This window comes from Marinobacter sp., assembly GCF_046484525.1.
Taxonomy (GTDB): domain Bacteria; phylum Pseudomonadota; class Gammaproteobacteria; order Pseudomonadales; family Oleiphilaceae; genus Marinobacter.
The window spans coordinates 1-57,399 of record NZ_JAWOIS010000030.1; the positions used below are offsets into that span (position 1 = coordinate 1).

At 60.0% G+C, this 57,399-nt stretch carries 54 protein-coding genes (1 of these 54 only partly in view); 33 read left to right on the forward strand and 21 right to left on the reverse strand.

Annotation, left to right across the window (positions count from 1 at the left end; translation table 11 throughout):
* Positions 1-56: 56 nt before the first annotated feature.
* The 4 genes from R6W86_RS06645 to R6W86_RS06660 all read left to right on the forward strand — a co-directional run bounded on the left by R6W86_RS06645 (position 57) and on the right by R6W86_RS06660 (position 6,563).
* Complete coding sequence (locus tag R6W86_RS06645; protein WP_410328588.1) at positions 57-1,034, forward strand: TAXI family TRAP transporter solute-binding subunit; 978 nt, start codon at positions 57-59, stop codon at positions 1,032-1,034.
* Between the two features lie 81 nt (positions 1,035-1,115).
* Complete coding sequence (locus tag R6W86_RS06650) at positions 1,116-3,302, forward strand: TRAP transporter permease (RefSeq protein ID WP_410328589.1); 2,187 nt, start codon at positions 1,116-1,118, stop codon at positions 3,300-3,302.
* A 94-nt stretch (positions 3,303-3,396) separates the two neighbouring features.
* A complete protein-coding gene (locus R6W86_RS06655) occupies positions 3,397-5,214 on the forward strand; it encodes an ATP-binding protein (RefSeq protein WP_410328590.1) in 1,818 nt (605 codons plus the stop codon).
* Entirely contained in the window at positions 5,211-6,563 is a 1,353-nt protein-coding gene (locus R6W86_RS06660) for a sigma-54-dependent transcriptional regulator (RefSeq protein WP_410328591.1), read from the forward strand. The genes R6W86_RS06655 and R6W86_RS06660 overlap by 4 nt, the downstream gene beginning before the upstream one ends.
* Before the next feature lie 21 nt (positions 6,564-6,584).
* On the opposite strand, the gene R6W86_RS06665 is transcribed toward R6W86_RS06660, so the two are convergent.
* From R6W86_RS06665 to R6W86_RS06680, 4 genes are all read right to left on the reverse strand, one after another.
* Positions 6,585-8,195, reverse strand: a complete 1,611-nt coding sequence (locus R6W86_RS06665) for a CocE/NonD family hydrolase (protein ID WP_410328712.1) — start codon at positions 8,193-8,195, stop codon at positions 6,585-6,587.
* Between the two features lie 137 nt (positions 8,196-8,332).
* Positions 8,333-9,688, reverse strand: coding sequence for a PhoH family protein (locus tag R6W86_RS06670; RefSeq protein WP_410328592.1), 1,356 nt, complete (start codon positions 9,686-9,688; stop codon positions 8,333-8,335).
* A 54-nt stretch (positions 9,689-9,742) separates the two neighbouring features.
* The gene (locus R6W86_RS06675; protein ID WP_410328593.1) at positions 9,743-10,234 is read right to left on the reverse strand and encodes an HPP family protein; all 492 of its coding nucleotides are present in this window, start codon (positions 10,232-10,234) and stop codon (positions 9,743-9,745) included.
* 68 nt (positions 10,235-10,302) lie between these two features.
* A complete protein-coding gene (locus tag R6W86_RS06680; protein WP_410328594.1) occupies positions 10,303-11,040 on the reverse strand; it encodes an START domain-containing protein in 738 nt (245 codons plus the stop codon).
* A gap of 138 nt (positions 11,041-11,178) precedes the next feature.
* Between R6W86_RS06680 and R6W86_RS06685 the strand changes: the two genes are divergently transcribed.
* A complete protein-coding gene (locus R6W86_RS06685; protein WP_410328595.1) occupies positions 11,179-12,186 on the forward strand; it encodes a DUF2804 domain-containing protein in 1,008 nt (335 codons plus the stop codon).
* A gap of 10 nt (positions 12,187-12,196) precedes the next feature.
* Here R6W86_RS06685 and minE read toward each other — a convergent pair whose 3' ends face one another.
* From minE to R6W86_RS06710, 5 genes are all read right to left on the reverse strand, one after another.
* Positions 12,197-12,448: a cell division topological specificity factor MinE gene (minE, locus tag R6W86_RS06690; protein ID WP_410328596.1), complete on the reverse strand. Its 252-nt coding sequence runs from the start codon at positions 12,446-12,448 to the stop codon at positions 12,197-12,199.
* Between the two features lie 3 nt (positions 12,449-12,451).
* Positions 12,452-13,264 (reverse strand): septum site-determining protein MinD, encoded by an 813-nt coding sequence (gene minD / locus R6W86_RS06695; protein WP_410328597.1) that lies wholly within the window; start codon positions 13,262-13,264, stop codon positions 12,452-12,454.
* A 65-nt stretch (positions 13,265-13,329) separates the two neighbouring features.
* The gene (gene minC, locus R6W86_RS06700) at positions 13,330-14,079 is read right to left on the reverse strand and encodes a septum site-determining protein MinC (protein WP_410328598.1); all 750 of its coding nucleotides are present in this window, start codon (positions 14,077-14,079) and stop codon (positions 13,330-13,332) included.
* Positions 14,076-14,456, reverse strand: coding sequence for a HopJ type III effector protein (locus R6W86_RS06705; protein ID WP_410328599.1), 381 nt, complete (start codon positions 14,454-14,456; stop codon positions 14,076-14,078). The genes minC and R6W86_RS06705 overlap by 4 nt, the downstream gene beginning before the upstream one ends.
* The gene (locus R6W86_RS06710; protein ID WP_410328600.1) at positions 14,456-14,734 is read right to left on the reverse strand and encodes a DUF1244 domain-containing protein; all 279 of its coding nucleotides are present in this window, start codon (positions 14,732-14,734) and stop codon (positions 14,456-14,458) included. Before R6W86_RS06710 ends, R6W86_RS06705 begins: the two co-directional genes overlap by 1 nt.
* A 116-nt stretch (positions 14,735-14,850) precedes the next feature.
* Here R6W86_RS06710 and dinB point away from each other — a divergent pair, with 116 nt between their 5' ends.
* Complete coding sequence (dinB, locus tag R6W86_RS06715; protein WP_410328713.1) at positions 14,851-15,915, forward strand: DNA polymerase IV; 1,065 nt, start codon at positions 14,851-14,853, stop codon at positions 15,913-15,915.
* Here dinB and R6W86_RS06720 read toward each other — a convergent pair whose 3' ends face one another.
* Positions 15,916-16,488: a phosphatase PAP2 family protein gene (locus tag R6W86_RS06720; protein ID WP_410328601.1), complete on the reverse strand. Its 573-nt coding sequence runs from the start codon at positions 16,486-16,488 to the stop codon at positions 15,916-15,918.
* The gene (locus R6W86_RS06725; RefSeq protein WP_410328602.1) at positions 16,454-17,674 is read right to left on the reverse strand and encodes a glycosyltransferase family 4 protein; all 1,221 of its coding nucleotides are present in this window, start codon (positions 17,672-17,674) and stop codon (positions 16,454-16,456) included. Before R6W86_RS06725 ends, R6W86_RS06720 begins: the two co-directional genes overlap by 35 nt.
* 114 nt (positions 17,675-17,788) lie before the next feature.
* On the opposite strand from R6W86_RS06725, the gene R6W86_RS06730 reads away from it, so the two are divergent.
* From R6W86_RS06730 to glpK, 7 genes are all read left to right on the forward strand, one after another.
* Positions 17,789-18,826, forward strand: coding sequence for an NADP(H)-dependent aldo-keto reductase (locus R6W86_RS06730; protein ID WP_410328603.1), 1,038 nt, complete (start codon positions 17,789-17,791; stop codon positions 18,824-18,826).
* A 221-nt stretch (positions 18,827-19,047) separates the two neighbouring features.
* The gene (locus tag R6W86_RS06735) at positions 19,048-19,374 is read left to right on the forward strand and encodes a hypothetical protein (protein WP_410328604.1); all 327 of its coding nucleotides are present in this window, start codon (positions 19,048-19,050) and stop codon (positions 19,372-19,374) included.
* Positions 19,375-19,547: 173 nt separating this feature from the next.
* Positions 19,548-21,755, forward strand: coding sequence for an acetyl-CoA hydrolase/transferase C-terminal domain-containing protein (locus R6W86_RS06740; protein ID WP_410328605.1), 2,208 nt, complete (start codon positions 19,548-19,550; stop codon positions 21,753-21,755).
* Complete coding sequence (locus tag R6W86_RS06745; RefSeq protein ID WP_410328606.1) at positions 21,755-22,225, forward strand: peptidylprolyl isomerase; 471 nt, start codon at positions 21,755-21,757, stop codon at positions 22,223-22,225. Before R6W86_RS06740 ends, R6W86_RS06745 begins: the two co-directional genes overlap by 1 nt.
* 195 nt (positions 22,226-22,420) lie before the next feature.
* Positions 22,421-23,158, forward strand: a complete 738-nt coding sequence (locus tag R6W86_RS06750; protein ID WP_410328607.1) for a response regulator — start codon at positions 22,421-22,423, stop codon at positions 23,156-23,158.
* A 69-nt stretch (positions 23,159-23,227) separates the two neighbouring features.
* Complete coding sequence (locus R6W86_RS06755; protein WP_410328608.1) at positions 23,228-24,802, forward strand: ATP-binding protein; 1,575 nt, start codon at positions 23,228-23,230, stop codon at positions 24,800-24,802.
* A 260-nt stretch (positions 24,803-25,062) separates the two neighbouring features.
* Positions 25,063-26,544 (forward strand): glycerol kinase GlpK, encoded by a 1,482-nt coding sequence (gene glpK / locus R6W86_RS06760; RefSeq protein WP_410328609.1) that lies wholly within the window; start codon positions 25,063-25,065, stop codon positions 26,542-26,544.
* Positions 26,545-26,550: 6 nt separating this feature from the next.
* Here the strand turns inward: glpK and R6W86_RS06765 are convergent, their stop codons facing one another.
* Both R6W86_RS06765 and argF read right to left on the reverse strand, forming a co-directional pair.
* Positions 26,551-27,624 (reverse strand): ABC transporter ATP-binding protein, encoded by a 1,074-nt coding sequence (locus tag R6W86_RS06765; RefSeq protein WP_410328610.1) that lies wholly within the window; start codon positions 27,622-27,624, stop codon positions 26,551-26,553.
* A gap of 3 nt (positions 27,625-27,627) precedes the next feature.
* Positions 27,628-28,542 (reverse strand): ornithine carbamoyltransferase, encoded by a 915-nt coding sequence (gene argF, locus R6W86_RS06770; protein ID WP_410328611.1) that lies wholly within the window; start codon positions 28,540-28,542, stop codon positions 27,628-27,630.
* Positions 28,543-28,767: 225 nt separating this feature from the next.
* Here argF and grxD point away from each other — a divergent pair, with 225 nt between their 5' ends.
* A complete protein-coding gene (gene grxD / locus R6W86_RS06775) occupies positions 28,768-29,094 on the forward strand; it encodes a Grx4 family monothiol glutaredoxin (protein WP_410328612.1) in 327 nt (108 codons plus the stop codon).
* 15 nt (positions 29,095-29,109) lie between these two features.
* On the opposite strand, the gene R6W86_RS06780 is transcribed toward grxD, so the two are convergent.
* From R6W86_RS06780 to R6W86_RS06795, 4 genes are all read right to left on the reverse strand, one after another.
* Complete coding sequence (locus tag R6W86_RS06780) at positions 29,110-29,901, reverse strand: TonB family protein (RefSeq protein WP_410328613.1); 792 nt, start codon at positions 29,899-29,901, stop codon at positions 29,110-29,112.
* Positions 29,902-29,906: 5 nt separating this feature from the next.
* A complete protein-coding gene (locus tag R6W86_RS06785; protein ID WP_410328614.1) occupies positions 29,907-32,141 on the reverse strand; it encodes a DUF1631 domain-containing protein in 2,235 nt (744 codons plus the stop codon).
* Positions 32,142-32,278: 137 nt separating this feature from the next.
* Positions 32,279-33,568: an HlyC/CorC family transporter gene (locus tag R6W86_RS06790; protein ID WP_410328615.1), complete on the reverse strand. Its 1,290-nt coding sequence runs from the start codon at positions 33,566-33,568 to the stop codon at positions 32,279-32,281.
* An 85-nt stretch (positions 33,569-33,653) separates the two neighbouring features.
* Entirely contained in the window at positions 33,654-34,460 is an 807-nt protein-coding gene (locus R6W86_RS06795; protein ID WP_410328616.1) for an inner membrane protein YpjD, read from the reverse strand.
* A 181-nt stretch (positions 34,461-34,641) separates the two neighbouring features.
* Between R6W86_RS06795 and ffh the strand changes: the two genes are divergently transcribed.
* The 13 genes from ffh (at position 34,642) to ung (ending at position 48,266) form a co-directional block, all read left to right on the forward strand.
* Positions 34,642-36,027 carry a signal recognition particle protein gene (gene ffh / locus R6W86_RS06800; RefSeq protein ID WP_410328617.1) on the forward strand — a complete coding sequence of 462 codons (1,386 nt, stop codon included), beginning with the start codon at positions 34,642-34,644 and terminating at the stop codon, positions 36,025-36,027.
* Between the two features lie 163 nt (positions 36,028-36,190).
* Positions 36,191-36,430, forward strand: coding sequence for a 30S ribosomal protein S16 (gene rpsP / locus R6W86_RS06805; RefSeq protein ID WP_069184097.1), 240 nt, complete (start codon positions 36,191-36,193; stop codon positions 36,428-36,430).
* 27 nt (positions 36,431-36,457) lie between these two features.
* Positions 36,458-36,985, forward strand: a complete 528-nt coding sequence (gene rimM, locus R6W86_RS06810) for a ribosome maturation factor RimM (RefSeq protein ID WP_410328618.1) — start codon at positions 36,458-36,460, stop codon at positions 36,983-36,985.
* 3 nt (positions 36,986-36,988) lie between these two features.
* Positions 36,989-37,735, forward strand: a complete 747-nt coding sequence (gene trmD / locus R6W86_RS06815) for a tRNA (guanosine(37)-N1)-methyltransferase TrmD (protein ID WP_410328619.1) — start codon at positions 36,989-36,991, stop codon at positions 37,733-37,735.
* Positions 37,736-37,772: 37 nt separating this feature from the next.
* Complete coding sequence (gene rplS / locus R6W86_RS06820) at positions 37,773-38,129, forward strand: 50S ribosomal protein L19 (protein ID WP_092004888.1); 357 nt, start codon at positions 37,773-37,775, stop codon at positions 38,127-38,129.
* Between the two features lie 75 nt (positions 38,130-38,204).
* The gene (xerD, locus tag R6W86_RS06825; protein ID WP_410328620.1) at positions 38,205-39,107 is read left to right on the forward strand and encodes a site-specific tyrosine recombinase XerD; all 903 of its coding nucleotides are present in this window, start codon (positions 38,205-38,207) and stop codon (positions 39,105-39,107) included.
* A gap of 124 nt (positions 39,108-39,231) precedes the next feature.
* Positions 39,232-39,975, forward strand: coding sequence for a DsbC family protein (locus tag R6W86_RS06830; RefSeq protein WP_410328621.1), 744 nt, complete (start codon positions 39,232-39,234; stop codon positions 39,973-39,975).
* 143 nt (positions 39,976-40,118) lie between these two features.
* Positions 40,119-41,420, forward strand: a complete 1,302-nt coding sequence (locus R6W86_RS06835; RefSeq protein WP_410328622.1) for a homoserine dehydrogenase — start codon at positions 40,119-40,121, stop codon at positions 41,418-41,420.
* A gap of 11 nt (positions 41,421-41,431) precedes the next feature.
* A complete protein-coding gene (gene thrC, locus R6W86_RS06840) occupies positions 41,432-42,832 on the forward strand; it encodes a threonine synthase (RefSeq protein ID WP_410328623.1) in 1,401 nt (466 codons plus the stop codon).
* Between the two features lie 6 nt (positions 42,833-42,838).
* Complete coding sequence (recJ, locus tag R6W86_RS06845) at positions 42,839-44,569, forward strand: single-stranded-DNA-specific exonuclease RecJ (protein WP_410328624.1); 1,731 nt, start codon at positions 42,839-42,841, stop codon at positions 44,567-44,569.
* A gap of 142 nt (positions 44,570-44,711) precedes the next feature.
* Positions 44,712-45,807, forward strand: a protein-coding gene (gene prfB, locus R6W86_RS06850) for a peptide chain release factor 2 (protein WP_372985834.1) whose coding sequence is annotated in 2 segments (ribosomal slippage) — positions 44,712-44,783 and positions 44,785-45,807 — 1,095 coding nt in all. Because the reading frame shifts where the segments join, the coding sequence is not laid out codon by codon here.
* Between the two features lie 59 nt (positions 45,808-45,866).
* Positions 45,867-47,408 carry a lysine--tRNA ligase gene (gene lysS / locus R6W86_RS06855; protein WP_410328625.1) on the forward strand — a complete coding sequence of 514 codons (1,542 nt, stop codon included), beginning with the start codon at positions 45,867-45,869 and terminating at the stop codon, positions 47,406-47,408.
* Positions 47,409-47,519: 111 nt separating this feature from the next.
* Positions 47,520-48,266: a uracil-DNA glycosylase gene (gene ung, locus R6W86_RS06860; protein ID WP_410328626.1), complete on the forward strand. Its 747-nt coding sequence runs from the start codon at positions 47,520-47,522 to the stop codon at positions 48,264-48,266.
* A 10-nt stretch (positions 48,267-48,276) separates the two neighbouring features.
* On the opposite strand, the gene R6W86_RS06865 is transcribed toward ung, so the two are convergent.
* The 4 genes from R6W86_RS06865 to nadB are packed head-to-tail and all read right to left on the reverse strand — an operon-like array spanning position 48,277 to position 51,631.
* Positions 48,277-49,251 carry a YgfZ/GcvT domain-containing protein gene (locus R6W86_RS06865; protein ID WP_410328627.1) on the reverse strand — a complete coding sequence of 325 codons (975 nt, stop codon included), beginning with the start codon at positions 49,249-49,251 and terminating at the stop codon, positions 48,277-48,279.
* 19 nt (positions 49,252-49,270) lie between these two features.
* Positions 49,271-49,732, reverse strand: a complete 462-nt coding sequence (locus R6W86_RS06870) for a hypothetical protein (RefSeq protein WP_410328628.1) — start codon at positions 49,730-49,732, stop codon at positions 49,271-49,273.
* Positions 49,716-49,988: a succinate dehydrogenase assembly factor 2 gene (locus R6W86_RS06875; protein ID WP_410328629.1), complete on the reverse strand. Its 273-nt coding sequence runs from the start codon at positions 49,986-49,988 to the stop codon at positions 49,716-49,718. Before R6W86_RS06875 ends, R6W86_RS06870 begins: the two co-directional genes overlap by 17 nt.
* Before the next feature lie 35 nt (positions 49,989-50,023).
* Positions 50,024-51,631: an L-aspartate oxidase gene (gene nadB, locus R6W86_RS06880; protein WP_410328630.1), complete on the reverse strand. Its 1,608-nt coding sequence runs from the start codon at positions 51,629-51,631 to the stop codon at positions 50,024-50,026.
* Positions 51,632-51,764: 133 nt separating this feature from the next.
* Between nadB and rpoE the strand changes: the two genes are divergently transcribed.
* The 6 genes from rpoE to R6W86_RS06910 form a co-directional block, all read left to right on the forward strand.
* Positions 51,765-52,451: an RNA polymerase sigma factor RpoE gene (gene rpoE / locus R6W86_RS06885; RefSeq protein WP_410328631.1), complete on the forward strand. Its 687-nt coding sequence runs from the start codon at positions 51,765-51,767 to the stop codon at positions 52,449-52,451.
* Between the two features lie 11 nt (positions 52,452-52,462).
* A complete protein-coding gene (locus R6W86_RS06890; protein WP_410328632.1) occupies positions 52,463-53,032 on the forward strand; it encodes a sigma-E factor negative regulatory protein in 570 nt (189 codons plus the stop codon).
* 15 nt (positions 53,033-53,047) lie between these two features.
* Positions 53,048-54,082 carry a MucB/RseB C-terminal domain-containing protein gene (locus R6W86_RS06895; protein ID WP_410328633.1) on the forward strand — a complete coding sequence of 345 codons (1,035 nt, stop codon included), beginning with the start codon at positions 53,048-53,050 and terminating at the stop codon, positions 54,080-54,082.
* On the forward strand, positions 54,079-54,525 hold the full coding sequence (locus tag R6W86_RS06900; protein WP_410328634.1) for a SoxR reducing system RseC family protein: 447 nt from the start codon (positions 54,079-54,081) through the stop codon (positions 54,523-54,525). Before R6W86_RS06895 ends, R6W86_RS06900 begins: the two co-directional genes overlap by 4 nt.
* An 81-nt stretch (positions 54,526-54,606) precedes the next feature.
* The gene (locus tag R6W86_RS06905; RefSeq protein WP_410328635.1) at positions 54,607-56,085 is read left to right on the forward strand and encodes a DegQ family serine endoprotease; all 1,479 of its coding nucleotides are present in this window, start codon (positions 54,607-54,609) and stop codon (positions 56,083-56,085) included.
* A 127-nt stretch (positions 56,086-56,212) separates the two neighbouring features.
* Positions 56,213-57,399 carry the beginning of an EAL domain-containing protein gene (locus R6W86_RS06910; RefSeq protein WP_410328636.1) on the forward strand. It continues 1,540 nt past the right edge of the window, so the window shows 1,187 of its 2,727 coding nt (coding positions 1-1,187); the start codon lies at positions 56,213-56,215; the stop codon falls past the right edge of the window.

Sequence of the window (57,399 nt, forward strand, 5' to 3'; positions counted from 1 at the left end):
CCGTTGACGGTCGCGTCAAGCACCCGACAACCAAAATGATATGGGGAGCATCCTCTATGAAGATCCAAGCCATTCTGGCAGCAGCCGTTGCCTCCGCCGCCATCGCCAGCCCGGCCATGGCCCAGGACAAATCTGACTGGCCCGAGAGCTTTACAATTGGTACAGCGAGCCAGGGCGGTACCTACTTTGCCTACGGTTCAGGCTGGGCCAACTTCATGGCCGAGAACCTGGGCATCTCCGGTGGCGCGGAGATTACCGGTGGCCCAATGCAGAACATGGCACTGGTGCACACCGGTGACCTGAGCTTCGGCCTGACCACCATGGGCCCCGCCCGTGAATCACTGGAAGGCAAGAGCCCGCTGGCTCCGGGCATGGCGATGGACAATGTCTGTGCCATGTTCCCGATGTACCAAACACCGTTCTCCATCACCACCCTGAGCAGCTCCGGCATCGACTCTATTGATGAGATTCCGGATGGTGCCACTATCGGTTTTGGTCCGTCCGGCTCCACCTCCGATACCTACTTCCCGCGTATGATGGAAACACTGGGTGTGGACTTCGAACGCCGTAACGGCAGCTGGTCCGACCTGGGTGGTCAGCTGCAGGATGGCCTGATCGATGTGGTGGCCTTCGCGGCCGGTATTCCCATTCCTGCGGTGAGCCAGTTGGAAGTCCAGACTGATGTCAACATCATCGGCATGACCGACGAGCAGGCCAAGACCATCACCGAGGCGTTCCCGGTCTCCGAGTTCGTGATTCCGGCCAGCACTTACCAGTCCCTGGACGAGCCGTCCCGCGTGGTGTCCATGTGGAACTTCGCCATCGCGAACTGCGATGCACCGGAAAGCCTGGTGTATGAAATGGTCAAGCTGACCATGGAGAATAACGACAAGATGGTCTCCATCCACAAGGCGGCACGGACCACCATCCCCGAGAACTACACCAAGAACAACGTACTGCCCTGGCATCCGGGCGCAGCACGCTGGTTCAACGAAAACGGCTACGAGATTCCGCAAAGCACGATCGGCAAGTAACCATTGTGTCTGAGGGGCCGCGTGGCGGCCCCCAATTTCCGGTTCTGAACCGGTACGGCTTTTCCGATAGCAGGTTGCACCATGTCCACTGAACACGAAATCCAGCATTTGCCCCGGGTCACCGAGGACGAAGATCACATTCTCGCCCATAACGTCGACGAGGAACCCGTTGAGGCCAACCGCCGAATGTTTGAAGGCGGGCTGCTCAAGCTCGTCACACTGCTGACCATCGCCTATTCGTCATTCCATCTGTACACGCTGAATATTGCGCCGTTGGAGACCTGGTCCTTCCGGATCATCCACGTCACGGGTGCCCTTTTCCTGGGCTTCATGCTTTATGCAGGGGCCCGTTTTGTTTCGGCAGAGGAAGGCGAGGCGCGCCACCGCTGGACCACCTGGATCGCCGGCGTGGCCATGCTGCCTGCCCTGTACGCTTTGTACCAGAGTTTTGCCTTCTACCAGATGCTTAACGATGGTGCGCTGCGCATCGCGCCGGAGCTGGAGACCTGGCACTACGGCTGGCCGCTGATTGCGGCAACGGCGGTGGGCATTGTGATGAGCTGGTTCCACCAGCACGGCCGGGGGCGTTTCAGCCTGCCGGATCTGGTGCTGATGGTCTGTTCGGTCGCGGTGGCGGCCTATCTGCTGGTGGTGTTCAACACCCCGATCCGCATGTCCACGGGTACTCCGTTCTCGCCGGTGGGTATTTCTTTTGCGGCTGTTGCCGGTTCCGCCCTGATTCTTGAACTGACCCGCCGCGTGGCGGGCATGGCGCTGGTGATTATCGGCCTGGTGTTCCTGGCCTATGTGTTTGCCGGTCCCTATCTGCCCGGGTTCCTGGGCTATCCGGGGCTGAGCGTGAAGCGCTTCTTCAGTCAGGTATATACCGACGCCGGTATCCTCGGGCCGACGACGGCGGTTTCCTCCACCTACATTATTCTGTTCATCATATTTGCTGCCTTCCTGCAGGCGTCCAAGGTTGGTGACTACTTCGTCAACTTCGCCTTTGCCGCAGCCGGCCGTTCCCGTGGTGGCCCCGCCAAGGTGTCGATCTTCGCTTCCGGTCTGATGGGCATGATCAACGGCACCAGTGCCGGTAACGTCGTGTCCACCGGTTCCCTGACTATTCCGCTGATGAAGAAGGTGGGCTACAAGAAGACTTCCGCCGGCGCGGTGGAAGCCGCTGCCTCCACCGGTGGCCAGATCATGCCGCCGATCATGGGGGCAGGTGCCTTCATCATGGCGGAGATTACCGGCATTCCGTACACCGAGATTGCCATTGCCGCGATCATCCCGGCCATCCTGTACTTCGCTTCCGTTTATTTCATGGTGGATTTCGAGGCCGCCAAGACCGGTATGCGTGGTATGCGTGAGGACGAGCTGCCCAAGCTTGGCCGCCTGATGAAGCAGTGTTACCTGTTCGTTCCGATCATCATCCTCATCGTTGCCCTGTTCATGGGCTACTCGGTGATCCGTGCCGGCACCCTGGCTACCGTCTCTGCAGCCGTGGTGAGCTGGATTTCCCCGAACAAGATGGGGCTGCGATCCATCCTGAATGCGCTGGATATCGCGTCGATCATGGCGATCCAGATCATCGTGGTCTGTGCCGCCGCCGGTATCATCGTCGGGGTGATTTCCCTGACCGGTGTCGGTGCGCGTTTCTCTGTGCTGCTGCTGGACGTGGCCGAGCACAGTAACCTGCTGGCGCTGATCTTTGCGATGTTCATCTCCATTCTGCTGGGGATGGGCATGCCGACGACCGCTGCCTACGCAGTGGCCGCGTCGGTAGTGGCACCGGGTCTGGTACAGCTGGGCATTGAGCCGCTCACTGCACACTTCTTTGTGTTCTATTTCGCGGTGGTTTCCGCCATCACGCCGCCGGTGGCGCTGGCTTCCTATGCCGCGGCCGGTATCTCCGGGGCCAACGCCATGGAAACCTCGGTAGCGTCCTTCCGGATCGGTATAGCCGCGTTCATCGTGCCGTTCATGTTCTTCTACAACGATGCACTGTTGATGGAAGCTGGCTGGTTCGAGATCGCCCGTGCCCTGGTCACGGCCACTTTCGGTGTTTATCTGCTCTCCGGTGGTGTCATGGGCTGGTTCGCCAAGGTGGCCGCGCCCTGGGTGACCCGGTTGCTGCTGATCGGTGCTGCCTTGATGATGATCGAGGGCGGGCTCTGGACCGATCTTGGCGGTGTGGCCGCTGCGGTGCTGGCGTTCCTGATGCAGCGTCAGCGCCGGGCACGGCTCGCACCGGCGGTATCCTGATGGCCTGAGCCGCATTCTGACTGGCCGGTACAGCTCCGGTTGTGCCGGTCCGGTCGGAGCGCTAGGCTAGCGCTTTTTCCCGGAACTCTCTGCCATGACTCTGCGAATCGGTGCTGTCCTGCTCTTGCTGATCACTCTGGGCCTGTCCTGGGTGCTGGGCGGCTGGGCCGGGTATCGACAGGTGGAGCAGGAGAGTCTGGAAGAATCCTTCCGCTACCGGCAGTTGGTGGCCAACGAGCTCAACCGCTACCTCCCCATTCCGGAACTGATGGCCGAGCATCCGCTGATGGCGCGGGCGCTGCGGAACCCCGATGATCCCCGGACCATCCTCGATGCCAATGAAGAGATGCAGAGGATGGCGACCATTGTTGGTAGTTCCGATGTTTACCTGATGGACACCTCCGGCCTGACCATCGCTGCCAACAACTATCTTCAGGAAGACAGTTTTGTCGGCAGCAACTATGCCTTCCGTCCCTATTTTTCCGAGGCCGTGGCGACCGGGGATTCGGTTATCTATTTTGCCCTGGGCCTGATGTCCGGTGTTCGGGGTCTGTACTTTTCACATCCGATACGCAGTGACCGGGGCAGAATCCTTGGGGTGATCGCCGTGAAAGTGCTGGTACATGAGCTGGAATCCCAGTGGCACCGTCCGGCGTCGCTGAGTGAGGCGGAAATGGTGGTTCTGGATGGTTCCGGGATCAGCTTCCTGGCCAGTCGGCCAGCGTGGCTTTACCGGGACTTTTCCGGAGGTCGTCAGGGAGAGCTGCCTCTGGAAACCCGCCAACGCTATCCGGACCGCGAACTTCGACCCATGGAGATCGAGCAGCTGGGGCTTCCCTGGGGACTATCTGAAAAGTCCGCCAAGATCCGTGTCCAGTCTCTGGAAGGCGATCGCCAGGACTACCTGGCAGTCCAGACCCCGCTGCCGCGCCTGGACTGGACACTCCAGGTGATGGTCTCCACAGCGCCGGTGCTGTGGACCCGTCTGGCTTTTGTAATTGGTGGCCTTGCAATTTACCTGGCTGTCCTGCTGGCGTGGTTGTATCTGAGGGAGCGCTATCGCCGCGAGGCCGAGCTGGCCCTGCGAGGCGAGCAGCTGGAACGCCGCGTGGTCGAGCGCACCCGTGACCTGGAACATTCCAATCAACAGTTGCTGGAGGAGATCCGTGAGCGGGAGCGGGCCCAGAGTGAGCTTCGGGAAACCCAGCAGGAGCTGATCCAGGCCGCCAAGCTGGCGGTGCTGGGGCAGATGTCGGCGGGATTGAACCACGAAATGAACCAGCCGCTGACGGCCATCCAGACCTATGCCCGTAACAGCCGCCGCTTTCTCGAGAAGGGCGCGACGGACATGGTGGACGCCAACCTTTCGGAAATCCTCATCCTGTGCGACAAGATGGCGGAGTTGACCCGGCAGTTCAAGGTGTTCGCCCGCAAATCGGAAGGGCCGCCGTCGGTGGTGGATCTGCGCCAGTCGGTGGATGCGGCCCTGAAGATCATTAAGGCCCAGAAGAACAGTGCCGGTATCAATATCCAGTGGAATCGTCCGGAACAGCCGGTGATGTGCCATGGCGACCTGATCCGGATCGAGCAGGTGATGGTGAACCTGCTGGCCAACGCGGCACAGGCTGTGGAAGAGCGCGAGGCGCCGGTGATCACCATCGATGTGGAAGCGGACGACGGTCACTGGCGCTGCATCGTCCGGGATAACGGTTACGGGCTGCCGGGTAACACCGAGCAGATTTTTGAACCCTTCTTTACCACCAAGTCTGTCAAACAGGGACTGGGGCTTGGCCTGTCCATTTCACGGCAGATCGTCGATGCCCTGGGTGGCACGCTCACCGGACGTAACCGCCCGGACGGCCCCGGCGCGGAATTTGTACTGACCTTGCAACAGCGGGAGGCAACGGAATGACACAACCTTCGGTAATCTTTGTGGATGATGACCCGCACATTCTGCAGGCCATGGCCCAGACCCTGACCCTCGAGGACTTGCCGGTGGCCTGTTTCGAAGGCGCGGCCCCGGCTCTGAAAACCATCACGGCGGACTTCGAGGGGATTGTCCTGTGTGACTACAACATGCCCGGCATGGATGGCCTGCAAATGCTGGAACAGGTCCGGGCGGTGGATGACAGCATTCCGGTCATCATCCTCACCGGTCAGGGCGACATCAGTACCGCGGTTACGGCCGTGCAGCAGGGGGCCTATGACTTCATCGAGAAGCCCTTCGATCATGAGGAACTGATCGAGCTGTTGCGCCACGCCCTGGAAAAACGGCACCTGGCGCTGGAAAACCGGCGGCTGAAAGCCCAATTACGGCAGATGGCCAAACCAGGGCCGCGGATTCTCGGGGATTCGCCGTCCATGCAGAAGGTGATGGCGACCATTGACCCGATCCTGGATATCTCCGCCAACATCCTGCTGCACGGCGAGACGGGCTCCGGCAAGGATGCCCTGGCCCGCTACATCCACGAAAACAGCCCGCGCAGTGCCCACAATTTCGTGGCCATCAATTGCGGCGCGGTGCCGGAGAACCTGATCGAGAGCGAGCTGTTCGGTCATGAAGCCGGTGCCTTCACCGGGGCGGAAAAACGGCGGATCGGCAAGATCGAGCACGCGCACATGGGCACCCTGTTCCTGGACGAAGTGGAAAGCATGCCCATGCCCCTGCAGATCAAGCTGCTGCGGGTGCTGGAGGAACAGAAGGTCGAGCGCCTGGGTAGCAACCAGGTGCAGGATGTGGATGTTCGCATTATTGCCGCCACCAAGGCGGACCTGAAAAAACTCAGCGATGACGGGGAGTTCCGGGCAGACCTGTATTACCGGCTGAACGTGGTCAAGGTGGACATCCCGCCACTGCGGGAGCGCAAGGAAGACATCCCCCTGTTGTTTCACCACTTTGTGCTGATTGCCGCCGCCCGCTACGACCGCGAGAGCGTGCCCCTGGATGCCGGCCAGGCAGCCCACCTGATGCAGAGGTTCTGGCCGGGGAATGTCAGGGAATTGCGGAACCTCGCCGAACGTTATGTGCTGCTCGGCCCGGCCGCGCTGGATGAGAACGAACCGGGCGGTGAGGGTAATATTTCAGGCCGACAGACTCTGGCCGAAATGATGGACGGCTTCGAGCGCACGGCGATTGTCAGTGCCCTCAACGCCTGTCACGGCAGCATCAAGGACACCATGGTCCAGCTCGGCATTGCCCGCAAGACCCTCTACGACAAGATGAAAAAGCACGGCCTGGACAAGGCCCAGTTCAAGGACTGAGTCCTGTCCGGGGGTAGTGGCTCAGTCGTTGTCAGCCTCCGCCAAGGGCGACTGACCATCCGCACTGAGGAGCGGGAGGGCCACCTCGCCGGAAACCTGCACCGCCGGCACCACCGGATCCCGGGAGAACGCGCCGGCAAAGGTCGGATGTTGGCCATACAGCATCAGTACCAACTGATCCCCGGGATTGAACCGCTCGGCAATGCCGGTCAGCTCCACGGTATGTTGGCCCAGTCCGCGCAGGGGATGCACCTGTTCATCGATCAGCTCCGGCGCGACCTGGTTCTGGCGAATCACGCCGGCGCCGACAAAGACAATGCTGTCGCAGGTGCCCGCATGCAGGATCGGGTCGGAACTTTCCAGGCACTGGGCATCCAGCTCCGGCAGCCCGGTGCTGACGCTCAGATCGGCGGTGGGTATACCGGCGACGACCGCTTCCGATGCCAGGGTTTCCAGCGGCACTACTGTCGGAGCAAGGCCTGCGGCACCAAGCATTACCGTCACAGGTAGGGGATTCCCCAGGCTATCGAACCCGACCGGGAAGGCGGTGCCACCGGTGGTGATCTCGGGTGCCGAGACCGCATCGCCGGGGGCCAGGGTGTAGCAGATCTGGTCACCGGTGGTGATGACATTGTCGGCCTCACCGCGACCGAGCAGTTTCTCATTGAACCAGGCCACCGCGGCGTGGTTGGCGCTGATGTCACCGTATCTGGCGAGGGCGTTCAGGTCGCTACTGGCCAGGGTCGGCAACTCACCACCGTAGAAGGTGAGGTTGGCCAGGGTTTCCTGGATCAGGCCGACGTTGGGGGCAAGGTAGTGGTGGCTGAGTGGATAGGTCAGCAACCGGACATCGCCGCCGGCGGCCTTCAGGATCCGGTAGTTCTCCGCCGCCTCGTTGAACGGGAACAGGCTGTCACGCATGCCCTGGAACATCAGCACGTCCACCGGGTAGGGCGCACGGGGAGGTGTTTTGACGATATAGCGGCCATCACTGGTCAACGGGAGCTGCCCAGTGACCGGCTCCAGCAGGTAGTCGTCGGTGTTGCCGTTATCCAGCAAGGCAAGATCGCGCTCGTTCTGCCAGAAATAACTCGGGCTGTGATAGTGCAAGAAATCCAGGGCGCTGTCCGGGAAGACGCCTGTGGTAATGCCGTCGATCAGGGAGCCGCGCAGGTACGGATCCATGGATAGCCCGGTCTGGGCATCACCCATCACTGACAGGAAGGCCAGCCAGTAGTTCTTGGTGACGTTTCCGGGATTCAGGCTGTAGGTCAGGTCATGCCAGGTGATGTGGGGCACCATGGCATCCATGCGCTGGTCCGGATCGACGTTGTACAGCAGGTATTGGAAGCCGCCGCCGTAACTGCCACCGATGCCACCCAGCAGCAGGTTGTCCCGCTCGTATTTCAGGTAATCCAGATTGGCCTCGGCCCAGTCCACGATCTGTACCAGGTCCTGTCCCTCCAGGTCCGGATCCATCACCCGGATAGCACCGCCGCTTTCCCCGTGGCCGCGCTGGTCGATACTGATCACGGCATAGCCCGCATCAATCAGGGGTTCGATGGGGGCCAGCGGATCGCTGCCCGCCTCGGTCGAGCGGGAACCGCTGAAGCCGTGTCCCTGAAGGATCAGGGGGTGCCGGGTCTGGCAGTCAAACTGGGTGGGCTCGGTGTCACGTTTGAGATAAGGTTCACATTAATTCGATAACAAACAGCCGGCGATGGCAACATCGACCCTGGCACATGTCGCCAGGGTCAACAGAGGAGGGGTCAGAGATTGGCTTCTGCATACTCCGCGAGAACCGAACGGGGAACGCCCTGCAGGTGCACGTGGGCGCCATGGCGGAAGCCCTTGAAGCGCTCGGTCATGTAGGTGAGGCCGGAACTGAGGGCGCTCAGGTACGGTGTATCGATCTGCGCCAGGTTACCCAGGCAGATCACCTTGGAGCCATTGCCTGCCCGGGTGATGATGGTCTTGATCTGGTGCGGGGTCAGGTTCTGGCACTCGTCGATGATGATCAGGCTGTGCTGAAAGCTGCGGCCCCGGATGTAATTCATGGATTTGAAGTGCAGCGGGACCTTGCTGAGGATGTAGTCCACCGAGGCGGTCATGTTCTCGTCATCCTCGTGCAGCGCCTCCAGGTTGTCCACGATGGCTCCCAGCCAGGGCTCCATCTTCTCCGCTTCGGTGCCGGGCAGGAAGCCGATGTCCTCGTCCAGGCCCTGGGTGGATCGGGTGGCAATGATGCGCTTGTAAAGTTTGCTGGCGACGGTCATCTCGATGCATGCGGCCAGCGCCAGGATGGTTTTGCCCGAGCCAGCGGAGCCGGTCAGGTTGACCATATGGACGTCCGGGTCCAGCAGCAGGTTCAGGGCAATCGCCTGGTGGATGTCCCGGGGTACCAGCCCCCAGACTTCCTCGTTCATCAGGTCGTGCTGGTGCAGATCCCGGATGATGATGCGTTCCTCGTCCAGATCCACCGCCTTGCCGACAAACCCCTGCTCGTCGAGTACGAACTCGTTGATGTTGATCTTGGCCAGAACCCCTTCCCGGCGCAGGATATGCTCCGTGACGCCTTCCCGTTGCACGGTTTCCACCTTCTCGATGTTGTCCCAGAAGGAGTTGCTGAACTCGTGGTAGCCCTTGGGCAACAGGTCGATGTCATCAAGCAGCTGGTCGTTGTGGTAATCCTGGGCTTCGACCCCGAATCCGCGCGCCTTCAGGCGCATGTTGATGTCCTTGCTCACCAGGATGATGTCCCGGGACTTATGGCGGTTCTGGAGCGCGGCCAGGGTGTTGATGATCTTGTTGTCGTTCAGGTGCTCGGGCAGTGAGTGGGAGTCCAGGTGCTCGGTGCTCATCAGGATCAGTAGCTTGCCCAGGGGCGCGGCTTTCTTGCCCCGTACGATCGGCACACCCTTCTCGATTTCTTTCGGGCTGGCATCGCCCAGGACCTTGTCGATGTTCCGGATGGCCTGGCGGCAATCGGCGGCGACCGTCTGCTTGCCGGACTTGAGGCTGTCCAGCTCTTCCAGGACGGTCATCGGGATAATCACATCGTGTTCTTCGAAGTTGAGGAGGGCGTTGGGGTCGTGGATCAGGACATTGGTGTCGAGGACGTACATCTTCTTCCGAGCTTGCGGTGCTCTTGGCATAGGGGAGGCTACCTCTCTGGTGGCTCAGTCGTTCTCGGCGCAGCGCTGCGTCAGTTCCTTGTCCGATATCAGTTTGAGCATGTCGTAGGTCGTGATGATACCGGTAATTCTTGAATCGCTGGTGACAAAGATCCGGTGCAGATGCTCACCGATCATGATATTGGCAATGTCTCGCACCGGCGTCTGCTCGTCAACGGATAAAACGATCGGAGTCATGATATCGCGGACTTCCACGGGGATCTTGCCCATCTCCTCGAAGATGGCCATGCGCAGGCGCCGTGCCTCGATCTCCTCCTCCGGGGTCAGGCGGGGACCAGTGTCCGAGCGGCTCGCATTCCAGCGGAATTCGGTAATGTCCTTGAGGGTGGCAATGCCGACGATTTCCCCGTTGTCGTCGGTCACCGGGCTGCCGGTGATTTCGTTATCGGTGAGGAAGCGGGCCAGCCGGTCCATCGTCCAGTTCTGGGGTACGGCTTTGATGCTGGGAGTCATGATCTCGTGGGCGAGAACGGTCATCGGGTGAGGCCTGCCTCTTGCTGTCCTTTTCAGTAAAGCTTAGCGCGTGTTGCGGGGTGCGTCACCCCTTACGAATCCGGGCGCACCACATCCACCAGCTTGCCCTCATCGTCCCAGACCAGTTCGAATCCCTGGTAGCGGGGCGCACGGGCGACGTCCTCAAGGGCCTGCATGGAGCGCACCGGAATGTCCACCACCAGGGAATTGACCAGCCACCCGGGCAAGCCACCGTTGGGATCGGTGTGCTGGACCCAGATCATCCGGGTGCTGTCGCCCTCGGGGATGAACCGGTATAGGGTATCCGAGCGGTCAACCCGGATTCGGTTGCTGCTTTCGGTCCGCAGATCGGGGGTAGCGTTCAGGTCCATGATGACCTCGCCATTGGCACGGGCGCCCCGGGTGCGGATTCGCAGTACGTAATCACGGTCCGCCACCGGCCAGGGCATGTCATTCACCGAGTAGGCGAAGCGGTCGTGGAAGTCGCCCTCTCCGAAGGCATAGGATTCGCTGCAGTTGTGGACCCACTCGGTGCAGGAGGCCGGATTGATCATTACCGCCATCAGGTTCTCGATCGGGACATCTAGCATCGCAACTGCCTTGAAGGCCTTGAATTTGGAACCGGGCTGTCCGGTGGTGTAGATGCGGATGTTGTCGGTTTCCGTGCGCAGCTCCCAGTCGGCGCTGTGCTCATCGGGCAGTTCCGCAGCCATCGCAGTGCCGGTCACGGCGGCGAGCATCCAGGTGCAGGCCATCCCTGCCAGGACAATGCCCCGGCCTGCAAACCCATGGGCTCTTGGACTTCTCATAGAGTACACTTCCTTGAAGACGATGCCGCCGAGTCTAGCATGGGGTAAGGGCCGGCAAAGGCATGAACACAGGGGATTGTGAACCAGGTAACCTCACTGGCTGATGGTTCCGCAAATTGGCCCGATCTGACGACTGCCATGACCATGAAAAAGCTGATTGACGACAGGGGGCGAGTCCCTGCCGGGGTGCTCCGCGAACCGGTAGATTGCATCAACTACCTGGACTATGACCTGCGATCGGTCATGGACCGGCCCCGCTCGCGCCTGGCGCGCCGGTGGCGGTTTAACCAGTTCCAGTTCGTCAGTGCCATGGGCCCCGGCTGGGTGTTCGGTATGGCCCTGGTGGATCTGAAGCTGCTCGGAAACGGTTTTTTCTACCTGTACGACTTCGAGTCCGGAACCATGCTGGAGCGGTCATTCCTGCAACCGCTGGCGATGGGGACACATCTCAAGCCATACCCCGAGCATGGTCTGGCCCGGTTCCAGAAAGGAGAGGTTGACCTTCACATTGCGCCGGCGACCGGCGGGCGCAATGTTTCGGTGTCTGCACCGGGCGGGATCCGGATCGATCTGGAGCTACGGGAAGATCACGATCCGCTGCGCCTGGTATGCCCGGCGGGCTACAATGGCTGGGTATTCACCCGCAAATCCGCCGGCCTGAAAGTGGACGGTGAAGTTCGCTGGGATCACCAGATCTGGCGTTGCGATGACAAGGTCCGGGGCTCCATCGACTGGAGCTGCGGCTTCATGCGCCGGGAAACCGCCTGGAACTGGGCAGCCATCGCGGGTGTGCTGGAGGATGGCCGGTCATTCGGGCTGAACCTGGCGGCCGGCGTCAACGAAACCGGAATGACGGAAAACGCTCTCTGGCTGGATGGTGTCTGCTCGCAGCTGGATGCCGCCATATTCTCTTTCGACCGTTACCGGCCCGGCAGTGACTGGCACGTGACGACCGCGGATGGTCGGGTGAATCTGCATTTCGTGCCGGCGGCAGTGCGCAAGGAGAAACTCAATGCGGGCATTCTGGCATCCAACTTCCGGCAATACGTGGGCACCTTCAACGGTACGATTACTGACGAGTCAGGAACAAAACTTCCCGTAGCGGGGCTACGGGGATTAATGGAAGATCACTTTGCCCGCTGGTAGCGGGGCAAGGCTACTTCTCTGGTAGCGTGACGTTCAGTTCCAGCACCGAACACCGTTCATTGCGCTCAACTTCGACCTGAACCATGTCATCGGAAATCTGCACGTATTTGCGGATGACCGCCAGCAGCTCCTGCTGGAGCTGCGGCAGGTAGTCTGGCTGTTCCCGCTGGCCACGCTCATGGGCCACGATAATCTGCAGACGCTCCTTGGCGACACTGGCGCTGGCGTTCTTCTTGCTCTTGAAATAATCGAGGAAACTCATCCCTTAGCCTCCCTTGAACATCCGAGTGAAGAGCCCTTTTTTCTGGGCGGTCATGAACCGGTGCTCCCGCTCCTCCCCCAACAGGCGGGCCACCGCATCCTCATAGGCCTGGCCGGCATCACTGCGTTCTTCGAGAATGACTGGCAAACCCTGGTTGGATGCATTGAGCACCACCTGGCTTTCGGGAATCACGCCCAGCAACGGGATGGCCAGGATTTCTTCCACATCACTCACTGACAGCATTTCGCCCTTGGAAACCCGGTCCGGGTTGTAACGGGTCAGCAGCAGGTGCTCCTTCACTGGGTCCATGCCCATTTCCGCCCGCCGGGACTTGCTCTGGAGAATGCCCAGGATTCGGTCGGAATCACGCACAGAGGAAACTTCCGGGTTGGTCACTACGATCGCTTCGTCGGCATGGTACAGGGCCATGAGGGCGCCGTGTTCGATGCCGGCCGGGGAGTCGCAGACAATGTAGTCAAACGTTTCCGACAGGTCGTTGATCACCCTTGCCACGCCTTCGCGGGTCAGCGCCTCTTTTTCCCGGGTCTGGGAGGCGGGGAGGATGTAGAGCGTATCTACCCGCTTGTCCCGGATCAGGGCCTGATTCAGTGAAGCTTCGCCCTGGATGACGTTGACGAAGTCATAGACGACCCGGCGCTCGCAATTCATGATCAGATCCAGATTACGCAGTCCCACGTCGAAATCGATAACGACGGTCTTGTGACCGCGCTTGGCAAGGCCGGTGCTGATTGAGGCGCTGGTGGTGGTCTTGCCAACGCCGCCTTTTCCTGAGGTTACGACAATGATTCTAGCCAAGGTTCAGTTCCTGTTTCGCGGTGGATTCGTCGTGTCTTCTTGGTCGTTATTGTTGTTTGTAAACATCAGGCCTTGTCCAGTGGCGTTACCACCAGCAGGTCGTCCCTGAGCTGGATCTGCACAGCGTTTTTCCAGCCGTTGTCCTGAAGATCTTCGGAGATTTTATAGTGTCCGGCGATGGACACAAGCTCTGCTTCCAGAGACTGACAGAAAATCCGGGCGGATTCGCCGCCGTGGATTCCGGCCAGTGCCCGACCCCGAAGCGGGCCGTAGACATGGATGTTGCCAGCGGCCAGGATTTCCGCACCAGCCTGCACCGGCCCCAGCACGATCACGTCGCCTTCCGGCGCATGAATCTGTTGGCCCGAACGGACTGGATGGCTGACGACCCGGGCCGGTGCCGGGCCGGCGGGCTGCGTTTCGCTTTCGGGTTCGGGTTCCGTGGCCGCCTCGGGCTCCTGGGGCTTCTCCCGCTGGCCGGAGCCCGGCAGCAGTGCCAGTGACGCACCCCGGGCCAGCCGGCGCTGGTCCTCATTACCGCCACGCACCCCGATCACCTGGATGTTGTGCCGGCGGCAGGTACCGATGATCTTGAAGAAGTCCAGTTCGCTGTCCAGACCTTCGTACTTCTCCAGGCTGATGATAAGCGGGATATCCTTGAAGAAGCCCGGGGCCTGGTTGATCTTCTCCCGGAGGTTGGCTTCGAACTCGTCGTTATCGAAGTAATAGAGCTCAAGGGCTGTCAGCGAGACGTTTGCGCTCTTGAACTGGAAACTCTGTTGTACCCCGGTCCCGGTGCTGGCGGTATCGGTCATGAAGGTGTCTCTTCCTTGGTATCGGGCGCAGTGTGAGGTCGCAGTGGTTCGCCTTCAAAGCGGATGCCGGACCAGCCGGTGCTGATGAACTGGCGGATATTGTCGTGGCTGTCACCGGCGGGCTCATCCAGAACCTGCTGGTAATGCTGGGCAAACAGGCGCAGGGTTTCGGTTTCACTGAGATTGCAGTGGCGGCCGAGTCCGAACACCCGACAGGAACCGGCATTCTCTCCGGCGACGTTGAACAGCGGGCCGTTGTGAAAACCGGTCGGCTGGTACTCGAAGTAGCGCTCGACCAACGCCAGGGTGTCATCGAAATCGCTGCGGCCGGCGTCCAGGGCCGCCAGATGGATACGCACCGCCTCGTTCACGTTCATTACTTGTGTTCCTGCTTCGGGCCGACCTGGTAGCGCTCTTTCCATTCCTCGTATGGCATGCCGTAAATTTCTTCCCGGGCGCCAGGATCGGAAATCTCGAAACCGCGCTCCTGCGCCTCTGCCCGGTACCATTTCGACAGGCAGTTCCGGCAGAACCCGGCCAGGTTCATCAGATCGATATTTTGCACCTCGGTGTTGTCCCGCAGGTGCTTGACCAGGCGGCGGAAGGCCGCCGCTTCAATTTCAGTGCGTTCGGATTCGGGGATCGGGTTGCTCATGGGGCCCTCGCGGTAGTCCTGGCTAGTGTTGTTGGAGTTCCCTGACATTCTCGGCATGTTAGCGTAATATACAAGGCTGTATATATGTACAGAGTGTGGACGCGAGCCCCCTGACCATGCCCCAGCGCAAGATCATCCATGTGGATTGTGATTGCTTCTACGCCGCCGTGGAAATGCGAGACGACCCCAGCCTGAGGGATGTTCCCCTGGCGGTGGGTGGTGAGGGTGGCCGGGGCGTGGTAACCACCTGTAATTACCGGGCCCGTACCTTTGGCGTACGTTCCGCCATGCCCGGTAGCGAAGCCCGACGCCTGTGTCCCGGCCTGGTGACCGTGCCGCCGGACATGGGCAAGTACCGCGTGGTCTCGCGCCAGGTGATGGAAATCCTGCGGGAACTGACCGATCTGGTGGAGCCCCTGTCTCTGGATGAGGCCTTCCTGGATGTGTCTGATGTCTCCGACCACAAGGGCAGCGGTACCCTCATGGCCCGCTATCTGAGGGAACGCATCCACCGTGAGGTGGGTATCACCGTTTCTGCCGGGGTGGCGCCCAACAAGTTCCTCGCCAAAATTGCCAGCGACTGGCAGAAACCCGACGGCCTTTTTGTCATTACCCCGGACCGGGTACAGGAGTTTGTCCGTGACCTGCCGGTGGAAAAGCTGTTCGGGGTGGGGCAGGTGACCGCCTCCAAACTCCATGCCCTGGGAGTAAAGACCTGCGGCGACATGCAGGCGCTGGGAGCGGATGTCCTGCTGGACCGGTTTGGCAAACAGGGTTATCGCCTGCACGAGATGGCCCATGGTCGGGACGACCGGCCGGTGGTGGTGTCCCGTATCGCCAAGTCGGTGAGTGTCGAGCGCACCTTCTCCCAGGACTTGCCGGACAAGGCCGCTTGCGAGTCGGTCATGCCCGCACTGGTGGCCGACCTCAACCTCCGGCTCAGCCGCAAGGACCGTAGCAAGCCGATTCACAAGCTGTTTATCAAGATCCGTTACAGTGATTTTTCCACCCACACACTGGAGCGGGTCCGTGAGCATGTGTCCGAGCCCGAGGTAGCCGATTATCAGCCCCTGCTGGATGAGCTGGTCACGAACAAGGAGCGGCCGGTCCGGCTGCTCGGGGTGGGAGTGCGGTTCCGCAATGATGACGCGCCGGTGACCCAGCTCAGGTTGTTCGACTGATCAGCCGGAGATGATTGCCATGGCCGCCCCCAATAGCTGGTGGACTGATAGGTAGCCGATAGTGCCCCCGATCAGCGCGCCGGCAATTACGTCGGTGGGATAATGCAGGCCCAGAACCACCCGCGAAGCGGCAACGCTCAGGGTGAAAGGCAGGATGTACAGCGCCAGCCCCGGCAGCGCGGCCATCAGCATGACCTGGAAACAGACAGCATGGAGAGTATGGCCGGAGGGAAAACTGTATCGGTCCAGAGGCTGTGTGCCGCAGTTGATGGACGGGAAGGATATGAACGGCCGTTCCCGGATCAGCCAGCGTTTCAGCCACTTGTAGGTCACCGTGCAGGTCAGGCCCGTTATGGCCATCAGCAGGGCCAGTCCGGGTCCGGCAGTCGGTTCGAACATTGGCAGTAACAGGATCAGGGCATACCAGAACCAGCCATCGCCCAGCCGGCTGACGGTGCGGAAGTAGCCCAGCACCGGCCGGAACCGGACCGATCGGTTAATGGTCTCACACAGCAGGTATTCCCGCTGGTCGGCCCGCTCAAAGAATCGAGATGCTTTGCTTGTTGAGGGCATGGTACCCCGCCTTGTTATCCGGATTCAGGACCAGCTGTTCGAACTGTTCGATCTGGGCAGGCCAGTTGAGTTCCAGCGCATCGAGTCGGGCCTGGTTGCGCAGGCGGCCAAGCAGCGCCGTCTGGTCGGCTAGCCTCAGGGCGCCGTCGATAAACCCTTCATCATCCTTGAGGTCGACTTTCAGTCCGTTCTCCTCGTTCCGGATGTGTTCGCTGGCTGCGCCATCATCAAACGCCACGACCCCGAGGCCGCTGGCCATGGCTTCCAATACCACGTTGCCGAAAGTGTCGGTTTTGCTCGGGAACAGGAACAGGTCCCCGGATGCGTAGAATTTCGCCAGCTCCTCACCGCGACGGATACCGCAGAACAGGTACTCGGGATGGCGTTCGCTCAGTTCGCGACGCAGGGGGCCGTCGCCCACGAGGATGAACCTGGAATTGGGGTGAAGGCCCCGGATTCGTTCATAGCAGGCCACTGCCAGCCGGAGGTTTTTCTCCGGGGCCAGGCGACCGACATAGATCACCGCCCGGTCATTCGGCGCCAGTCCCCATTGCCTGCGAAGCTCGTTATCCCGCTTGTGGGGGGAGAACCGGTGGCAGTCGATGCCCCGGCTCCACAGGCCGGTGGCCGGAATCCCCATGGCACGGGTCACCTGCTGCATCTTGCGGGTGGGTACGAGGGTTATGTCCGTGCGGTTGTGGAACCAGCGGCCGTAGGCGCAAAGCACCCGTTCCAGGGCTCCGATGCCATAGTAGCGGCTGTACTGGTGGAAGTTGGTGTGGAAACCCGAACTGACGGGGATGCCGATCCGTCTTGCCGCACTGACGGCCGCCGCACCCAAGGGCCCCTGGGTAGCAACATAGACCGCATCCGGGCGTTCCTCTTTCCACAGGCGCGCCAGGCGACGGGAACTGGTGAAGCCGAAACGGAGGTCGGTATAGCCTGGCAGTGGCAATCCCGGAACCACGACCTCTTCATTGAACAGGGCACCTCCGGTGCTGGCCACGGAGCCGGTCTGCTCGTGACGCTGCCGGGGCCTGACCACGCTCACCCGGTGGCCCCGCTGCATCAGCCCCTGGCACAGATGCCTCAGCGTATTGGCCACGCCATTGATTTCCGGCGGAAAAGTCTCGGAAACAATAGTAATGTGTTGCTGACGCCGATTGGGCTGGGTGGTCTGGGTCACGGTGTTTCCTGTGGTTCCTCCTACATGCGTTCACTATGGGAAGCGCACATTACAGTTATGCGACACTCACGTGACATTCCCTTTACCCGTGCAATGAACTGAAGCGGAGACGATATGCAGACGCGAAAGCTAGGTAATACCGACCTTGATGTGAGCCTGATCTGCCTCGGCACCATGACCTGGGGCGAGCAGAACACCGAGCAGGAAGCCTTCGAACAGCTGGATTATGCTGCGGGTAAGGGCATCAACTTCATCGACGCGGCGGAAATGTACCCGGTGCCGCCGAAACCGGACACCCAGGGGCTGACAGAAACCTTCCTGGGTAACTGGCTGGCCCGGCGCGGCTGCCGGGATGATCTGGTGATCGCCTCCAAAGTGGCGGGACCGGGCAATGGCCTGAGTTATCTTCGAAACGGTCCGCGTCTGACTCGGGACCATATCCGCAAGGCCTGCGAGGACAGCCTCAAGCGCTTGCAAACCGATTATATCGATCTCTACCAGGTGCACTGGCCGGACCGGAACGCCAACTTTTTCGGCAAGCTCGGCTATATCCACAAGCAGGATGAAGACGCCACGCCGATCGAGGAAACCCTGTCAGCGCTGGATGAACTGGTCCGGGAAGGAAAGGTGCGTCATATCGGTCTTTCCAACGAGACGCCCTGGGGGACCTCCGAGTACCTGCGCCTGTCCCGGGAAAAAGGTTGGCCCCGGGTGGTCAGTATTCAGAATCCCTATAACCTGCTGAACCGTTCATTCGAGTTGGGGTTGGCGGAGTTCGTCCATCGTGAGCAGACCGGCCTGCTGGCCTATTCGCCCCTGGCTTTTGGCATGCTATCGGGCAAGTATCTCGGCGGCAAGTGGCCGGAAAAGGGGCGGCTCACGCTCTATGAACGCTTCAGTCGGTACACTTCGGATCATGGCATGGATGCAACCCGCGCCTATGTCGAGCTGGCCCGCCAGAACGATCTGACGCCGACCGAGCTGGCCCTTGCCTATGTGAATAGCCGGAGCTTTGTCACCAGCAACATCATTGGTGCAACGACGATGGACCAGCTTAGGGAGAACATCGGCTCTGCCAACATTACGCTGGGTGAGCCGGTTCTGGAGGCGATCGAGGAGATCCACCGGGAGTTTACCTACCCCTGTCCTTGACGCTCGATTCAGGTATCGGCAGCTTCGGGCCGGGACAGAGCTCGAAGCTGCGTTTACATTCTGAAAAATCAGGCATTATTTTTTGACAAAAAAGTGGCCAGAAATTGACAAAAGTCGGCGTGACTGTGTGCAAAGTCACATCTTTTTTGGAGTCTTTCCTTAGACTTTAGCCTAGGTTGTTCGGCAATATTTATCCCGGCTTACAGGTCTTTGTCAGTGTCATGATTATTCGTATTTTTGTTGCCCTGCTTATTCTTAACCTCGTCGCCTTCGTTGTCCGCGCCGATGCAGCCGAGCGACCGTTTGGTGAGGATCCGGAGCCGTTGAATGCCGTGCAGGAGATCTACCAGATCCAGGAGCGAATGGTGGGAAACTTCGAGGATGACACCTCCGAGGCTTTCACCGAAATCGGCTCACGCCTGCTCAGCCTCACATTTACCCGTTCCCGCTCGGATGGCAGGCAATATGCTTCCGATCCCGCGCAGGCAGACCATGGCATCGCCTTGCTGAATGAGGGTGCCTGCCTCAATCTGAGGTGGAACTTCTGAATCTGAAGCACTCCTGAATTCCCGCGTGTCCCGTTTTTATCTTCCCTGCCTGTCGCACCTTCCCCTTTCCAACTAGTCTGGTTACTGATCTGGCGCATTGCCTGGGCGGCGCTACCGTGTGATTATCTGCCCATAACCCTGTCGTGGTCCGGAAAACAAGAAGGAGCTTGGTGATGTTGGAAAGCAGTCAACGCCTGCACGACGTAGATGCCTGTGTAGATGAGGTGATTCGCCGGGTCGGCAAGGAGATAACCCTCGGACTTCCCCTGGGGTTGGGCAAGCCGATTCGCTTCGTGAACGCCTTGTATGAGCGGGCAAAACAGGATCCGGAAATCCAGTTGCACATTTTTACGGCGCTGTCCCTGCTGGCGCCGCGGGGGAGTTCTTCTCTGGAACAGCGGTTCATGGGCCCGTTCGCCGAGCGTCTTTACGGTGGTATTCCGGACCTTGTCTTTGCCCGGGATGTCTCACGCAACCGCCTGCCTGCCAATGTCACAGTCTCCGAGTTCTATTTCAAGGCCGGCGCCCAACTGAATAATCAGGGCCAGCAACGGAATTACGTTTGTACCAACTACACCCATGCCATTCGGGATCTTATGGCTCTCGGGGTGAACGTATTGGGGCAGATGGTGTCGCCGGGCAACAGCCATGGTGCGCCGGGCAAGGTGAGCCTGAGCTGCAACCCGGATCTGACCCTGGATCTCATCCCCCTACTGCGGGAGTTGGAATCCAGCGGTACGCCAGTTGCGCTGGTGGCTGAACTGAACGCCAACCTGCCATTCATGGGGCACCACGCCGCCATTGATGAAAGTAATTTCGACGTGGTCCTGGACCAGCCCTCGACCGACTATCCCCTGTTCTCGGCACCACAGATGGCGATCAGTCCGGAAGATCACATGATCGGGTTCTATGCCAGTTGCCTGTTGAAGGATGGCGGAACCCTTCAGGTGGGTATCGGCTCACTGGGCGCCGCCTTTGTCTACAGTGCCATTCTGCGTCACAAGCATAACGACGAGTGGCGAGCAGTGTTCGACCATCTCCGGGTCGGCGACAAGTTTCCGGTGGTGAACGTGTATGGCGGCACCGGCCGCTTCGACGAGGGAGTCTACGGCTGCAGTGAGATGATGGTGGATGGCTTCCTGTACCTTTTGGAAGCCGGCATCCTGTCCCGCCAGGTGTTTGATCATGCCGGTCTGCAGGAGCTGATCAACCAGGGCGACATCGGTACCACTCCGAGCCTCGCCATGCTGGATACACTCCGGGAGGCGGAGCTGATTGACTCCCCGCTCCGGGCCAGGGATGTCAACTGGCTCGTCCGCTGGGGAATTTTCGCGCCGGAAGTCGAGTTCAAAGGCGGGCGCCTACTGGCCTCCGGGCAATCCGTGGACGGTGACCTGGACAATCCCGATTCCCGTCGGCTGATCGAGTCGCTGATGCTGGGTGATGGCCTGAAAGGCGGCATCAGCATGCATGGCGGTTTCTACGTGGGGCCGGAAAGTTTCTATCAGTCCTTGCGGGAGATGCCGGAGCACCAGCGCGACCGGATCTGCATGACCAGTGTCAATTACATCAACCATCTCTATGATCACCCGTTTGGCAGACAGCGGCTGAAAGCGGCACAGCGCCGGCATGGCCGGTTTGTGAACTCGGCCATGATGTACACGCTCAGCGGCGCGGCGGTGTCTGACGGCCTGGATGATGGTCGTGTGGTCAGTGGAGTTGGTGGCCAGTACAACTTTGTCGCCATGGCCCATGAGCTGCCCGGAGCCCGTTCCATCCTGACCATGCGAGCGACCCGTACTTCCAAGGGGAAGAGTGTCTCCAATATTGTCTTCAACTATGCCCACTGCACCATACCCCGCCACCTGCGGGACATCGTGGTGACCGAGTATGGCATAGCCGATCTCCGGGGCCAGTCCGACGAGCAGGTGTACCTGCGTCTGATCCGCATCGCCGACTCCAGGTTCCAGCAGGAGCTGCTCAAACAGGCCCAGAAGGCGCACAAGGTGGATCCGTCATTCAGTTTGCCGACCTCCTGGTGTAATAACACACCGCAGGCCATACGGGCGGCTCTGGCTGCAGCGGGCAACGGCGACCGGTTCTCCGCCTTCCCGTTCGGCCGGGATTTCACGGATCAGGAATTGACGTTAGGCAAAGCCCTTAAAGGGCTCAAGGCCGCAACGGCCACCCGTCGTGGTAAACTGGCGACCCTTTGGCATGCTGCCCGGGCCAGTGATGAGGAGGGGCGCTACCAGCCGCTGCTTGAGCGAATGGGATTGCGAAATCCCCGTGGTCTGCGGGAAAAGCTGGACCAGCGACTGGTCATTCATGGCCTGCGGCAGCTTGAAACACCACCGGATACAGGAAGCTCGGAAACCTGATGCAAGAACCCGATACCAAACCCGATGTCTTTACCGTTCACTACGTTCTGAAAAACAAGGCCGGCGAGCTGGTCGATACCTCTGAGGGCAGCGAGCCCTTGCATTTTGTCTATGGCAGCCCCGAGATCATCAAGGGCATCCAGGAAGCCGTGAAGGACAGAAATGTGGGAGATTGCCTGGAGGTCACCATTCCGCCCTCCATGGCCTATGGCGAACATCGGGAAGATCTGATGCGCAAGGTTCCACGCTCTTTGTTCGAGGGTGTGGAGAATCTCCAGGTTGGCATGAAATTCCAGACCAATACCGGTGATGAAGCCCAGGTAGTCCAGGTGGTCGGTATAGACGGCAATCTGGTGAAGGTGGATGCCAACCATCCCCTGGCCGGTTTTACCCTGTATTTCGATCTGGAAATTGTCGGCCGCCGTGAGGCCACCGAAGACGAGATAGCCCAGGGGCGGCCCCTGTTCTGACAGGCTCCATTCCGCCACTTCGGACTTGGACAGGAACCGAACCGGCGCCAGCCCGCCCAGGCCGATTTGTCACGGGCTGTAACGGCGAGGCGCTTCCATGTATATTTCTGAATTGCATGTATAATTGCTGTTACAGCAGGTTGCCTGTATTGTCAGGGGTTGCAAGCAACTGAAACCGGAATAACAAAACCAGAGATGGATGGCGTGGAACAGACGAACGAAAGTTGGCGAATTCTCATTGTTGAGGACGACGAACGGCTCGCAGAGCTGACCCGTGAATATCTGGAAAGCAACGGATTGATTGTAAGCCTTGAGGCAAACGGTTCGGCTGCTGTTGAACGGATCCGCGGCGAGCAGCCCGATCTGGTAGTTCTGGACCTGATGTTGCCCGGTGAAGATGGTCTCTCGGTCTGTCGAAAGGTACGTCCGTTCTATAATGGTCCGATTATCATGCTCACCGCCCGTACCGATGACCTGGACCAGGTTCTCGGACTGGAGATGGGCGCCGACGACTACATCAGCAAGCCGGTCAAACCCCGGGTCCTGCTGGCCCGTATCCGGGCCATGCTGAGACGGGTGACCGAGTCCGGCCAGGGTGGCGCTGACGAAGCGGCTGGCGAGGAGCCCGTTCGACTCCAGTTCAATGACCTGATTGTAGATCGCTCCATGCGGGAAGCCTGGCTCAACGACCAGAGCATTGACCTGACCAGTGCTGAATTCGACCTGCTCTGGCTGCTGGCCAGTAACGCCGGTCGCGTGCTTAGCCGTGAAGAAATCTTTACCGCCCTCCGCGGCATTGAATACGATGGTCAGGATCGCTCCATTGACGTCCGAGTGTCCCGTATCCGTCCGAAAATCGGCGACGATCCCATCCATCCGCGCCGGATCAAGACCGTTCGCAGCAAAGGCTACCTGTTTGTGAAGGAGGCCTGACGTTCCTGTTGCCGCCTCCGACACCCCGGCAGTAAGGGGTGAGGGGCGGGGTCTGCCAGGATTCCTGACATGTCCCTGAAGCTTTTCCTCAAACTCTACGCCCGCCTTGCCGGTGTTGCCGCACTGGTGGTGATCCTGTGTATTGTCCTCTTCAACGGTCTCAATTCGGTTCGGCATCAGTTCTGGCTGGAGCGCTTTCCCGAGCCGCTGATGCGGTGGCTGGCCGCGACACCGTCCCCGGAGCAGCAGTATCACTGGCTGGCTGCCTGGTATGACCTGAAAAACCTCCGCCCCGAAGACATGGACCTGTCGCCGGTGGTCCGTGAGCGTCTCGGCTATGGACAGGTCGTGGCGGAAGAAGCTCCGATCGGATTCCGGCTGATGATCGAGACCCCGGCCGGAACCGTCCTTCAGATGCGCTTTGAGGAACCCTACCTCGGCGTATCCAGGGCTCTGACCCAGGTTGTGCGCTGGCACCTTGAGTCGGTGGATCGGGCGGGAAGAGAAGAGGTCGCGGTGCGCCTTTCCGGACACCTGGGGGTGTCCATTACCTGGCTGGATGAGGCGGGGATGCTGCCCCCCGATCCGGTATTACAGCAGATCGCCGAGCAGGGCGTGGTGCTGTTTGGCCGGGAGCACGGGGGCCGGCGTGATGCATTATTAAGGCTCAGCGACGGCTCCCTGGTGACCGTCGGGTTGCCCGGTCCCTTCTCGCCCTTCGGGTGGCCGGTGATCACGCTTCTGGTCATGCTCGTTGGCGGTGTATTGGCGCTGGCTTTGTGGCTGGCGATCAAGGCTGTGGACAACAATCTGCGTCAGGTGGAATCGGTGGCCATCCGGATTGCCCGGGGAGAGATGGGAGCACGCGTGGATGCGGGCGCCGGTACCATGGTGAGCCGTCTCGCGGCCGCTTTCAACGGAATGGCGGAGCATATCCAGCGTCTGGTCCAGGTTCAGCGGGAGATGATCCATGCCGTCTCCCATGAGCTGCGGACACCGGTTGCCCGGATCCGTTTTGGGGTCCAGATGATCGAGGATTGCCAGGATCAGGACATGTTGCAGAAGCAGTTGGAGGGCATTGATGGCGACATTCAGGAGCTGGATGAGCTGATCGACGAGATTCTCACCTACGCCCGACTGGAGCAGGGCGGGCCGGTGTTCTCCTTGCGGGAGCACTCGGTGACTGAGATTGTACGTCAGGTGGTGGCCGAGCAGCAGTTGATTCGCCCGAACCTGACCATCGAAAGTGATATAGACGAGGATACCGAGCGTTGGTCGCTGTCCGACATCGAGCCCAGGTACCTCCACCGGGCAGTCCAGAACCTGGTTGGTAATGCCGGGCGTTATGCCAGTGGCCGTGTGCTGGTTCGTTGCCGGATTGATGAGGACAACTGTCGGGTGGATGTGGAGGATGACGGCCCGGGTGTTCCCGAGGAGGACTGGGAAAAGGTCTTTACCGCTTTCGCTCGCCTGGACGACAGCCGGACACGTACCTCTGGCGGCTATGGTCTGGGCCTGTCCATTGTTCGTCGCATCCTCTATTGGCACGGTGGCCAGGCCTTTGTCAGCCGGAGTGGGGAGCTCGGCGGCGCTCGGTTCAGCCTGGTATGGCCTAGGCGGAAGCCAGCGGATTCTGTTTTGTGAACCAGGGCTCACTGCCTCACCTGATGTAACAAAGCAGCTACATAACCTCAACTGACGTTTGTCATCCGGTTGCCGATAATTAACAGCGTAAGGGATGACTTTTGAGGTTGTAGTTCTTACGAACTTTCCTTGTTTCATTCGTCATTTAAGGGCCGGTTTTTCCGGCCCTTTTTTTATGTCCTTCCTCCCGTTTCCGGTTCCCGCGCCTCTCCTTCAATGGTTTCTGCTGTTAGACTTGCGGAAAACAAAGGAGACTTGCCATGACCCGATACCTGCTTGCGATTGACCAGGGAACCACCAGTTCGCGCGCTATTGTCTTTGACTCATCCGGCACCATCGTGGGCGTGGCCCAGCAGGAGTTCCACCAGTACTTTCCCCGTGACGGCTGGGTCGAGCACGACGCGCTTGAAATCTGGGAAAGCACTCTCGCGGTCTGCCGCGCCGCCGTGGAAAAGGCAGGGATCAACGCGACAGAGGTTGTAGGCATCGGGATCACCAACCAGCGCGAGACTACGATTATCTGGGAACGGGCGACCGGAAAGCCCATCCACCACGCCATTGTCTGGCAGGATCGCCGGACTGCCTCCTGGTGCACCAGGCTCAAGGAGGATGGCTTTGAGAATGTGGTAGTGGAGCGGACAGGCCTGGTGATTGACCCCTACTTTTCCGCCACCAAGATCTCCTGGATCCTCGATCATGTCGAGGGGGCCCGGCAGCGGGCGGAAGCTGGCGAACTTGCCTTCGGGACGGTGGACAGCTGGCTGCTCTGGAACCTGACCGGGGGCCGCTCCCATTACACCGATGCCACCAATGCCTGCCGCACCGCCCTGTTCAATATTCACACCCAGAGCTGGGACGACACCCTGCTGGACCTGTTCCGCGTGCCCCGTCAACTGCTGCCAGAGGTGCTGGACTGCGCTGCGGACTTCGGCACAACTGATAGGGAATGGCTGGGCGCCGAGCTTCAGGTAGCGGGCATTGCCGGCGACCAGCATGCCGCCTTGATTGGCCAGGCCTGTTTCGAGCCCGGGATGGCCAAGAGCACCTACGGTACGGGTTGCTTCCTGATGCTGAATACCGGGGACAGGGCGCTGCGGTCCGAGAACCGGCTATTGACCACCATGTCGTACCGGCTCGACGGTAAGCCGACATATGCGGTGGAGGGCAGTATTTTTGTGGCCGGGGCCGCAATGCAGTGGTTGCGGGACGGTCTCGGCCTGATTCGTCATGCCGGAGAATCCCTGGCCCATGCCGAGAGTGTGGGCGTGGAGAACGCAGTTTATCTGATTCCGGCGTTCACGGGCCTGGGCGCCCCCCACTGGGACCCCCATGCCCGCGGGGCAATTATGGGACTGACCCGTGATACCGGCATCGGGGAGATCGTGACAGCGGGATTGCAGTCTGTGTGCTACCAGACCAAGGATTTGGTGCGGGCCATTCAGAATGACGGCGCACACCTGGAATCCCTGCGGGTGGATGGGGGCATGGCGGTGAACGACTGGGTCATGCAGTTCCTGGCCGACATTCTCAATGTCACGGTAGACCGGCCCCGGATTACCGAAACAACGGCACTTGGAGCCGCTTATCTGGCCGGTCTGCAGACTGGCGTCTACAGCAGTCTGCAGGAGATTTCCCGTCTCTGGGAGTGCGAGCGACAGTTCCGTCCCGACATGAGGTCGTCACTGCGGGAGTCCCTTTACGCTGGCTGGCTGGATGCGGTTGACCGGGTGTGTAACCGCTGAGAACCCTCAGCCTGTGCGCTCGAAGGCAATCAGGTGGTCGGCCTCGACCCGGACCGGTACCTGCTCACCCAGGTGAAAGTCCAGATGGCTCCGGAACAGGGCTTCGAACTCGGTCTCTTCGGAGCAGCGAAAGCGGTACAGGGTCGAGGTGCCGGCAAAGGTCTTCTCCACCACTTTCGGGCGCAGGTCCGAGGCTTCGTCGTAGACGATGTCGTCAGGCCGGATCAGCACGTCCACCAGGGTGCCCGGTTCCCACTTATAGGCCCGGTTGCCGTGAATGGTACCCAGCTCCGACTCGATGGTGTCGGGCCCGAGGGCCTTGCCCGGTATGAACCCGCCCTGGCCGACGAAACTGGCCACAAACCGGTTCGCCGGCTCGTGGTAGAGGTTGTAGGGCACATCCCACTGGAGCAGTTCGCCACCTTTCAGTACCGCGACCTGATCACACATGGCAAAGGCTTCCTGTTGGTCATGGGTCACCAGGATGGCACTGATGCCGAGGGTCTTGAGGATCTCGCGTACATCCAGGCTCAGGCGCCGGCGTAGGTCCGCATCCAGGTTGGAAAAGGGCTCATCCAGCAAGATCAGGGTCGGCTCTGGTGCCAGTGCCCTGGCCAGGGCTACCCGTTGCTGCTGACCGCCCGAGAGCTCGTGGGGGTAGCTGTTTGCCAGATCCTGCAGATGCACCACTTCCAGAAGTTCCATGACTTTCTGGCGTCGTTCCGCCTTGCCCATGTCCTTCAGGCCAAAACCCACGTTGTCCGCGATGCTCAGGTGGGGAAACAGGGCGTAGTCCTGGAACACCATGCCAATCCGGCGCTTCTCCGGTGCCAGTGTGCGACCGGGAAGGCTGATGGTCTGCGATTCCAGACGAATCTCGCCGCTGTTCAGGGGCAGGAAGCCGGCCAGTGCCCGCAGGATGGTACTCTTGCCACAGCCGCTGGGGCCAAGCAGGCAGCCGATATCGCCATGGCTGAGCGCGAAATTGACGCCCTTGACCACGGAGTCAGCGCCGTAGCCGCAGGAAAGGTTGTTGACTTCAAGTAACCAGTCCCCGATGGGGGAAGCGGGCACGCCCATAGATCAGTCCAAACGGTTGAGAATAAGGAACTCGAGCAGAGCCTTCTGGGCATGCAGGCGGTTTTCAGCCTCGTCCCAGACCACTGACCCGGGATGTTCCATCATGTCGGCGGAAATCTCCTCGCCGCGATGGGCCGGCAGGCAATGCATGAACAGGGCATCCTTGTCCGCCACGGCCATCAGTCCGGGGTTGATCTGGTAGTCCCGGAATGCCTTCTCCCGTGCTTTCTGCTCATCTTCCTGGCCCATGGAGGCCCAGACGTCGGTAACCAGCAGGTTGGCACCTCTGGCGGCTTCGGCCGGATCCCGGACGACGGTGACACGGTCCCCGTGCTTTTTCATCAGGGTTTCGTTGGGCTCGTAGCCCTCCGGGCAGGCCACATTCAGGTGGAAGTCGAAGCGGGTGGCGGCGTTGATGTAGGAATGGCACATGTTGTTGCCATCGCCGATCCAGGCCACGGTTGCGCCGCGAATACTGCCGCGGTACTCGCGGTAGGTCTGCATGTCAGCCAGCAACTGGCAGGGATGGAAATCATCGGTCAGGGCATTGATCACCGGGGCCCGGGATGCTGCCGCAAAGTGCTCGACGGTTTTATGGGCAAAGGTGCGGATCATCACTGCGTCGACCATGCTGGAGATGACGATTGCAGAGTCCTCGATCGGTTCGCCACGCCCGAGCTGGGTGTCCCGGGGAGACAAGAACAGGGCTGAACCGCCAAGCTGGGTCATGCCGGCTTCAAACGACACTCGAGTGCGGGTGGAGGACTTCTCGAAGATCATGGCCAACACGCGATTTTTCAGAGAATCGCGCACCTTGCCCTGCCGCCACTCGTTACGAAGCTTGCTTGCATGGTCCAGCAGCTGCTCTAGCTCGCCGGTGGACATGTCATTCAGTGTGAGAAAATGTCGTGCCGCCATGAAATGGCCCTTACCTCAATGAAGCCGCGACTCGCGGGATTCCTGATGTCTGGTTTGTGGAAAGCTGTGCCGGAAAAAACGGGGCATCAAGTCTAGCCCTTCGGGGGAGGGATGACAACGCTGTCTACCCCTTCCGGGTGTTTGGTGGCCGGTCCCGGACATGTGTACAATAAGCGCAGCAGATTGCCCGAGGGCAGTTCCGTTCTCAATCAGAGGTGAATGTTCATGGACATCAATGAAACCATCAAGAGCCAGCTCGAAGAAAACCCGATCATTCTGTATATGAAGGGCACCCCACAGGCTCCACAATGCGGTTTCTCCGCCAAGACCGTGCAGGCACTGATGGCCTGTGGTGAGCGTTTCGCATTCGTCAACATCCTGGACAACCAGGAACTGCGTGAAGCGCTGAAGGTCTACTCCAGCTGGCCCACGTATCCACAGCTCTATATCAACGGCGAGCTGGTGGGTGGTTGTGACGTCATTCTGGAGATGTCCGAAAGCGGTGAGCTGTCCAAAATGGTTAAGGAAGCGGCCAAGCAAGCCGAGGCCTGATTTCCGCCCGAGGACTTACAGGCGCTTCGGGGAGAACACCAGTTCCACCTCGAAGCGGTCCCCTGTTTCAATGTCCGCAGGCGGTTCCGGGTAGGGGCTTGCCGCAAGGGCCGCCCGGTAGGCTGCTTCGTCCACCGTCTGAATCCCCGTTGATTTCACCACTCTGACCCGGGTCAGGGCTCCATTCCTCATCAGCTGCAGCTCAATTTCCATTCTCGCGGTGTCTGTCAGTTGGCCTACGGCCGGTACCCGAAGTCGTTCCAGTTCCTTGGCCAGATGAGCCGCGAGCCGGATCAGGTAGGGATCCTTCTGGGTGGGCGATCGGGTGATTCGGGTCAGCTCCGCGGTCTCGGCTTCTTCCCTGGTCTGGGTGGGTTCGCCTGCCTGGCTGGCGACACTGGCAGGCTTTGATGGGTTGGCGTTGTGCTTGACCGGTTCGGGTCTGGCCTTGTCGGACGCCGGTGGGTTTTCCCCCTGTGAAGGTTCGGCGACAGTCCGGGGCGACGATGTCGAGGTGACCGGGGTGGGCGCGGAAGGTATTCCGGCGGCAAGCTCGGATATTTCGAATCGGGGATTTCGCTCATGGGGTTGCGCGTCGGCTTTTGTCGCCGACGGGCTCGGCGTGGCTTGGGTCGAGCCGGGAGTCAGCAGCTCAAGCGTCAGGCGGTGATGGCGTTCCGAGGCATCCGGTTGCGCGAACGGGAGCCCGGAAAGTAACAGTGTGTGCAGGAGGACTGCAATGGACAGCGCCAAGGCTATCCGGTAGCCGTCCGGTAGCCCTTTTGTCGAATGGTCTCGCACTGACATTGACGTCAGGCGGTCTTGCTCCGCAGGGAACCGACAACGGCATCGAGTGCCCGGTCAATCAGGGCACCCTGTTCCAGCAGGGTGAGTCGGCCGCGACGCATCTCGTGGGCCAGTTCCAGACGGGTCTTCTCGATCACCTTGAGGCCCATGCGGTTCACGAAGACGAACGAATCCGCCTCTTCGATAATGGCCGAGAGTTTGCAGCGGAAGCTGGCGCCGTTGACCAGGCGGAACTCCACCCAGTCACCGATTTCGATGCTGTCGATCTGGGTGACGAATTCCGCGATGGCGGCATCCTCCAGCTCCTGCTGGCGTTCCACTGCGCTCTTCTGGGTGCCGGGCAGTTCGTCTTCTTCCCCGTTTTCCCCCGTTGTCTCGGAAGATTCCTGCATGACCTCCACTGCCGTATTGGTGCGGAAAGCCTCCGCCAGTTCGTGTTTGAGCTGGCCCATGGTTTCGTCCAGTCGCGACGAGTTGTAGGAAACTTCATCTAGGCCGGCACGCAGAGTCTTGAGCAGGCCGGGCACAACCCGGACCCACTGGTCGCGTTCGTCATCCCCGTTATGGGGGTGCAGGCACCAGATCAGGTCGTCGACCACCTTGACGGACTCCTGCCAGCGGTGTTCCACATCATCCCGCAGGTAAGCCAGGAACATGAAGCGGCTCCAGCCCTGGACGAGGAGATCGCGCACGACTTCCGGCAGTCGGTGCTTGGCGAGCTTTTTCCTGAGGATGGTATCTACGGTCTGTTGTGCCTGCTGGGATTTGATCCGTCCGCGCTCGGACTCCCGGGTGCGCTGCTCGACCAGGGACGCCTTGCGGTTCTCCCGTTCGAGGAATTGTTCAAACTCCCGGTTCAGGGTGTCGAACAGGCTTATATTACCGTCAAATTCATTGAGAATTCTCTGGACTGTCTCGTGGATCTGGTTGTAGAGCTTGTCCTTGGCCTTTTCGTCGCTCTTGCTCCAGCCAATGCCGGCCCGAGCCAGCGAGTTGAGCAATTTCCTGGCCGGGTGGGACGCCTGGCTGAAGAATGATTTGTCCCGGATAACCACTTTCAGGATCGGAATCTGCAGGCGACTGATCAGCACCTGGACCGGTGCGGAAAGGTTGTAGTCGTCCAGAATGAATTCGAACAGCATCGAAACGAGGTTGATGAGATCCTCGTCTACCTCGTTAAGGGCGGGCTTGCGGCCGTCCTTCGGTTCCGTCCTGGCCAGCAGTTGCTCGACGATGGCGCGGAGGTCCACGATAACCGGTTCGCCCTCGCTCAGGTCGCGATCCGGTGAATAGGAATCGGCAAGCGGCACGGCACTCAGAAGACTGGTCAGCTCAGCGTGGCCGACAACCCGGATCTGCGTATCGGAAGAACGGGGAGGAATGCCGGCGTTTGCCCGTTGCATGGCCAGCATCTGCCGGATCTGCTCGAAAACGGGGCTGGCCTCTCCCGATGCCGCTGCACCGGTTGTGCTGGAGCTTTCTGCTGTCGCCTGGGAGGTCGAGGTTGACGCCTGGGTGGCTTTTTTATCGACCTGTTGGCCGGATTTCCCTTGGTAGCGGAAATTAGGAATGACGCCGGCCTGGATCAGGATGCGGTTGGCTTCGTCCAGGAGCATGCCCAGGTTTGAAACCACGTAGCGGTCGAACTGCTTGAGCAGGATCAGTCGTTCCCGGATCTGGATTTCCAGTGCCTGGATGGCATCGGTGAAGGCGCCGCAAAGGTGTTCCGGAGCCATCGGGTTGACCGGTGATTCATCGCTGGCATCGGGGTAGACCTGGCTGAAGCGGGCTTGAAGCTGAAGGAGTGGCCCCTGGAAGTGAGCCTTGGCCTTGCCGATCATGGCGTTGAGTGCAACCTGCTCTTCCAGGTCCTCATCACCGACCAGCGACAGCGTATCGGCACTGGTACTGTAAGCAGGGGTTTCCCCCTGGGTCTGGCCGGCGCGAGGGGGATGGGCAAACAATCCGGCGACAGAATTCTGGAACTGGCGCTCCACGCCCTTGCGTTTGATGCGGATTTCCCGCATCGCCTCGAAGTAGCGATTCTGCTCGTTGTTACTGCGGGCGTTGTTGGCCAGTTCGAACAGGGAGTCGTCGACGGCGTCAAAGGCTCCCTGCAGCAGATCGCCCAGTCCGGCGACCACCGTGTCACGAATACGCGTAACCTCTGCAGGAACCGGTTTGCTGCTGGCTGCTTGCTTGGGGTCGCGGAGGTAATGTATGCCGGACTGCTTATTCATGGCCTTCTCCTGTCTACGCCTTAACCGGATACATGACCGAGCTGGAACTCCATGTGTTCTCGTTATTGATTAAATTTACCGCAATTCGCCGTAGATTAACATGAATAAACGTCATCCTGAGAGCCTTGTCAAAAAAATCAGCGACTGCCGAGGTGCAGCGAGCGCTTCTTCCGCTTGCGGGGGTGCACGATAGCCGCTTTGACCACGTTGTCCTTGATCTGGAGCACTTCCACCCGGTGGCCATCCACTTTCAGGCACACGTTGGTGTCGGGGATGTTTTCGAGGGTTTCAGTGATCAGGCCATTGAGGGTTTTCGGCCCGTCCGTGGGCAGTTTCCAGCCCAGAGTCTTGTTGATTGTCCGGATCGCTGTCGTACCATCGATAATAAAGGTGCCATCGTCCTGGGGAATGATGTCCGGGCTGGTGGCGGCATAGTCGGTGGTGAATTCCCCGACGATTTCCTCAAGGATGTCTTCCAGTGTTGCCAGACCGAGCACATCCCCGTATTCGTCGACGACGATACCGAAGCGGCGCTTGCCTGTCTGAAAGTTGATCAGTTGCGTGTTCAGCGGCGTACTCTCGGGGATGAAGTAGGGCTCCTGGCAAAGCTGCATGATCATCGCCTTGTTGATCTCGTCCTGCTGTACCAGCTTGGAAGCGCTGCGCAGGTGCAGGATGCCCTGAATGTTGTTGATGTCTCCTTTGAAGACCGGCAGCCGGGTATGCTGGCTGCTTCTGAGCTGCCGGAGGATGGTGTCGGTATCATCGTCCAGGTCGACACCGACCACTTCATTCCGGGGTACCATGATGTCGTTCACGGTTACCTTTTCCAGATCTAGGATGCTGACCAGCATGTCCTTGTGCTTGGCCGGGATCAGGGCGCCGGCCTCGTTGACGAGGGTTCTGAGTTCTTCACGGCTGAGATGTTCGGAGGCGGCGTCCTCCGGAGATACTTTGAGCAGCGTGAGGATCAGGCCGGTGAATAGGTTGACGGCCCAGACAATGGGATAGAGCAGCTTCAGCAACGGGCCAAGCACGTAGCTGGCCGGAAAAGCGATTTTTTCGGGGAACAGGGCGGCCAGGGTTTTCGGGGTCACCTCGGCAAAAATAAGGATGACGATGGTCAGCAGCAGGGTCGCTATGGCAATACCCGCATCCCCCCAGATCCGGATGGCAATAACCGTGGCGATGGAGGACGCCAGTATGTTAACGAAGTTGTTGCCGATGAGGATGACGCCGATCAACTGGTCGGTTCGCTGGAGCAGGCCCTGAGCGCGTCTGGCGCCTTTGTGGCCGGTCTTCGCCATGTGCTTCAGGCGGTACCGGTTCAGCGACATCATGCCGGTCTCGGAGCTCGAGAAGAAGGCCGACAGGCAGATGAGGGCAACAAGGAGGATAAACAGCGCGGAAAGCGATGTTTCGTTCAAAGGAAAAAGTCCTTATTTTACTGACAAGTTGGGAAAATAGGTTTTGTTCCGGTCAGGTGTCAAGCGGATGGAGCCGGCTGGCCTTTCAACCCCCGCGGTGGAACACCAGTTCAAGGACGAATTTGCTGCCATAGAAAGCCAACATCAGGAGAATGCAGCCGGCCAGTGTCCAGCGGCTGGCAGTCATGCCCCGCCAACCCTGGGTGTACCGGCCGATCAGCAGAGCCACGAAGACCAGCAGTGACAGAAGGGAAAATACCGTCTTGTGGGCGAGGTCCTGGGCAAAGAGGTCCTCGATGAACAGTGCGCCGGTAACAATCGCCAGAACCAGCAGCACGACTCCGGCCCAGACCATCTCGAACAACAGTGACTCCATGGTTTGCAGGGGCGGCAGGTTGCGAATCAGAAGGCTGTTGTAATTGTGTTTGAGCTGGCGGTTCTGGAAGTACAGCAGGATGGCCTGGATGGCGGCCAGCGTAAACAGGCTGTAGGCTGTCACGGATAATGCGATGTGCGAGAGCATGCCGTAGCTGTTTTCGGAAACCAGCCGGGAAGGAGTGTGGGTGATAAGGGCCATGATAATGGTTAACGCGGCGAGCGGGTACACTCCGAGGAACAGGTTCTGGACTGGTTTTCTCAGATTCAGTCCCAATAAAAGGAAGGCAATCAGCCAGGAAATCAGCAGTGAGCTTTTGAAGAAGCTGAGGTCAAAGCCGCCGTCCTGGTGTACCGTCTGGGCAATCAGCAAACCATGGCTGGTAAGGGCCAGCATCCCGACAAGAGTGGTGATGGTGAGGTTGCTTTGCACCCGACCACGAAAATGGAGCGCCTGCAGCGCGGTACCAACGCTGTATAAAAAGAGAGAGGTGACCGCGAGAATCAGCGTTCCCATGACTTCCTTATTACTGCTTTGCTGGCTGGATAAACGGCTGGTCGTCAGCCGATTTGACCGGGTTGGTCGTTTCAGGGCGATAGTCTGGTTATAATGTCGCGATTATGCAACAGGAATCAAGGAGGCACGTCTGGCTCCTTGATTCGGTATACATTTTATTTCCGGGGTACGGAAGAGACGCATGTTTGAAAATCTCCAGGACCGGCTTTCCGGCAGTTTGCGCAAAATTACCGGTCAGGCGCGACTGACCGATGACAATATCAAGGATACCCTGCGCGAAGTGCGCATGGCCTTGCTCGAGGCGGACGTTGCTCTCCCAGTGGTCAAGGACTTCGTGGAGGGAGTGCGCAAGCGGGCGGTTGGTCAGGAAGTCCAGCGCAGCCTGACCCCGGGTCAGGTCTTCGTCAAGGTTGTCCAGCAGGAACTCGAACGGGTGATGGGCGAGGGCAACGAGTCCCTCAACCTCTCGGTTCAGCCGCCTGCCGTGATCATGATGGCGGGCTTGCAGGGTGCGGGTAAGACCACAACGGTGGCCAAACTCTCCCGCTTCCTTAAAGAGCGCCATAAAAAATCCGTGATGGTGGTCAGTGCCGATATCTATCGTCCGGCCGCGATCAAGCAGCTGGAGACCCTGGCCGGCGAGGTGGGTGTCGAGTTCTTTCCAAGCACTGCGGACCAGGATCCGGTGGATATTGCCGAGGGTGCCATCGGCGCGGCGCGCAAGAAGCATATAGATGTAGTCATTCTCGATACCGCCGGTCGTCTGCACGTTGATGATCAGATGATGGACGAGATCGGTCGCCTGCATCGCGCGGTCAAGCCGGTCGAGACCCTGTTTGTGGTCGACTCCATGACCGGTCAGGATGCCGCCAACACCGCCAAGGCTTTCAACGATGCCTTGCCGCTGACCGGTGTCGTACTGACCAAGACCGATGGTGATGCCCGGGGTGGTGCTGCCCTGTCGGTCCGCCATATTACCGGCAAGCCGATCAAGTTCCTCGGTGTCGGTGAGAAATCCGATGCCCTGGAACCGTTCTATCCGGATCGGGTGGCCTCCCGGATTCTCGGTATGGGCGATGTGCTGTCGCTAATTGAAGAGGCCGAACGCAAGCTGGACCAGAAGAAGGCCCAGAAGCTGACCAAGAAGATCAAGAAGGGCAAAGGGTTTGATCTCGAGGATTTCCGGGATCAGCTGCAGCAGATGAAGAGCATGGGCGGCATCGGCGGTCTGCTCGACAAGCTGCCGGGTATGGGGCAGGTGGCCCAGATGGCCCAGCAGCAGGTCAATGACAAGTCGCTGGGCCAGATGGAGGCGATCATCTGCTCGATGACGCGGAAGGAGCGCCGCTACCCGGATGTCATCAACAACTCCCGCAAGCGTCGGATTGCGGCGGGCTCGGGTACGCAGATCCAGGATGTGAACCGTCTGCTCAAGCAGCACAAGCAGATGTCGAAGATGATGAAAAAGTTTGGTAAGAAAGGCGGAATGGCCAACATGATGCGTGGCATGGGTGGCATGATGCCGCCCGGCGGCGGTGGCGGAATGCCCCCGTTTGGCCGTATGTAAAAAGCCTTACATGGAAAACAGGGAAACAGCGGGTTTCCCTGTTTTCTTTGGCGCTTTTTTAGCATAGAATAGCGCCCCTTTCGAGTATGGGTCTTCGCGTCAGCTGGTGTTCAGCAGGCGTGAATCGTACAAAGTTCGTACAACAGAACAGGATATTGGTTAAATGGTAACAATCCGTTTGGCTCGTGGCGGCTCCAAGAAGCGCCCGTTCTACCATCTGACAGTCACCGACAGCCGCAAATCCCGCGACGGTCGTTTTATTGAGCGAGTTGGTTTCTTCAACCCGGTCGCACGCGGCCAGGAAGAGCGTCTGCGTGTTGATCGTGATCGAGTCGAGTTCTGGCTCGGTCAGGGCGCACAGACCAGCGAGCGCGTTGCCCAGCTGCTGAAGGCTGCTGAGTAAGACAGTACTGAAGCCGGGGTTTATGGCATGACACAGAATTCGCAGGAAACTGTGATCGGCCGGATTACCTCGGTGTTTGGGGTCAAGGGATGGCTCAAGGTTTATTCCTACGCCGACCCCAGGGAAGGGATCCTCAACTACCGGGACTGGACGCTGGTCCTGGACGGCAAGAGGATTCCGGCCAGGCTTGAGGAGGGTCGCCGCCAGGGGCAGGGGATCGTCGTCAGGCTTAAAGGTATTGATGACCGTGAAGTTGCGCGCACATACAGTGGCGCGGAAATCCTGGTCCCGACGGCGGAGTTGCCGGAGTTGCCCAGTGGCGAATACTACTGGTATCAGCTTGAAGGCCTGGAAGTGTTTACGGTTGAGGGGTTGAGCCTGGGTAAGGTTCATCACCTGATGGAAACAGGGTCCAACGATGTCCTTGTGGTGCGTGCCACCCGGGACTCGGCAGACCAGCGCGAGCGGCTGATTCCCTATCTGCCGGATCAGGTCGTCCGGGAAGTGGATCTGGCTGGCAACCGGCTGGTTGTTGACTGGGATCTGGAGTTCTGACGGGTGTGGATTGGCGCTGTCAGTCTGTTCCCGGAAATGTTTCGTGCGGTTACGGATTACGGGATAACCGGAAGGGCGGTTCGGGAAGGTCTGCTGACCTTTGAGAGCTGGAATCCCCGGGATTTCACCCATGATCGTCACCGCACGGTAGACGACCGGCCATACGGTGGCGGTCCCGGCATGCTGATGAAAATACAGCCGCTGCGGGATGCCATCCATGCGGCGCGGAAGGCGGCGCCCGGTAAAGCCTGTGTGGTTTACCTGTCGCCCCAGGGAGAAACCCTGACTCAGTCTGTTGTTGAATCCCTTGCGGAGGCGCAGCAGCTGATCCTGGTTTCGGGGCGATACGAGGGTGTTGATGAGCGCCTGATCTCGACAGAAGTCGATCGGGAAGTGTCACTGGGTGATTTTGTTCTTTCCGGTGGCGAACTGGCGGCCATGGTCGTCGTTGATGCGGTGACACGCCTCATCCCCGGAGCGCTGGGTCATGCGCAGTCGGCAGAGCAGGATTCCTTTGCCGACGGATTGCTGGATTGTCCGCACTACACCCGGCCCGAAGTTTACGAAGGTCAGGCGGTGCCGGAAGTTCTTTTGGGCGGTCACCACGAGCAGATCCGGCGTTGGCGGCTCAAGGAGTCGTTAAGGCGAACCCGGGAGCGACGCCCCGACCTGCTGGAAAAGCGGGTGCTTACGGACGAAGAGCGTGAGCTGCTGGAAGAAATTTTGAAAAAACCGGGTGTCTCTGAGTGATCAGGGCATTGAGAGATTGGGTATCAGGAGCATTACGATGAGCGGCAAGAACAACATCATCAGTCAAATTGAAGCAGAACAGATGACCAAGGAAATCCCTGCGTTCGCGCCGGGTGACACCGTGGTCGTTCAGGTTCGCGTAACCGAGGGTAACCGTGAGCGTCTGCAGGCGTTCGAAGGCGTGGTCATCGGCAAGCGCAACCGTGGCATGAACTCCTCCTTCACCGTGCGCAAGATTTCCTACGGTGTTGGTGTAGAGCGTACTTTCCAGACTTACTCCAAGCTGATCGACAGCATCAGCGTGAAACGTCGTGGTGACGTACGTCAGGCCAAGCTGTACTACCTGCGTGACCTGTCTGGCAAGGCGGCTCGCATCAAGGAAAAGCTGGGCTGATTGAGGAATCGTCAGAGGGCCAGTTAAAAAGGCAGCCTCAAGGGGCTGCCTTTTTTGTGCCCGGGAACCGGTACCGTGAGACCTGACGACGACGCTATCATCCGTCGGTTTACCGACGCGCTCTGGCTTGAAGATGGCCTGGGAGAGAAAACCCGTGAAGCCTATCGGGGGGATCTTGCGCGCCTGGCGCAATGGCTGGAGCAGCAGCCGGGCGCCCCGCTGCTCGTGGCTGCCAGGCGCACGGACCTGTTGGCCTGGATGGCCCGTGGCCTGGCTGACGGAGTCAAGACCTCCACCGCAGCACGTCGCCTGTCCGGGGTGCGACGCTTCTACCGTTTCCTGATGCGGGAGGGGTTGATTCCAGAGGATCCGACCCTGAGGATCGACAGTCCCAGACTGCCGCGCCGGTTACCGGATTCGCTGACGGAGGAAGAGGTTGAGGCCCTGCTGTCGGCGCCGGATATTTCAATTCCGCTGGAGCTCCGTGACAAGGCCATGCTTGAGATCCTTTACGGCTGCGGTTTGCGGGTGTCGGAGCTGACCGGGTTACGGGTGGATCAGGTCAATGTCCGTCAGGGCGTGATCCGGATCACCGGCAAGGGCGACAAGGAACGGCTGGTTCCCCTGGGGGAAGAGGCGGTGGACTGGTTGCTCCGGTACATGCGGGAAGGCCGTGCCGAACTGCTCAAGAGGCGACCCTGTGATGCCTTGTTTCCGGGTAATCGGGCCGCTGCCATGACCCGGCAAACCTTCTGGCACCGGATCCGTCACTACGCCGTGCGCGCCGGTATCCACAAGCACCTGTCTCCCCACACCCTGCGCCATGCTTTTGCCACCCACCTGCTGAACCATGGTGCGGATCTCCGGGTGGTGCAGATGCTGCTGGGGCACTCGGACCTGTCCACGACCCAGATTTACACCCATGTTGCGCGCCAGCGCCTGCACGCCATGCACCGGGAGCATCACCCCCGAGGCTGAGCCCTGGCGAGGCCCGGGTATGTGTTATCCTCGCTGAACTTTTGTACCGGCCCTTTGTCGCAATGAGGGTCAACCCGGTCCGTCAATGGCATGCGGACCTAACGCTATCAGATTGGAATCGTTTATGTTCATCACCAAGAGTATCAAGTCACTGGGGGTTGCGGCCGGACTGGTCGCGAGTCTGTTTGTTGCAACCGCAACAGCGGGTGAGGTCGAGGATCGTATTGCCGAGCGCCTGGCTGAAGCTGTGCCGGGACTCAAGGTATCCTCTGCTCGCGAGTCCGAGGCCGAAGGTCTGTACGAGGTGCAAATCAATAATGGTGAGACTATCTACACCACCGAAGATGGCCGGTACCTTCTGACTGGCGACCTGCTGAAAATTACCGCTAACGGTATCGCCAATGTGACAGAGCAAGGCCGGGCTGGTCAGCGCCTGGCGGCGATGGATGAGTATGGCTCCGAGGGCCTGATCACTTTCCCGGCCAGCGGTGACGAGAAGGCGGTAATCAATGTGTTTACCGACATCGATTGCCCTTACTGCCGCAAGCTGCACGATGAAGTGCCCCAGCTCAACGACTATGGCATTACCGTCAATTACTATGCTTTCCCGCGCTCCGGTCCCGGAACGCCCTCTTTCAAGAAGTATATTTCGGTATGGTGCGCGGAGGATCAGCAGGCTGCCATGAGTGCCGCCAAATCCGGCAAGCCGGTTGAATCGACCAGCTGCGACAACCCAGTGCTTGAGCAGTATCGCCTCGGTGGGCGTGTCGGGGTGACCGGTACGCCGGCTATTCTGCTTGAAGACGGCAACATGGTGCGCGGTTACGTGCCGGCCGACAACCTGGCCAAGGGCCTCGGCCTCCTGTGAGCTTTCGGGCCGGGCAGCCGTTCCGGCCCTGGATTTTGAATGCACCCCGACCGATTCAGGGCTTATTCAGCGGCCCCTGAATCGGTATACTATGCCACTTCATTGCAATCCATCAGCACCCCTTCGGGATCAGAGGTGAGAGTTTGAAAGACGTCAGTGTCGGAATCTGCGGACTGGGAACCGTTGGCGGCGGTACATTCAATGTTTTGACCCGTAACGCCGCGCTTATTGCGGGTCGTGCCGGTTGCAATATCCGAATTACCCGGGTGGCCAGCCGTCGCAGTCGCGACGACCTGGCTCTGGGGGATGTGCCGTTCACCACCGACATTTTTGACGTCGTGAATGACCCGGCGATCGATATTGTGGTCGAGTTGATCGGTGGCTATGACACCGCCAAGGAGCTGGTTCTCGCAGCCATCCGTAACGGCAAGCATGTGGTGACAGCCAACAAGGCTCTGATTGCAGTACATGGCAACGAGATTTTCGAGGCGGCGGAAAAGGCTGGTGTCGTGGTTGCCTACGAAGCCGGTGTCGCCGGTGGTATTCCGGTGATCAAGGCGGTACGTGAAGGTATGGCCGCGAACCGGATCGACTGGATCGCAGGTATCATCAACGGCACCGGTAACTACATCCTGACGGAGATGCGCGCCGGCCGTGAGTTCGGTGAAGTACTCAAGGAAGCCCAGGATCTGGGGTATGCTGAAGCGGATCCGACGTTCGATGTGGAAGGCATTGATGCCGCCCACAAGCTGACGATCCTGGCTTCCTCCGGGTTTGGCGTACCTCTGCAGTTCGAGAAAGCCTACACGGAGGGGATCTCCTCCATCACCCCGTACGATATTGCCCACGCCGAGCTGCTGGGCTACCGCGTCAAGCACCTGGGTATTGCCCGGCGCCGTGAAGACGGAATCGAGCTTCGGGTCCACCCCACACTGGTTCCCCGCAGTCACCTGATTGCCCAGGTGGATGGCGTTCTGAATGCTGTACTGGTGGATGGCGATGCCGTCGGCCAGACCATGTACTACGGCCCGGGCGCCGGTGATGAGGCAACCGCTTCGGCTGTGATCGCCGATATTGTCGATGTGGCACGTGCGGTATCCATTGAAAGCCCCCTTCGGGTTCCGTATCTCGGCTTTCGTCCGGAGGCCATGGAAGACCTTGGTGTCCTTCCCATGGAGGATATCCAGTCCGCCTACTACCTGCGCATCCAGGCGTTTGATCATCCGGGTGTGCTGGCCAAGATTGCGTCCATCCTGAGCGAGCATGGCATCAACATCGAGTCCATCATGCAGAAGGAATCGGAGTTCAAGGACGGCCGGATTCCGGTCATCATCCTGACGCACACTGTCCAGGAGCGCCAGATGAACCTGGCGATCGAGGAAATGGAATCGCTGTCGGATATCGACGGCAAAGTTGTCCGTATCCGCGCCGAAAACTTCAACTGACAGGTACGAAAGTGAGATACATCAGTACACGGGGCGAAGCGCCCGCCCTGGGCTTTGAAGACGTCCTTCTGACGGGTTTGGCCAGTGATGGCGGGCTCTATGTTCCGGAATCCCTTCCGCATTTCAGCCTGGAAGAGATCCGCAGCTGGCGTGGGCTGTCCTACAGCGAGCTGGCGTTCAACGTCATGCACCCGTTCGTGGACGATGCCATCCCCGCGGACGATTTTCGCAAGATGCTAAATGAGACCTACGCCGGTTTTGCCCATCAGGCGGTGGCTCCCCTGGTCCAGCTGGACACCAACGAATGGGTTCTGGAGCTGTTCCGGGGCCCGACACTGGCGTTCAAGGACTTCGCACTGCAACTGCTCGGCCGCCTCCTGGACTACGTGCTCGAAAAGCGCAACCAGCACGTGGTGATCATGGGCGCAACGTCCGGTGATACCGGTTCCGCCGCCATCGAGGGCTGCCGCCGTTGCGAGCACGTGGATATCTTCATCCTGCACCCGTACCAGCGGGTCTCCGAGGTGCAGCGCCGGCAGATGACCACCGTACAGGGTGACAACATTCACAACATCGCGGTGAAGGGCAATTTCGACGATTGTCAGCGCATGGTGAAGGAGAGCTTCGGCGACCAGTCTTTCCTGGGAGGCAAGACCCAGCTGGCGGCGGTGAACTCCATCAACTGGGCGCGGATCATGGCCCAGATCGTGTATTACTTCCAGGCGTCCCTGGCCCTGGGTGGTCCGGATCGCAGCATGGCGTTCTCGGTGCCCACCGGTAATTTCGGCGATATATTCGCCGGTTATCTGGCGAAGAAGATGGGGCTGCCCATTTCACAGTTGGTGATTGCCACCAACCGCAACGACATCCTGCATCGCTTCATGAGCGGCAACAAGTACGAGCAGCACAAGCTGGAACATACCCTGTCGCCGAGCATGGATATCATGGTGTCCAGCAACTTCGAGCGACTGCTGTTTGATCTGCATGGTCGGGATGGTGCGGCGGTGAAGGAACTGCTGGAAAATGCCGCCAAGGGCCCGGTCAGCATTGAAGATTACCGCTGGCGTCATGCCCGCAAGCTGTTCGACAGTGACGCGGTGGACGACAAAACCACCTGTGACACCATCCGCGAGATCCATGAGCGTAACGAATACCTGCTTGATCCGCACACCGCCATCGGCGTCCATGCGGCACGCACCTGCCGCCGTGATCCGGCGGTGCCGATGATTACCCTGGGTACGGCGCACCCGGCCAAGTTCCCGGATGCGATTGCCGAATCCGGCGTCAGTGTGAAGCCGGAACTGCCGGCCCATATGGCCGACCTGTTCGAGCGGGAAGAGCGTTACACAGTGCTCGACAACGATGTGGCCGGTGTCCAGGCATTCATTGCCAGACACTGGAAAAACGCCTGATCCGGTATGACCCCGAAAAAAATCCTGCGTCGCCCCCGGTCGGACACCGCAGCGGCCTGGGGGCAAAATCTGCCTCCCCTACTGCGCCGCCTCTATGCCGCCCGTGGCGTAACCTCGGATGAACAGCTCAGTTATACCCTGAAGCATCTGGCGTCACCCCTTCAGTTGCGTGGCATTGACCGTGCCGTGGAGCTGCTGGCGGAGGCCATCGACCGGCAGCAGAAGGTGCTGGTGCTGGGGGATTTCGATGCCGATGGCGCCACCAGTACTGCGGTGGCTATGCTCGGTTTGTCCATGCTCGGGCTCGGCGCCATCGATTTCCGTGTGCCCAGCCGGTTCGCGGATGGTTACGGCCTGACACCCGGAATCATTGATCGCCTGAGAGAAGAAGGGCAGTTGCCCGACCTGCTGGTAACCGTGGACAACGGTATCTCGGCTATCGAAGGTGTCAAAGCGGCCCGGGACATGGGGGTCCGGGTCGTGGTCACCGATCACCACCTGGCCGGCGAGGTGCTGCCGGACGCAGATGCCATCGTCAATCCCAACCAGCCGGGCTGTCCGTTCCTGAGCAAGAACGCTGCCGGGGTAGGGGTGATGTTCTATGTGCTCACCGCCCTGCGCAAGCACCTGAGGGAGGTTGGCAAGCTGCCACAGCCGGAGCCAAACCTGGGTTGCCTGCTGGATCTGGTGGCTCTGGGCACGGTCGCCGATGTGGTGCCGCTGGATCACAACAATCGCATATTCGTGGAACAGGGCCTGCGCCGGATCCGACAGGGTGAAGCGAGGCCGGGCATACTGGCACTGCTGGAGGTCGCCGGACGCGACCACGCCCACATCAGTTCCACCGATCTCGGCTTTGTCGTCGGGCCACGGCTCAATGCCGCCGGCCGTCTGGACGACATGAGCGTGGGTATTGCCTGTCTTCTGGCGGACAATCCGGACGAAGCCCGGCGCCTAGCCCGGGAACTGGACACCTTCAACCGGGAGCGCCGCACCATCGAGCGGGACATGAAGAGTCAGGCCCAGGAGTTGCTGGCATCCATGTCCCTGGATATCGAAGGTCTGCCGTGGGGGCTGGCCCTGTTCGATCCCGACTGGCACCAGGGCGTGATCGGCATCCTGGCGGCCCGGATCCGTGAGCAGACGCACCGGCCCACCATCGCCTTTGCACCGGATGACGATGGCCAGCATCTCAAGGGGTCTGCCCGCTCCATCCCCGGCTTGCACATCCGCGATGCCCTGGCGGTGGTGGACGCCCGCCACCCCGGATTGCTGAAGAAATACGGGGGCCACGCCATGGCTGCCGGAATGACCATTGCCAGGGAAGACCTGGATGCCTTCAGCGAAGCGTTCGACAAGGCCGTGCGCGATGCGCTCACTCCGGAGGACCTGGAGGCGGCTATCATCACCGATGGCCCGCTGGGTACTGATGAACTGAACCTGGATACCGCCTACCTGCTGAAGCGGGCCGGCCCCTGGGGGCAGCATTTCCCGGAGCCGTTGTTTGATGGTGAATTCCGTGTGGTGAGCCAGCGCATTGTCGGGGAAAACCATCTGAAACTGGTGCTGCAACCGGCGGAGGGCGGTGGGGTCATTGACGGCATCGCCTTCAATACCGGGCCGGAAGTGCCGGATTACACCCGCTCGGGGGCGCGAGTGGTGTACAAGCCGGATGCCAATACCTTTCGGGGGCGGACGAATCTGCAGTTGCTGGTCGACTACATTGAAGCCCTGTGAATGAAAATGGGGTCTGACCCCGCTCGGGGTCAGGCCCCTGCGTTAGCGTCGCAATTCCCTGCCACGGCTGATTTATACTCGGAATTCCGGTAGAATTCCGCCTCTGTTTTACACCCCATTTGCCAAAGCGAGAAAGGGTTTCATGGAAATCAATCCCATAGTGACGAAGATCAAAGAGCTTCGCGAGCGCACTGAAGCGCTGAGGGGGTATCTTTGACTATGATCAGCGTAGTGAACGTCTGGTCGAAGTAGAGCGGGAACTCGAACAACCCAGCGTCTGGGACGACCCGGAGCGGGCCCAGGGGCTGGGTAAGGAGCGGTCGGACCTTGAGCTGATCGTCCACACCATCGACAACCTCACCACCGGCCTCAGCGATGCCGAAAGCCTGCTGGAGATGGCGGTTGAGGAAGACGATGAAGGCACCGTCGACGAGATCCAGTCTGATCTGGATGCGCTCGATGGCGAGCTGCAGAAGCTGGAGTTCCGCCGCATGTTCTCCGGCGAGATGGACGCCAACAACGCTTACCTGGACATCCAGGCCGGCTCCGGTGGCACCGAAGCCCAGGACTGGGCCAACATGCTGCTGCGCATGTATCTGCGCTGGGCCGAGCGCCGTGGCTTCAAGGCGGAGATTGTCGAATTGCAGGAGGGGGAAGTGGCCGGCATCAAGAGTGCCACTGTCCATATCCAGGGCGACTATGCCTATGGCTGGCTGCGCACTGAAACCGGCGTGCACCGCCTGGTCCGCAAGTCCCCGTTCGATTCCGGCAACCGTCGCCACACCTCGTTCTCTTCCGTGTTTGTATCTCCGGAAGTGGATGACAGCTTCGAGATCGAGATCAATCCGGCGGACCTGCGTGTGGACGTTTACCGCGCCTCCGGTGCCGGTGGTCAGCACGTAAACCGGACCGAGTCTGCCGTGCGACTGACCCACAACCCCACCGGCATCGTGGTGGCCTGTCAGGCTGGCCGAAGCCAGCACCAGAACAAAGACCAGGCCATGAAGCAGCTGAAGGCCAAGCTCTTTGAGCGTGAGATGCAGTTGCGTAATGCCGAGAAGCAGAAGGCGGAGGATGCCAAGGCCGATATCGGCTGGGGCAGCCAGATCCGCTCTTATGTCCTCGATGACAGCCGGATCAAGGACCTGCGCACCAAGGTGGAAACCAGCAACACCCAGGCGGTTCTGGATGGCGATATCGACAAGTTCATCGAAGCCAGTCTGAAGATGGCGCTGTAACCGGCGCCATTCTCGTCCAACCCGATTAAACCGGACAATCCGAATCCTAGTGAGCCAACATGACTGAACACACCCAACACGCCGCACAGCACGAGGACAACAAGCTGATTGCCGAGCGCCGCGCCAAACTGGCCGACATGCGTCGCCACGGTCATCCGTTCCCCAATGACTTCCGTCGCGATGCTACCGCTACCGAACTGCAGGAAAAATACGGTGACAAGAGCAAGGAAGAGCTGGAGACGCTTGACATCAAGGTCGCCATTGCCGGCCGTATGATGCTGGACCGCAAGGCGTTCAAGGTGGTTCAGGACATGACCGGCCGCATCCAGGTGTATGCCACCAAGCATGTCCAGAAGGAAACCAAGCACTGGGATCTGGGCGACATCATCGGTGTCCGGGGTACCCTGTCCAAGTCCGGCAAGGGTGACCTGTACGTGACCATGGATGAGTACGTGCTGCTGACCAAGTCCCTGCGACCGCTTCCGGAGAAGCACAAGGGCCTGACCGACATGGAGGCGCGCTACCGGCATCGCTATGTGGACCTGATGGTCAACGAGGAAACCCGCAAGACCTTCCGGATTCGCACGCGTCTGATCAACAGCATGCGCAACTACTTCAATGCCCGTGGTTTCATGGAAGTGGAAACCCCGATGCTGCAGGTCATCCCCGGCGGCGCCACGGCACGTCCGTTCGTGACCCACCACAACGCCCTGGGCATCGACATGTACATGCGCATTGCCCCCGAACTGTTCCTCAAGCGCCTGGTAGTCGGTGGTTTCGAGCGGGTGTTCGAGATCAACCGCAACTTCCGCAACGAGGGCCTGTCCACCCGACACAATCCCGAGTTCACCATGGTGGAGTTCTACCAGGCATACGCGGATTACAATGACCTGATGGACCTGACCGAGGACATGCTGCGGCAGATCACCAAAGAGGTCCTGGGAACCACGACTGTGGTCAATACCCGGGAGCTGCCTAATGGTGAGACCGAAACCGTGGAATACGATTTCGGCCAGCCGTTCAAGCGCATGACCGTGGTCGAAGCGATTCTGGAGCACAACCCGGATATCCAGGCCGGCCAGCTGGGCGATGAATCCAGCGCCCGCCGGGTGGCTGATGGGCTCGGTATCCAGCTCAAGGACACCTGGGGCCTGGGCAAGGTGCTGGTGGAGATCTTCGAGGCGACGGCCGAACACCTGCTGGTGCAACCGACGTTCATCACCGATTATCCGAAGGAAGTGTCGCCGCTGGCACGCTGCAAGGACGATGATCCGTTCGTTACTGAACGGTTCGAGTTCTTCGTGGGTGGGCGCGAACTGGCTAACGGCTTCTCCGAGCTCAACGACGCCGAAGACCAGGCCGAACGTTTCCACGCCCAGGTGGCGGAAAAGGACGCCGGGGATGACGAGGCCATGTTCTATGACGAGGACTACGTCATGGCGCTGGAGTACGGTTTGCCCCCCACCGCCGGTGAGGGCATCGGCATTGACCGCCTGGCCATGCTGCTGACCGATTCGCCGTCCATCCGCGACGTCATCCTGTTCCCGCACATGCGCCCGGAGCACAAGGTCGAGCATCACCAGGCGGAAGGCCAGGAGTAACAGCTCAACCCGTCGGCAGGGCCTCCAAGACGGGGCCAGATGAAAGCCTTCATCTGACCCCATTTTCAGCCCCCAACTTCAATCAACCCAGCGATCCCCCAGGAGTCGGCCATGCACCCCGCCCAAACCCTGGCCAGCCAACTGAAACCCGGGCGTGGCTGGGACGACCACCTCACCGGCGAATTCAGCCAGCCCTACATGCGGCAGCTGGCTGAATTCCTGGCGACGGAAGAGCAGGCAGGCAAGGTGATCTACCCACCCAGCACCCACTGCTTCAATGCCCTGAACAGCACGCCGCTGGACAAGGTGGAAGTGGTGATCCTCGGCCAGGATCCCTATCACGGCCCCGGCCAGGCCCACGGCCTGTGTTTCTCCGTGCGACCGGAGGTGCCGGTTCCGCCCTCGCTGGTCAATATCTTCAAGGAAATCCGGGATGATCTGGGGATCGAGCCACCGGACCATGGCTGCCTTCAGCCCTGGGCCGAGCGCGGGGTGTTGCTGCTGAACAGCGTTCTGACGGTAGTGCAGGGCCAGGCCGGTGCCCATCAGGGCAAGGGCTGGGAAACCTTTACCGATAGGGTGATTGAGACAGTCAACCGGGAACGCGACGGCGTGGTGTTCCTGCTCTGGGGCAGTTACGCCCGGAAAAAGGGCCGGCACATCAATCGCAACCGGCACCTGGTGCTGGAGGGTCCGCATCCGTCACCCCTTAGTGCGTATCGGGGATTCTTTGGCTGCAAGCACTTCTCCCGGGCCAACGAATGGCTCCAGGGCAACGGACAGGCGCCCATCAACTGGTCGTTGCCCGCCAGGGCCAAGCTGATTGCCCGCTATCGCAAGCCGGCGTCAGCCGGCTGAAGATTCCTGATCACCCCCCCGGCTCACGCTCCGGCACAGCATAGGGCAAGGGCAGGGCGGTCAGGCTGTTGCCCTCCACTGATAATGCCTGGTCTGCGGCATCGTGGCGAATCACTGCCAGCAATTCCACTGAGCCATCGCTGAAGGGCACCCGGTTGACGACCGTGCCAACGGTCCGGTCGCCCATTTTGACATCCGCGCCGGGCGTGACGTCGCCGGAACTGCGGAACCGGAACAGGCTTTTTTTCAGCTGCCCGAGGAAATGCATGCGGGCGATGACCTCCTGACCGGTATAGCAGCCTTTCTTGAAATGGATGCCGCCCAGATGTTGAAGGTTGAGCATCTGCGGCACGAACGCCTCCCAGCCGGCCTCATCAAGGGCCGGAACACCAGCTGCAATCTCGGTTGCGTGCCAGTCTGCCTGTGACAACTGTGGGGCGACTCTGAAAACCGGCTGGTTACCGGAGGTTTGCCAGAGTTCGTACCTTTCGATATCACGATCATCGGATTCAACCCGGATCAGGAGGCCTGAGTCGATTCCGAGTGCATCGCCCGGAGCCTGGAGTCCGGAAATATCCCGGCCGACAGCCGCACGTGCCGTCTCCTGTCCAAGGATGCCCCAGACTACGCCGTCGTCGAGGGTTTCCATGGTCGTGCCCCGGAACAGCATCAGGTATTTCCGCAGCTGGCTCAGAGTCTGCTCCGCCAGTGCCGTCGGGAGGTCCAGAATAACGCTGTCCTCATCGCGGGCCAGTCGGGTCAGGCAATAGGCGCGTCCCTTCGGGCTGCTGGCGGCTGCGCGAAGGGCACGATCACCGGTGACCTCCTCGAGGTTCTGGCTGAACTGGCCTTGAAGAAATTTGTCGGTTCCGGGGCCGGACACCCGTACCAGGATCCGGTCAGCGAGTCTGACGTAGCCCTGATCGGGTAGCGGCAGGCTGGCGGTTTCTGGTGACGTGGGAACAGCGGTATCCGTGTCGGTCATGGAAACTCCGGGTCGTGTATCAGTTGGACGACTGCGACTGGCCCAGGCGCAGCCATTGGCGCAACCTTCGGAACTGGTCCGGACAGACGTTGCCACCAGGCCATGGCTCAGGGGCCAGGAGAATGAGGTAGTACGCCCCTAATCTGGAGCCTGACGGGCGAAGTTTCAAGAGCGTCAGCATCGGCCCGAGCCGGCTGGTACGGCAGGGTCGGACCGGAATGGCCTCCCGTCCGGGCAGTATCGCCTGCAGCTGCCCGTTTTCGAGCGCCAGGCCGGTAACCGGGCGTTTTCCGAGAAGCAGGCCAAAGCGGCGATAGTGCAGGATCGCACCGGCGACCGACACCGGGGCGAGGGCCAGCATCCAGGGCCGGGTCCCGGCGGCTGTGGTCAGGGCGAAGGTGAGTAGTGCCAGCCAGGGCAGGGTCGCAATCAGACCAGCGCTGACTGAGGGGTACAGCCGGAGATCAATCCGGCTGGACACGGTTCAGGATCATGTCGACGATGCGCTGGAGATCCGGGTCTTCCGGTCGGCTGCGCTGCATGAACCACTCGAACATATCGGTGTCCTCGCAGCTGAGCAGTTTCTGGTAGCGGGCCTGGTCTTCGGGATCAAGATCACGGTAGACCTCTTCCACGAAAGGCACCAGGAGTACGTCAAGTTCCAGCATGCCGCGGCGGCTATGCCACCAGAGACGCTTGAATTCGGGGTTGTCGGGCACGTTTGCTGTATCGGACATAATGGTATCGCCAGTTTTCCAGGGAAATTGAAGGATCAGGGGGCCTGGGTCCGGTAGGTGGTCGGAACCACTACCGTATCGCGGGCTTCGTTGAGCAGTCCCGGGTAATCAAGGGTGTAATGCAGTCCCCTGCTTTCCCGGCGCTGCAGTGCCGAACAGATGATAAGGTCAGCCACCGTGACCAGGTTGCGCAGCTCCAGCAGATCATTGGAGACCCGGTAGTTGCTGTAGAACTCGCTGATTTCCCGGTCCAGCAGATCGACCCGGTGCTTGGCGCGCTGGAGTCGTTTGGTGGTCCTCACAATGCCGACATAGTCCCACATGAAGTGGCGCAGTTCGTCCCAGTTATGGGAGATGACGACGTCCTCATCGGAGTCCCGGACCTGGCTCTCGTCCCACTCCGGGGCGTCCGGAGGTGGCGGGATATCCGATTCCCGGCGGGCAATGTCGGCGGCAGCGGCCCGGCCGTATACCAGGCATTCCAGCAGAGAGTTGCTGGCCATGCGGTTGGCTCCGTGCAGGCCGGTGAAGGCGGCTTCGCCGACGGCATAAAGCTGGTTGACATCGGTGCGCGCCCGTTCGTCGCTGATGATGCCACCGCAGGTATAGTGCGCGGCCGGAACCACCGGAATCGGTTCCCGGGTGATATCGATGCCAAACCCGAGACATTTCTCATAGATGGTCGGGAAGTGGTGCTTGATAAAATCCGCCGGCTTGTGGCTGATGTCCAGGTAAACGTGGTCGACACCCAGGCGCTTCATTTCATGGTCGATGGCGCGGGCGACGATGTCCCGTGGTGCCAGCTCGGCCCGTTCGTCAAAACGGTCCATGAAACGGGTGCCGTCGGGCAGCTTCAGCAACCCTCCCTCGCCACGAACCGCCTCGGTGATCAGGAACGACTTGGCGTGCGGGTGGTACAGGCAGGTTGGGTGGAATTGATTGAACTCCATGTTGGCGACCCGGCATCCGGCGCGCCAGGCCATGGCAATGCCATCCCCCGAGGCGCCATCGGGGTTTGTGGTGTAACGGTAGGCCTTCGAGGCACCCCCGGTGGCGATGACGGTGAACCGGGCCCGGAAGAGTTCCACGTGGTTGTCTTCCAGATTAAGTATATAGGCGCCCACACACCGGTTACCGGGCAGCGACAGTTTGCGGTTGGTGATCAGGTCCACCGCTACCCGGTTCGACATGAGATGAATGTTGGAGCGCGCCTGCGCCTGAGATGTCAGGGTTGTCGATACCGCATGCCCGGTGGCATCGGCGGCGTGGATGATACGCCGATGACTGTGTCCGCCTTCTCGGGTAAGGTGGTAGTGTTCGCTGTCATCCTCACGGGTAAAATCCACCCCGGATTCAATCAGCCAGTCGATGCTGTCCTTGCTGTTCTCCACAGTGAAGCGCACAGCGTCCTCGTGGCAGAGACCGCCACCCGCCGCCAGGGTGTCCTGTATATGGTTCTCGACTGAATCCTTGTCATCCAGCACTGCGGCAATACCGCCCTGGGCCCAAAGCGTGGCGCCACTGCTGATGTCAGCCTTGCTGATGACTCCGATGCTAAGGTGCTTCGGCAGGTTCAGGGCAACAGTAAGACCGGCAGCACCACTGCCGATAATGAGAACATCGTATTCGTAGGACTGTGGCATTGGATCGATATCGCGGGCCATAATGTGGACGTGTATTGAACTAAACTTTACGCCTGCTGTCTATTTGGCCTGACGGCGCGCCCCTGTGGAGGGTGCGCCCACAATGGACAAAAACGGACGCCGGACAGCAGTGATGAATCAAGCAAATCTCGCAACGGCCGAAAAGCTGGCCGCAACATCAGGGAAAACCGGCAAACCGTCCATGACGCCTGAACAGAATCAGACACGTGAGCATTCAGACAGCCAGACGGACCTGCAGCTCGTACGCAAGGTCCGCAACGGCGATCGGGCGGCTTTCGACCTGCTGGTGGTGAAATACCAGACTCGAGTCGCCTCGATCATCAGCCGTTATGTCTACGATTCCCAGGAAGTAATGGACCTGACCCAGGAAACGTTCGTTAAGGCCTATCGCGCCATCGACCGCTTCCGGGGGGACAGTGCCTTCTACACCTGGCTCTACCGGATTGCGGTCAATACCGCCAAGAACTTCCTGGAATCCCGGGGCCGGCGCCCGCAGGCCAGTGCCGATGTCTCCGATGCCGAAAATTTTGATGACGGTATCCGGCTGAGGGATCCGGCTTCACCTGAGCGACTGTTGCAGCGTGAGCAGTTGCAGGAGGAGTTGTCCCGGGCCATTTCCGAGTTACCTGAAGAATTGCGTTCCGCCTTCCTGTTGCGCGAGTACGATGGTCTCAGTTACGAGGACATCGCCAAAATTCTGGAATGCCCGATCGGAACCGTCCGTTCCCGTATTTTCCGGGCCCGGGATGCCGTGGATCGGCATCTTGGCCCATTGCTCAATCACACAGAGACAACTTGAGGTTGCATCCGATGGATGATCGTCTCAGAGAAACCCTGTCGGCCATGATGGATGACGAAGCGGATGAGCTTTCGGTACGCCGGCTGTTGTCCCATCATGACCAGACCCGGGTACGCGACCAGTGGCAGAGGTGGCAGCAGGTCCGGGATCTGATGCACAGTGGCCATACGCCTGCGGAAGGCGTGGATGTCAGTGCCCATGTTCGGGCGGCACTCGATGGCCGCTCGGGAAGCCCCCGTCAGCGGACGTCGGCAAAAGGCATCTCTCCGGCTGCACGCTGGCGCTGGCCGGCAGTCGCAATGGTTGCGGTAGCGCTGGTCGTGGGTTTTGGCGCCGGTGCGGGTTGGGATTCGAGGGAAGGTTCTGAGGACATCGGTGCACCGGAAATGGCTGTACAATCTTCCCCTGATAAGCAGGCTGTCACTGCACCGGTTCGCGAAGTGGCGCTGCAAGGTCTTGATGAAAAACAGTGGGAACAAATGAGCCAGTACCTGCTGGAGCACGCCCAGCACAACAGTGTCGGCGCTGGCCGTGGTGTGGTCGGTTATGCCCGGGTGGTCAGTGCCGGCAATGGATACTGATATCTTGGAGTGCGAATGCGCATGAACAGGCTGTCCTCACGCTCACGAATTTCCGCCATTCCCGCCCTGTTGTTGACTGTCCTCGTCTTGATGGTCCCGGGCGCGGTGGTTGCCGGCAGTAGCGAGAGTGAGGCGAATCAATGGCTGGAACGACTGGCACCCGCGCTGAACATGACCTCCTACCGTGGCGTTTTTGTCTATGCCCGGGGCGATCAGGTGCACTCCATGCAGATTGCCCATCGCTACCGCGACGGCGTTGTTGAAGAGCGTCTGGTGATGCAGGACGGAGGCAGTGGAGAGATTGTCCGGCGCGGCGTCAATGTCGTTTGTGTACTGCCGGACCGGGGCCGGGTCCGGCTGGATCAGGTGATTCCGTCCGGTCCCTTCGCGGAGGCGTTTACCAGCCAGTTGATGCCGATCAGCCGTTGGTACAGCGCCGAGATGGTGGGGGGGGACCGGGTTGCCGGTTATGAAGCTGTCGAGATCGCGCTCAAATCAAGGGACAAATACCGGTACAGCCACCGGTTATGGCTGGAGCGAACAACCGGCCTGCTGGTTAAAAGCCATGTCCGGGCATCGTCGGGAGACGTGATGGAACAATTCCAGTTCACCAGTCTGGAGATTACCGACAATATTCCCGACAGGGAGTTCGAGATCCGGACCGAGGGCCGGGAGATTTCCCGGAGCCTGGCCGCTGATGATGGGGCGGCAGAGGCATCACCGGTTTCCAGGATGAATGGCTGGGAGCTCGGTTGGCGCCCTGATGGGTTTGCGCCTGCGGCGGCTCCGCGGACCGGTCGCGGGCAGGTTGTCGCGTTTTCTGACGGTCTGGCGGCGTTTTCGGTGTTTGTCGAGTCGGCCGGCCGTCTGAACATGCCCAAGGGCGCTTCCCGTATCGGCGCCACCACCATTTACATGCATGAGCTTGAGTCCGGAGGGCGCGAGTTTCTGGTGACGGTGGTGGGTGAAGTCCCGCCCGAAACAGCCCGGAAAGTTGCCGAGTCGGTGCGGGTGCAGGATACCCTGGCGCTTGACGGGGGCGGCTCGTGATTACCGAAACCGGCAAGGTCATCGCGATCAAGGGAAATCATGCTTGGGTGCAAACCATTCGGGCGAGCGCTTGCCAGAGCTGTTCGGCCCGCAGTGGTTGTGGTCAGAGAGCACTGGCATCGGTGACCGGCGGTCGGGCCAACCAGGTCCTGGTCGCCAATACTATCGATGCCCGGGTTGGCGATGAAGTGACTATTGGTATCGAAGAACGGGCCCTGCTCGGTGCCTCCATGGTGGTGTACGCCATTCCGCTCGTTGCCATGGTGTTGGCAACCATTGCCGGCCACAATCTGTCAGGTGGAAGTGATGGCGGCGCCATGCTGGGCGCCGCTGCCGGCCTCGCCGTCGGCTTTCTCCTGGCCAGGCTGTTGCCAGGCCGCCATGGCGGCTATGAGCCCAAACTTCTGCGGCGCAACCAGGTTACGGTCCGGACCTGTCTATAAATCCTACCGATTTGTAAGTTGAAAACACTTTGCCGGGCCTCAAAACTAACCTTATCAGTTGTTAATAAAAGGGGGTTCAACATGCCGAGAAAGATAACAGTGGCCACCCGGACATTACCCGCGTTCCGGATCGACAAGGTACTGGGTACCCTGCTGATGATGTCCGTCATGGTGATGGTATTCTGGAGCCAGGGCGTTGCAGCCCGCAGCCTCCCGGATTTCACCGGCCTGGTGGAGGAAAATTCCGGTGCTGTGGTCAACATCAGCACCACCACCGAACCGAAGGGTGGCAACACCGGTTTCGGAGGCATGCCCTTTGATGAGCGCCAGCTGGAACAGATGCCTGAATTCTTCCAGCACTTTTTCCGCGGCCCCCAGTCACCGTTCGGCGGTGCGCCGGGTAGTGCCCAGCCCCGTCGTTCCATGGGGTCCGGTTTTATTGTCTCCAGTGACGGTTACGTGCTGACCAACAACCATGTGGTCGAGGGTGCCGATGAAATTGTCGTGCGCCTGAATGACCGACGCGAGTTGCCGGCCAAACTGGTAGGCACCGATCCGCGCTCCGATATGGCCGTGCTGAAAATCGAGGACGGTGATGACCTGCCCGTGGTCAAGGTTGGCAAATCCCGGAATCTGAAAGTCGGAGAGTGGGTCTTCGCGATCGGCTCACCGTTCGGTTTTGACTACACTGTGACCGCCGGCATTGTCAGCGCGTTGGGCCGGTCTCTGCCCAGTGAAAACTATGTTCCGTTTATCCAGACCGACGTTGCCATCAACCCGGGTAATTCCGGTGGGCCCCTGTTCAATATGGATGGCGAGGTTGTTGGTATCAACTCCCAGATCTATACCCGTTCGGGGGGATTCATGGGCGTTTCCTTCGCCATCCCCATCGACGATGCCATGAACGTGTTCCGGCAGATCCGTGACAAGGGCATGGTGTCCCGCGGCTGGCTTGGTGTCCTGATCCAGGAGGTCAACCGTGATCTGGCAGAATCCTTTGGTCTGAAGCGGCCTCGTGGTGCCCTGGTCGCCGAAGTGATGGAAGGTTCTCCGGCCGAGCAGGCAGGGCTGCAGTCCGGCGATATTGTGCTGGAGTATGATGGTGATGAAGTCCAGTTCTCCTCGGACCTGCCCCCCATGGTTGGTCGCACTCCGGTGGGCGAGAAAGCCCGCCTGACTGTTCTGCGTGGCGGTGAGGAGGTGACCCTGGAGGTGGAAATCGGTCAGCTGCCGGATGAAGGCAGGGCACAAAGCCAGGCGCCGGCTGGCGGTAATGGTGGTTCGTCTTCAGCCCCCCTGGGCATGGTCATTGAACCGCTGCCCGCTGAACTGGCCGATTCCCTCGGGGTTCCGGGCGGTGTGGTGGTCACCGATATTGGCCGCGGCCCAGCGTTTGAAGCGGGGATTCGGCCCAAGGATGTGATTACCGAGATCAACCGCCAGGAGGTACGTTCGGTTGCCGACTTCCGGGAGGTGGTGTCATCCCTGCCGGAAGGTCGAGCCGTATCGGTGCGGATTGTACGTCAGGGGCGGGCACTGTATCTGGTCATGAAGCCCTGATCCGGCCATCCTGAAGCCGTAAAAAGCAGTCAAAAAGCCCCCGGGCCGGTCGGAGCGACAGGCCCGGGGGCTTTTGCTATACTCGCGCGAACCGATAATAAAGAGGCCATGGAACGGACCCGGACCGATGATGAACAAGAAGGAACTTCCCCTCCGCAGACTGCTGGAATTTCGCAACGCCTGGGTTGCGTGGCTGGTCTTCGCCGTTGGTGTCGCCGTAACGATTGTCCTGTGGCAGGTCTCCATCCGTCTGGTTGAAGATCGAACCGAGGCACGGTTCCGGACCCAGTCGCTCCAGCTCAAAACCGCAATCGAAGAACGTCTGCTCAATTACGAACAGGTCCTGGCAGGCAGTGCAGGACTTTTTGCCGTAGCCGGCAACGTCTCCCGGGACCAGTGGCGGGAATACGTCGACAAGGTCGATATCAACCGCTATTACCCCGGAATCCAGGGCATTGGTTATGTCCGGCGCATCGGGGTCCGGCAAATGGCGGATCATATTGCCGCGGTCAGGGCGGAGGGTGTTCATGGCTATCTGGTGAGCCCCCTGGGCACCGGCCCGCACTATTACCCCATGGTTTATCTGGAGCCGGGCACGGAACAGAACCTGCGTGCGCTTGGTTATGACGCCTTCAGCGACCCTAGCCACCGGCAGGCTATGGAAAGAGCGAGGGATGAGGCCCGACCCACTGTCACGCCAAAGGTGGTACTGGTGCAGGAAGAGGTGGCAGAAGACCAGGCCAGCTTCCTGATGTACTATCCGGTCTATCAGGGCGGCACCATTCCCGAGAACCGCGCTGAGCGCCGGATGATGCTGGCGGGGTATGTCTTCAGTGCTTTTCGCATGAATAACCTGCTCGATGGGATTGTCGGGCTGATTGCCCCCTTCCTGGATGTCCGGATCTATGACAACGGCATCATCAGCCGGGATGGCGTCATGTACGGCTCGAACCTGGGCTCCCTGGATAACGAGTTCAGTTTCGAGATGAGCCAGACCATCACCCATGGTGGCCGTGACTGGCTGCTGCAGACCCGTTCCACGCCCGCATTCGATTATCTGGCCTCCGACCCGCGCCCGCCGATTGTCCTGAGCAGTGGTGTGGTGATCAGTGTGCTGCTGTTCCTGTTCGTGCTGGCCCTGGTCCGTTCCCGTTTGATGGCCCAGATCACGGCCGGCCGTTACCGGGCCATTACCGAGGGTGCTGCCAATGTGACTCTGGTGATGGATCGCAATGGCCAGCCTCTTTATGCCAGTCCATCCAGTCTCGATATACTCGGGTTCGAGTCAGAGAAAATGCCTGAAATGAGGTTCGA

What these genes read in the sequence shown, in the direction of transcription:
- R6W86_RS06645 (WP_410328588.1), top strand. Translation starts at nt 57, where the DNA reads ATGAAGATCCAAGCCATTCTGGCAGCAGCCGTTGCCTCCGCCGCCATC.
- R6W86_RS06650 (WP_410328589.1), top strand. Translation starts at nt 1,116, where the DNA reads ATGTCCACTGAACACGAAATCCAGCATTTGCCCCGGGTCACCGAGGAC.
- R6W86_RS06655 (WP_410328590.1), top strand. Translation starts at nt 3,397, where the DNA reads ATGACTCTGCGAATCGGTGCTGTCCTGCTCTTGCTGATCACTCTGGGC.
- R6W86_RS06660 (WP_410328591.1), top strand. Translation starts at nt 5,211, where the DNA reads ATGACACAACCTTCGGTAATCTTTGTGGATGATGACCCGCACATTCTG.
- R6W86_RS06670 (WP_410328592.1), bottom strand. Translation starts at nt 9,688, where the DNA reads ATGTACGTCCTCGACACCAATGTCCTGATCCACGACCCCAACGCCCTC.
- R6W86_RS06675 (WP_410328593.1), bottom strand. Translation starts at nt 10,234, where the DNA reads ATGACCGTTCTCGCCCACGAGATCATGACTCCCAGCATCAAAGCCGTA.
- R6W86_RS06680 (WP_410328594.1), bottom strand. Translation starts at nt 11,040, where the DNA reads ATGAGAAGTCCAAGAGCCCATGGGTTTGCAGGCCGGGGCATTGTCCTG.
- R6W86_RS06685 (WP_410328595.1), top strand. Translation starts at nt 11,179, where the DNA reads ATGACCATGAAAAAGCTGATTGACGACAGGGGGCGAGTCCCTGCCGGG.
- minE (WP_410328596.1), bottom strand. Translation starts at nt 12,448, where the DNA reads ATGAGTTTCCTCGATTATTTCAAGAGCAAGAAGAACGCCAGCGCCAGT.
- minC (WP_410328598.1), bottom strand. Translation starts at nt 14,079, where the DNA reads ATGACCGATACCGCCAGCACCGGGACCGGGGTACAACAGAGTTTCCAG.
- R6W86_RS06705 (WP_410328599.1), bottom strand. Translation starts at nt 14,456, where the DNA reads ATGAACGTGAACGAGGCGGTGCGTATCCATCTGGCGGCCCTGGACGCC.
- R6W86_RS06710 (WP_410328600.1), bottom strand. Translation starts at nt 14,734, where the DNA reads ATGAGCAACCCGATCCCCGAATCCGAACGCACTGAAATTGAAGCGGCG.
- dinB (WP_410328713.1), top strand. Translation starts at nt 14,851, where the DNA reads ATGCCCCAGCGCAAGATCATCCATGTGGATTGTGATTGCTTCTACGCC.
- R6W86_RS06720 (WP_410328601.1), bottom strand. Translation starts at nt 16,488, where the DNA reads ATGCCCTCAACAAGCAAAGCATCTCGATTCTTTGAGCGGGCCGACCAG.
- R6W86_RS06730 (WP_410328603.1), top strand. Translation starts at nt 17,789, where the DNA reads ATGCAGACGCGAAAGCTAGGTAATACCGACCTTGATGTGAGCCTGATC.
- R6W86_RS06735 (WP_410328604.1), top strand. Translation starts at nt 19,048, where the DNA reads ATGATTATTCGTATTTTTGTTGCCCTGCTTATTCTTAACCTCGTCGCC.
- R6W86_RS06740 (WP_410328605.1), top strand. Translation starts at nt 19,548, where the DNA reads ATGTTGGAAAGCAGTCAACGCCTGCACGACGTAGATGCCTGTGTAGAT.
- R6W86_RS06745 (WP_410328606.1), top strand. Translation starts at nt 21,755, where the DNA reads ATGCAAGAACCCGATACCAAACCCGATGTCTTTACCGTTCACTACGTT.
- R6W86_RS06750 (WP_410328607.1), top strand. Translation starts at nt 22,421, where the DNA reads ATGGATGGCGTGGAACAGACGAACGAAAGTTGGCGAATTCTCATTGTT.
- R6W86_RS06755 (WP_410328608.1), top strand. Translation starts at nt 23,228, where the DNA reads ATGTCCCTGAAGCTTTTCCTCAAACTCTACGCCCGCCTTGCCGGTGTT.
- glpK (WP_410328609.1), top strand. Translation starts at nt 25,063, where the DNA reads ATGACCCGATACCTGCTTGCGATTGACCAGGGAACCACCAGTTCGCGC.
- R6W86_RS06765 (WP_410328610.1), bottom strand. Translation starts at nt 27,624, where the DNA reads ATGGGCGTGCCCGCTTCCCCCATCGGGGACTGGTTACTTGAAGTCAAC.
- argF (WP_410328611.1), bottom strand. Translation starts at nt 28,542, where the DNA reads ATGGCGGCACGACATTTTCTCACACTGAATGACATGTCCACCGGCGAG.
- grxD (WP_410328612.1), top strand. Translation starts at nt 28,768, where the DNA reads ATGGACATCAATGAAACCATCAAGAGCCAGCTCGAAGAAAACCCGATC.
- R6W86_RS06780 (WP_410328613.1), bottom strand. Translation starts at nt 29,901, where the DNA reads ATGTCAGTGCGAGACCATTCGACAAAAGGGCTACCGGACGGCTACCGG.
- R6W86_RS06785 (WP_410328614.1), bottom strand. Translation starts at nt 32,141, where the DNA reads ATGAATAAGCAGTCCGGCATACATTACCTCCGCGACCCCAAGCAAGCA.
- R6W86_RS06795 (WP_410328616.1), bottom strand. Translation starts at nt 34,460, where the DNA reads ATGGGAACGCTGATTCTCGCGGTCACCTCTCTCTTTTTATACAGCGTT.
- ffh (WP_410328617.1), top strand. Translation starts at nt 34,642, where the DNA reads ATGTTTGAAAATCTCCAGGACCGGCTTTCCGGCAGTTTGCGCAAAATT.
- rpsP (WP_069184097.1), top strand. Translation starts at nt 36,191, where the DNA reads ATGGTAACAATCCGTTTGGCTCGTGGCGGCTCCAAGAAGCGCCCGTTC.
- rimM (WP_410328618.1), top strand. Translation starts at nt 36,458, where the DNA reads ATGACACAGAATTCGCAGGAAACTGTGATCGGCCGGATTACCTCGGTG.
- rplS (WP_092004888.1), top strand. Translation starts at nt 37,773, where the DNA reads ATGAGCGGCAAGAACAACATCATCAGTCAAATTGAAGCAGAACAGATG.
- R6W86_RS06830 (WP_410328621.1), top strand. Translation starts at nt 39,232, where the DNA reads ATGTTCATCACCAAGAGTATCAAGTCACTGGGGGTTGCGGCCGGACTG.
- recJ (WP_410328624.1), top strand. Translation starts at nt 42,839, where the DNA reads ATGACCCCGAAAAAAATCCTGCGTCGCCCCCGGTCGGACACCGCAGCG.
- lysS (WP_410328625.1), top strand. Translation starts at nt 45,867, where the DNA reads ATGACTGAACACACCCAACACGCCGCACAGCACGAGGACAACAAGCTG.
- ung (WP_410328626.1), top strand. Translation starts at nt 47,520, where the DNA reads ATGCACCCCGCCCAAACCCTGGCCAGCCAACTGAAACCCGGGCGTGGC.
- R6W86_RS06865 (WP_410328627.1), bottom strand. Translation starts at nt 49,251, where the DNA reads ATGACCGACACGGATACCGCTGTTCCCACGTCACCAGAAACCGCCAGC.
- R6W86_RS06875 (WP_410328629.1), bottom strand. Translation starts at nt 49,988, where the DNA reads ATGTCCGATACAGCAAACGTGCCCGACAACCCCGAATTCAAGCGTCTC.
- nadB (WP_410328630.1), bottom strand. Translation starts at nt 51,631, where the DNA reads ATGCCACAGTCCTACGAATACGATGTTCTCATTATCGGCAGTGGTGCT.
- rpoE (WP_410328631.1), top strand. Translation starts at nt 51,765, where the DNA reads ATGAATCAAGCAAATCTCGCAACGGCCGAAAAGCTGGCCGCAACATCA.
- R6W86_RS06890 (WP_410328632.1), top strand. Translation starts at nt 52,463, where the DNA reads ATGGATGATCGTCTCAGAGAAACCCTGTCGGCCATGATGGATGACGAA.
- R6W86_RS06895 (WP_410328633.1), top strand. Translation starts at nt 53,048, where the DNA reads ATGCGCATGAACAGGCTGTCCTCACGCTCACGAATTTCCGCCATTCCC.
- R6W86_RS06905 (WP_410328635.1), top strand. Translation starts at nt 54,607, where the DNA reads ATGCCGAGAAAGATAACAGTGGCCACCCGGACATTACCCGCGTTCCGG.